Here is a 57671-nt window from a genome sequence, read left to right as displayed (position 1 = left end):
AGGCGGGGTCCTCAATCTCTGCAACGACGAGGTACTGCAGCGCGTAAGCGAGGAGCATGCGGGCGTCGTCGCGTTCGAGCTCGTCTGTCGGCCCCTTGAAGTGCACGAGGGTGTGCTCGGCCAGCCCGCCCACGACGCTGGTGAGAAGGCTCGGCCTGGGTGGGGCGCCGCGCCGCCGGCGCCGAAGGATTACGAGGTCGACGCGGAGCGGCTCGCGCGCGAGCTGAAACTCCGAGATGCACTGATACCAGCCCGCGGGCAGCACGTGCTCGAGGAGCGCGACGAGCACCGGGTGCCACGCCGTGTAGACGCGGACGCGACGGCGCCCCTGCGGGGAGCGCGTCCCGCTCTTCGTCGCCGGTTGCGCGGCCTTCGCCATGCGGAGCAGCGTTACCACGACCGCCGCCGACAGGCGAGCTCGTGGCGTGAAGCGGTGACGCCGGCGGCGCAGCGCGCTGCCCCGCTATTCATGGCCACCAGCACAATTACGTGATGCCCGGAGTCGTCGTTTCAGTGAATGCATCCCAGGCCCGAATATAAGCGCGCGCATCGGGCCCCAGATGAGAGACGACGCGCGCAACGGCGGCAGGGGCATCGACGCTGCGGGCGCAAATGGCCTCCAGGAGTCCGGTCGCGACCGCATCTGCCTCTGGGCCACTTCTTGACAGCGAACGCTCCACGAGCCGCGAAACCTCATCAAGCGTGGCGTCATCGAGGTCGGACTCGAGCTGGACAAGCGCGCGGCCGATGTGGCCGAAGACGACCGTCGCAGGGGCCGAATCGGGCTCCCAGTCGGCGACGACCTCAGACACCGCTTCCCGCAGCTTCGGGTGGCAGGCGGAAAAATCCTGGTACGGGTTGTGCGAGTCTGCCATCAACGTTCCCTTACTTGGAGAGGGCTCCCCCTCGAATCACCTCTGGCGCGTGCGAGCAAAATATTGGCCGCTGAACGGCAGCACATCGTCGGCGAGGCCGAACGCGGGCAGGTCGACCGCATCGACGTCGACCTGCGCTCGCGGCGCGGAGCGCGACGCCCCCGGCGCAGGCGGGCCGGCGAGGAGCGGTTTGGATGCCTTCAAGACGCTCCCGGCCGGAGGGGGCGTCGTGCTCACCCCACGCGCGGCCTGCCCATGGGCACGGCGGCTTGGACTTCTCGATGCCATGCTCGTCGAGATGATAGGGCGGAATTTGCCGCGAGGACGCTCGGCGAGGCGGTCGCCCCACAGAGTGGGATGGTTCGGCGGGCGGGGGCCGCGCCGGGAGGGCCAGGCGGGGGTGTGTACATCCCGATGTTCCCGCTCCGCGCGCTTCGAGGGTAGGATAGCGGAATGACGCGTGTGATCGTCGCCGGCGCTGTGGCGTGGACCGACGTGGACGCGATCCGGCGCGAGCTGGCGAAGCTTCCGGCGGGGGCGACCGTGATCCACGGCGACTCGCCGGGCGCGGACGCCCTCGCCGGGCGCGTCGCAGCCGAGCTGGGGCTCGCCGTGGAGCCGATGGCGAAGAACAAGGCGGACTACGCGAAGTACAAGCGTGGCGCCTGGAAGGGGCTCAACGAGCGGATGCTGGCGAGCGGGGTAGCGCGGGTGCTCGTGTTTCATCCGGCGTTCGAAAAGAGCCGCGGGTCGGGACACCTCGCCGGGCTGGCGAAGGCGGCTGGTGTCGAGGTGAGCGTGTTCGCGGAGTGAGGGGCACGGGAGGCGCGCATGGCACGAGCGCAACGGATGCGAGGTTCTGGGACATGACGGCAGCTTGGCGACAGCACCCGAGGCTTGAGGGCCGCTTCCACGTCGACCACCCGGACGACCTGCAGGTCGTGGTTCACGATGGTGGGCCGCGGCTCACCGATCGCCGTGGCCGGACGACCCAACGGAACATCCGTCTCCGGGTAAAAAGTGGTGGCAATTCTGGAAGTGAACCATTGGATGATCCCGGATGGAACCGCCGGCGCTTCGCGCCGCGGCGCATCGGAGCGATGGGCAGACTGGAGCAGACTCATGGGCATCTACCTGTTCCGCGTAACCTGCACAGCTTGCGCGTTCGAGGGAATGCTGCGCGAGGGCCCTTCTGGAGCCTACTACCAGCTTCCTGACGGTGACAGCGCCGTCGCGAAGACGGCGCCCGCGTGGTGCACGGAATGCGCGACGGTCGTGGACGCCGAAGTTCTGCCGTCGCTCGACGATGCCAGGCGCGAGCTGGCTGAATTTGAACGTCAAGGTCCCGCCATACAAGCGTTTCTCGACGATTCCGCCGGCTTCCGTCATCCCATGCTGCTGCTGGAACACCACATCGCAGGTCTGCAGTCGACGCTGAAATGGCGAGCGCTCCGGCAGTCGCCGCCGCGCTGCCTCACGTGTACATCGCATCATTTTGCTTATCTCCCATGGAAGATTGGGAATGAGAATCAAGCCATGCAGCATCCATCGTGTCCCGGAATGCTGCAGTTTGCGATGCACGCTCATGCCACCCCGCGCGCCCGCGGGTACTCGGTGGAGGGGCACCCGCTCGCGTCGTGACGTGGGCAGAGGAGCTTGCGACGAGGCCCGGACGCGAGCGGCGGGACGGCGCGGAGCGCGCCGCTGGCCGTGCACAGTCAGCGGGTCCGGTGCGTCGGAGAGGCGCCCGCGTCAGCGCGCGGCCATGCCCGGAAAACCCGCCGAATGCACGGTGCGGGTCCCCTCGATCCCCTTCAGATCGACGTGCGAGGCGCGCGGCGGCGTCCAGCCCTCATCGGTGAGCAGGCCGACGAGCTCGGCGTCGGCGGCGAGCGGCGCAGAGACGGTGAGCTCGCCGCCTGCAGAGACGCCGAGCAGGCGCGCCGCCGTGTTCACGGTGCGGCCGAAGTAGTCGAGGCGCTGGTTCAGGTTGACGAGCAACGCCGGGCCGCGGTGCATGCCCGCCCGGAGCACGAGGCGCTCACCCTCGATCCGGCCGGCGTTGCGGCCGAGCATGCCGCGCATGGCTGCGCTCAGCGCCGTCACCGCGGACCGCTCGTCAAGGAACGTGGCCATGACCGCGTCGCCGATCGTCTTGACCACGGCGCCGCCCTGCGCTTCGACGGCGCCGATCACGATGTCGAAGTGATCGCGCACCAGGTTGTACGCGGGGGCGTCGCCGATCCGCTCGTACAGCCGCGTGGAGCCGCACAGATCGGTGAAGACGACGAGGACCGATCGGACCGTCAGCCGCTCCCGCGCCGACAGCACCATGCCGCCGAAGTAGCGCCGGTACTCCGGCACGTGGAGCAGCTCGAGCCCGCTGAGCCGCCGCGGCAGGCTGGCCGGATCGAGCTCGTCCTTCAGGACATCGTGATGAACGATGAAGCCGCACTGCGGCCAGCCGACGTTGGTGAGCGCGATCTTGAGCGGGCCGGGCCGCACCACGAGCTCCGTCACGTCGAAGTGGGGTCCCGCGAGCTGCGAGATCGCGACGGCCTGCACCTCGTCCGTGGGCTCACCCTCGACGCGAAGGATGCCCTTGGCGCGGGTCAAGGGGCAGAAGTAGCGGTAGCGGCCGGCGGTGAGCACCTCGGTCGCCGCCACGGTCTCGCCGAGCGCGGCGGTCATGCCATAGCGGGGGTGGAGCGCCGAGGGCGGCTGGCAAACCGGAGGGAAGCCGAGGTCCTCGATGGACCGGCCGAGCGAGAACGTCACCTCGACGCGCGCCGAGATGTCGACGTCGAAGGAGTACTCGCACATCGGGCAGTACGAGACGGCGGCGGCCGTGGCGAGGTCGTCGATCGCCTCGGCCAGCATGTTGCAATGGCCGCAGTGGACGTCCCAGTGCATGTCGAAGAGGCCGGTCTGGGTGCCGTGCAGCAGGATGCGGATGACCGCGTGCGCGTCGAGCGCGGTGTCCGCCGCGACCACGTGGGGGTTGATACGGTAGCGACGGATGAGCGGCGCGTCGTGGAGCCATCGCTCGACCGCATCGATCTCGCCCGCGTTCGCGGGGTGCTGCTGCCTGAGCCGCTCGAACAGGGTCTTCAAACGGTGGGTATCCATGGCTGCTCCCCGAGCATGCGCATGTCTCGCAGGCGGCGGGAAGCGCCACGTGCGTGCCCGGCCGCGCCGCCCCCCACGTTTCCGCGGGTGCTCCAGCAGCGCGGCTATCGCACAGGACATATCGCGCCTACAGCGTCAGCTCCGCCCTCGCGGTCGAGTCGCCGATCTCGCGCGTCACCCGGAAGCCGAGCTTCTGCGCCACGCGCTGCATCTCCACGTTCTCGGCCAGGATGTCGGCGCTGATGCGGGAGAGCCCCTCGTCGCGGCCGATCTGGACGAGGAGGCCCAGCAGCCGGGAACCGAGCCCCTGCCGCTGGTGCTCGTCGCTGATCAGCAGGGCGAACTCCGCGTCGCGTGTGCCTGGCAGCTTGCTCAGCCGGCCGACGCCGATGATCTGCCGCTGCGCGCCGCCCGCGGGCGGCTTCTCGACGACCAGCGCCATCTCCCGGTCGTAGTCCGCGAAGCAGACGCGCGTCAGCCGCTCGTGCGCCGTGCGCAGATCGAGCTGCATCGGGTAGAAATACCGGAGCCGCACGGTCCGCTCGGACAGCTTCTTGTGGAACTCGACCATCTGCGGCTCGTCCTCGGGGCGGATGGGCCGGATCGTGAACGACGCCTGCCCGTCCCTGCTCTCGAGCTCCGTCACATACTGCGTGGGATACTCGCGGATCGCCGATCTGGGGAGCGCGGACTCCGGCGTGTCCGGCGCGTGCAGGACGACGCGGGCGTCGAGGGCGATGGCCCCCTCCGCGCTCACGGAGAGCGGGTTGATGTCGATCTCGCTTATCCATCGCTGCTCGATCACGAGCTGCGAGAACCTCACGAGCAGGTGCTCGAGCATCGTGAGGTCCACCGGCTTGCGGCCGCGCACGCCCTCGAGCGCGCGGTAGATCCTCGTCTGCTCCATCATGCGCCGCGCCAGCGTCGCGTTGAGCGGCGGCAGGCCGAGCGAGCGGTCCTTGAAGATCTCGACGAGCTGCCCGCCGGCCCCGAACAGGAGCACCGGGCCGAACTGCGGATCGATCGAGCTGCCGAGGATGATCTCGTAGGCGTCCTTCAGCGAGATCATCGGCTGGACCGTCACGCCCTGGAAGTGCTGCGCGCCGGCCCGCCGCGAGACGCTCTCCTGGATCTCCTCGAACGCCCGGCGCACGGCGTCGTCGTCGCGCAGGTCGAGCTTCACGCCGCCCACGTCGGTCTTGTGGGTGATCGTCGCGCTGTACAGCTTGAGGACGGCCGGATACCCCATCTCCCCGGCCGTGGCCACGGCCTCGTCCGCGCTCCTCGCGACGGCCGTCGGCACCGTCGGGAGGCCGTACGCCGCCATGAGCTGCTTCGACTCCACCTCATCGAGGAGCGTCCGCCCCGACGCGCGGACGCCGGCGATGATCTCCCTGGCCCTCTCGCGATCGACGTTCAACGCCCGCTCGTCCGTGCTCGGCGTCTCGTACAGGGCGCGGAGGGCGTACGCGTAACGGAACATCGAGCAGAACGCGCGAGCGGCGGTGTCGGGGTACTCGAACGTAGGGACCACGGCGCGGTTCAAGATGGCTTTGCCCGCCTCCACCTCCACGCCGCCCATCCAGCTGGCGAGGACCGGCTTGCCCTCGACGTGCGCGTGCTTGCGCAGCGCCTCGGCGGTCTGGGTCGGCTCGGTCATGTCCTGCGGCGTGAGGATGACGAGCACGCCGTCGTTGTTCGGGTCCTTCGCGCAGATCTCCAGGGCCTTCGCGTAGCGATCGGCGCCGGCGTCGCCGAGCACGTCGACCGGGTTGTTCCGGCTCCACGCGGCGGGGAGGAAGCCGCTCAGCTCGCCGAGGATCTCCGGCGAGAGCGGCGCCAGCTCGCCGCCGTTCGCGACGAGCGCGTCCGTCGCCAGCACGCCCGGGCCGCCGGCGTTGGTGACGATGCACAGCCGGTTGCCGCGGGGCCGGGGCTGCTTGGCGAGCGTCTCGGCCATGGAGAACAGGTCCGCGATGTCGTTCACGCGCAGCACGCCCACGCGCCGGAACGCCGCGTCGAGCACCTCGTCCGAGCCGGTGAGCGAGCCGGTATGCGAGGCGGCCGCCTTCGCCGCCGCCTCGCTGCGGCCTGGCTTGATCACGATGATCGGCTTGGTGAGCGCCACCTCGCGGGCGGCCGACAGGAACGCTCGCGCGTCGCGCGGATCGCCGATCGACTCCATGTAGATGAGGATGCTGCTCGTCTTGGGGTCGTTGCCGAGGTGGTCGATCAGGTCGCCCCAGCCGACGTCGAGCATCGAGCCGACGCTGACGAACGCGCTGAAGCCGACTTGCTCCTGGAGGCTCCAGTCGAGCACGGCCGTGCAGAGCGCGCCGGACTGGCTGATGAACGCGACCTTGCCCGGCCGCGCCTGCCCCTTCGCGAACGTCGCGTTGAGCCCGCCTATCGGGTTCATGACGCCCAGGCAGTTCGGGCCGATGATGCGCATCTTCCCGCGGGCGCGCTCCCTGATCTGCCGCTCGAGCTCTGCGCCCGGGGGGCCCATCTCCTTGAATCCCGCCGAGATGATGATCGCGCCGGGGACGCCGGCGTCCACGCACTCGCCGATGAGGCCCGGCACGCTCGCGGCGGGCGTGACGAGGACCGCGAGATCCACCTTCGCCGGCACGGCCGCGATGCTCGGATAGGCCTTGATGCCGAGGACGCTCTGCCGCTTGGGGTTCACCGGATAGACGGTGCCGCCGAACGGGTTGCTGATCAGGTTCCAGAGGACCGTGCGGCCGACGGCGCCGCTGTTCTCGGTCGCGCCGATGACCGCGACGTTCCGCGGCCTGAAGATGGGGTCGAGGCTCTGAGGCTCCTGACGAAGGACGTCGTGGGCACGGTCGGTCATGGGTACGGAGTCAGCCATGAAGCTCCTCGAGGGTTGACGGGCGGACGCACCAGGGGCCATTGCGCGGGAACGACGATGGCCGTCGTGCCACACGGCCGGCCTTGGTGCATGGGGAGTCTCTGCGAACAGGGCAGGGCACGTTCCGTGCCCTGAGCGCAGATTGCCAGGCCGCGCAGCGCCTTGATACCCTGCGCCGGCGCCATGATCCGCTCTCGACTTTTTCTCTTCGGGCTCCTCGGTCTGTGTTCGATCGCCTGCGAGGGCGCGGAGACGGCGGACGACACAAGCGCCGAGGCGTCCAGCGGCGCCTCGACCGCCGGCGCTTCGACGGCCGGCGCTTCGACCAGCGGCGGATCGACCGGCGGCGGGTCGACCAGCGGCGCGGCGTCGGGCGGCGGCGGGTCGACAAGCAGCGCGGCGTCGGCCGGCGCGGGAGCGGGCGGCGCCGGCGCGGCCGGCGGCGGCGAGGGCACGGGCGCGAGCCAGGGCGACGGCGGCGCGGCCCCGGTCGACCTCCCTGACGGTGTGAGCGCGCTGTTCCCCGCGCCGGGCGCCAGGGGGCTGTGTCCGGATCCGCCGCTCCGCATCACGTTCCCCGGCGCTCCGAAGCTGGGCAGCGCGGGCGCCGTTCGCGTGTTCAACGCCGCCCGGCCCGGCGCGGCGGTCGCGACGGTCGACATGTCCTCGATGACCGTGAGCGCCACGATCGGCGGCCGGACGTTCAACGTACCTCGCCCGGTGGTCGTGGACGGCAACGATGCTGTCGTGTCCTTGCCGTCGCGCGCGCTCGACTACGGAGAGTCCTACTACGTCACGGTCGACCCCGGCGCCATCGTGCCCCCGGGCGGCGGCTCGTTCGCGATCGCGGACGCGACGGCGTGGCGCTTCGACACGGCGGACGCAGGCCCGTCGAGCGTCGCGTCGCTCGATGTTGCGCTCGACGGCTCTGGCGACTTCTGCTCCGTGCAAGGCGCGCTCGACGCGGTCCCGGCGAACAACAGGGACAGCGTGCTCATCACCGTTCAGCGTGGGACCCACCACGGGGTCGTCTACTTCGAGAACAAACACAAGATCACGCTGCGCGGGGCCGATCGCAAAGGCACTGTCCTCTCCGGTACGAACAACAACAACCTGAACCCGAGCACCAGGGGGCGCGCGCTCGTCGGCGCCGACAAGGTGAGCGACCTCATCATCGAGAACCTCACCATCCACAACCTCACGCCGCAGGGTGGCTCCCAGGCGGAGGCGCTGCGGCTCCAGGACTGCGACAGGTGCGTCGTGCGCGACGCCGACATCCTGAGCCTCCAGGACACGCTGCTCTGGTCCGGGCGCCTCTACGCGGACAACTGCACCATCGCGGGGAACGTCGACTTCGTGTGGGGCACGGGCGCGGCTTATTTCAACCGGTGCGAGATCAAGACCGTCGGTCGATCCGGCTACATCGTGCAGGCGCGCAACGGCGACTCCGGCTACGGCTATGTCTTCGTCGACTCGCGCATCACGAGCGACGCGGGCATCACGGGGAACACGCTGGCGAGGATCGACGTGAGCCAGTATCCGGCGAGCCACGTCGCGTACATCAACTGCACGCTCGGCAGCCACATCTCGCGGGCAGGGTGGACGATCACGGGCGGGTCTCCTCCGCGCACCCTCCGCTTCTGGGAGTACCAGAGCCGGGACGCGGAGGGGCGCCTCATCGACACAAGCGGGCGTGTCGCCGGATCGACGCAGATCTCCGCGCAGCAAGCGGCGATGATGCGCGATCCGGCGATCGTGCTCGGCGGCTGGGTCCCTCCGAACTGAGCCGGCCGCGCGGCGCCTCGAACCCTGAGCTCTGCACGGCATGTCCCGTGACGCTGGAAGGACCGGAACGATGAAGATGACCTTTCGCTGGTACGGCGAGAACGACCCTGTGAAGCTCGAGTACATCCGTCAGATCCCGGGCATCCACGGCATCGTCTCGGCTATTTACGATGTGCCTGTGGGCGAGGTGTGGCCGGTCGAGCGGCTGCGGGCGCTCAGGGCGCGCGTCGAGGGCGTCGGCCTCCGGTTCGAGGTGGTGGAGAGCGTGCCGGTGCACGAGGACATCAAGCTCGGCAAGCCGACCCGCGAGCGGCTGATCGACAATTTCTGCCAGAACATCCGCAACTGCGCGGCCGCCGGCGTGAAGGTGATCTGCTACAATTTCATGCCGGTCTTCGACTGGACCCGCACCGAGATGGCCAGAGAGCTGCCCGACGGCTCGCTGACCCTGGCCTTCGACGCCGCGGCGGTGGCCGGGATCGATCCGGAACAGGGCATCTCGCTGCCCGGCTGGGACTCGAGCTACAAGCCGGAGCAGCTCCGCGCCGTCCTCGACGAGTACAAGAACGTCGGCGAAGAGGCCCTGTGGGCGCACCTCACGCATTTCCTCCGGCGCATCATCCCGGTTGCCGAGGAGGTCGGCGTCCGGATGGCGATGCACCCGGACGACCCGCCCCGGCCGATCTTCGGCCTGCCGCGCATCGTCAAGAACCGCGACGACCTGATGCGCCTCGTGAAGACCGTCGATTCTCCGGCCAACGGCATCACGCTGTGCTCCGGCTCGCTGGGCGCCGATCTGTGCAACAACATCGTATCGCTTGTGCGCGAGTTCGGCGGCATGGGCCGCATTCCGTTCGGGCATCTGCGCAACGTGGCGGTCCAGGAGGACGGCACCTTCTTCGAGTCCGCCCACCTGTCCTGTGAGGGCTCGCTCGACATGGCCGCCATCGTGAAGGCCTACCATGACGTGGGCTTCGACGGCTACGTGCGCCCGGATCACGGCCGCATGATCTGGGGTGAGACCGGCAAGCCGGGATATGGCCTGTACGACCGCGCGCTGGGCCTCGTGTATCTCAACGGTCTGTGGGAGGCCACGTGCAAGCTCTCGCCCGGACCTGCCGCCAAGGCGCCTGCCCCTGGATGAACGGGTGAGCGGGCAGGGGAGGCGGGGACGCCGGCCTCGACCGGGGGTCCGTCGCGGACGCCGACCGCCGGTCGCTACCTTTCACTTCCCGCGCGGCGGAGGCTAGAGTGTCGGCACCGTGCCTGCCACGACCCTCGACGACGCCTACCAGGCCCTCGAACTCAAGGCTCTCGAGCCCAACGACCCGGTCTACGTGCAGACCACCATCCCGGTCGGCAAGAGGCGTCAGCTGCCGCCCCTAGCGCGGCTGCGGGGCCAGCTCATCAAGTCGAGCGAGCGGGACCGCTTCTTCCTGTCGGGGCACATCGGCAGCGGCAAGAGCACGGAGCTCAAGCGGCTCCTAGCCGACCACGACATCCTGCAGCGCTTTTACATCGTCGCGTTCGACATCGAGCCGGAGCACCAGCCGAGCCTCGCCTCGCACGAGCTCTTGTTCCTGATCGCGGCGCAGCTCTACGCGCGTGCCAGCGCCGACACGACGCTGGTGACGTTCGATCGGTCGGACCGATGGCTCGGCATCCTGCAGCGGCTCGACGCCGCGCTCTACGGCCCGACCGGGCTCGTGCAAAAGGGCGGGAAATTTGGCCTGAGCTTCGACCTCTTCTTCGTCAAGCTCAGCCAGGAGCTCGCCGTGGAGCAAGGTCGCCGCCGCGAGTTCCGCGGGTTTGCGGAGACCCAGGGGAGCGTGCTCGTGGAGCTCATCGACGCCCTCGTGGACGACATCGGGACGGCGCTGGTGCACGCCGGCCTCCCGCACCGCGTGCTCATCGTCGTCGACGATCTCGAGAAGCTCCGGTCGAATGAGCAGTTCACCGAGATCTTCCACACCAACTTGGGGGCGCTCCTTGCGCCGCACGTCCCCATCCTGGTCACGGTGCCTCCTTCCGTCACCTTTGGCGGTCCGGGAGGCGCTCTCGGAAGGAACGTCAACCACCTGCGTCCGATCCAGGTGCTACGCAAGACGAACGTGCTGGATCCGACAAGTGCCGAGGACCCGACGGGCGTCGCCGTCATGCGGAGCATCTTCGATGCGCGCGTGGGCCCTGGGCTGTTCGATGCCGAGGTCGTCCGCGAGGCCGCCCTGTACTCCGGCGGCGTTGTGCGCGACTTTTTCAACCTCCTGCGGTTCGCGATCATCCAGGCGCAGCTCTACAATCAGGATCGCGTCGATGAGATCGCGTGGGAGGACACGCTCACGGAGGAGAAGACCAGGTTTATCGCGACGCTCTATCCCAAGGACAAGGAGGCGCTTCGCGCCATACGCGAGGCACACCTTCTGGCCGATGCGGGACAGCTCGAGTACGCCCGGCGATCGGTCGTGATCGAGCACAACCACGACGGTATCTGGTGGGAGGTGGCGCCGATGCTCTGGGAGTGGCTGGACAAGGCGTGAGCCAGATCGTGCGCAAGCTGCGGCGAGCGGACGAGCAACAGCTCCGCGGCCTCGAGGCCGCGCTGGGGCGGGGGCATTTCGTGATCGTCGTCGTAGACGACGCGGCCTGGCCGATCGTGCGCGGCGTGATCGGCGTCGAGGCGAGCGGCGAGTTCACGCTCGAGAACGGCGGCGATGTCGTGCAGATGTTCGACTCGCCTGCTGCCGCGGGCGAGGGGGTCGTCTTTCTGCACATCGGCGAGCCCGCGGTGGACGCGATGCTGGCGCTGAATCTCAACCGCGACAAGCTCCTCAGCCGGAGATGCCGCTTTCTGCTGCGGCTACGCGGTCTCGAGACGTTTCAGCGCTTCGTGCGGGAGGCGCCGGACTGCTACTCGATCCGCGATGCCGTCGCCCTCATCGAACCTCAGGAGGCCATCGAGCTCGAGCCCTCGCGGGAGCCTGAGCCCGACGTCGAGCAGCTGATGACCAATGAGCGCTCGCCCGATGCGTTGCTGACCCTTGGAACAGGGCTGCTCATGCAAGGCCGCTTGGAGGGCGGGTACCGCGCGCTCGACGGCGGGATCGCGCTCCTGGAGCGGAAGAATCGGCTCTCGGCGCGCGACCGGTCGACGCTGGCAGCGCTCCACTACCGCCGCGCTGATAGCACCATCAAGCAGGAGCGTCACACCCACATTCAGGATGCGTTGCGCGTGCTCGGGCCGGTGCGGGAGGAATACAGTGAGCAGTACGCCATGATCCTCTCGCAGCGCTCGGACTACTACGGCTCCGAGATCGCCGTGGCACGCGAGGCCCTCGATGCCGCAGAGCAGGCGACTCCGCCCAACCCGGATCTCGTCGCGCGGCAACTCATCGTGCTTGCGGACGCCTACCTTTGCCGCAAGGACGCGCGGGGAGCGCGCGAGGCGTTAGGGCAGGCGCAAATGGCCTGGTTGGCGACCGAGAATCGCCTCTTCATGCAGAGGCTGGAAGCGGTTCTCCTGATCACCGAAGGGCGCTGGAAGGAGGCGACGCACAAGCTAGAGGACGGCCTCCGTCAGACCGCGCAAGCAGGGCCCCGCTTCGGGATCCATTCGTTCGCGCTGCTGCTCTCCGACCTCCTCATCCGCCAGGGGGAGCTCGAGGCCGCCGTCGACGCCATCGCCTCCGTCGAGTCAGAGCAGGCCGACGAGCTCCGCCTGCATGTCCGCCGTTCGCAGGGGGAGCCTGACGCCCTTCGCGGCCTCGAGGATCTCGCCGACGTGATCGCGGGGGGCGGCGATCTCTCCCGCGCGCTCGCGCGCGCCAACGCCATCGCAGGCTGGACCCGGCTCGCCGTGCGCGCCGGGCTCCTCGAAGGATGGAGCCTCGACCGCATGGACACCGCCATTGCGGTGCTCGTTTCGCGAGTCGCCGCTGTCGCGCCCGCGACCCCTCCGTGGGCGCGGATCGAGGCGGAGTTGCTCGTAGCGGACAACCTCCTCGCGCGCGCAGGGTCGGAGCTCTCGGCCGCGGAGGCGGCCGAGAGCGCGTTAGCGCTCGCGCGTGCGGGCGCGCCTGAGCTCATCGCGGCGTGCGTGGGTCGCGTCGCCGTCGCGGCGCTCCGGTCCGGCTCGCTGGAGCGGCTCGACGCGCTGCTAGGCGACGCCGCCCGTGCGGCGGAGGCTCACCACCTTCCCGGCGAGGCAGCGCGGATAGCAGGCCTCCGGCTCTGGTACGCGATCCAGCGCGGTGCCGGCGTTGGCGAGGCAGAGCGAGCTCTCGATGATGCCTTCGCTCGCTCGGGGAGCATCCTCGTGAAAGCCCAGGTGCTCCTGCGCGTCGGGCGCGGCGCCGGGCGGCGCGACCTCGTCGGTCGCGCCCGGCGCATCTACCGCGCGCTGCCCTGGCCCGAGCGCGAAGGCGCGTGCCTCGAGGCGCTCGGCATGCCGCAGGCGGCGCGCGACCGGTACGAGGCGTTCGGGCTGCGGCTCGCGGCGCTGGCCGTCGCTCGGGACCCCGAGCCCGAGCCCGTCGGCGCGTGACCGGCGGCTGGTCGGACGAGCGATCGCCCGCCGCCAGCGCCGGGCACGTCCCCAGGTCCCCGCGCCCCCTCAGCCAGCCTCCGGCGCTCCGTACCCGCCGCCCCCCGGCGTCTCGATCACGAACACATCGCCGCTCCCCATCTCGACCGATCCGATGTGCCCCAGCACCTCGACCGAGCCGTCCGCGCGCACCACCAGGTTGCGCCCGGGCGCGCCCGCCTTCCCGCCCGCCAGGCCGAACGCGGCCGTCGAGCGCCCGTTCGACAGGATCGACGCCGTCATCGGCTCCAGGAAGCGCACGGCGCGCGTGCCGCCGTTCCCGCCCGGAAAGCGTCCGGCCCCGCCGGAGCCCTCGCGGATCTCGTAGCGATCCAGCCGCACCGGGAAGCGGTGCTCCAGCACCTCCGGATCCGTCAGGCGCGAGTTCGTCATGTGCGTCTGCACGACGCTCGTCCCCGCGAAGCCGCGCTCGGCGCCCGCGCCACCGCCGCCGCTCCCGCCGAGCTCGATGCCCGCCCCCGAGCCGCCCGAGATCGTCTCGTAGTACTGGAGCCGCTCGTTGCCGAACGTGAAGTTGTTCATCGTCGGCTGGCTGCTCGCGAGCACGCCGAGGGCCCCGTACAGCGCGTTCGTGACGCAGGTCGACACCTCGACGTTGCCCGCCACCACCGCGGCCGGGGGGCGCGGGCTCAGCATCGAGCCCTCGGGGATGACGACCTCGATCGGCTTCAGGCAGCCCGCGTTGAGCGGGATGTCGTCGTCCACGAGCGTGCGGAAGACGTAGAGCACCGCGGCCATCGTCACAGCGCGGGGCGCGTTGAAGTTGTTCTCCATCTGCCCGGACGTGCCGGTGAAGTCCACGACCGCCGCGCGGCGCTCCCGGTCGATCCGGAGGGCCACCTCGATCGTCGCGCCGTTGTCGAGCGGCAGCGAGAAGCGCCCGTCGTGGAGGAGCGCCGGGTCGAGCCGCGCGATCGCGAGGCGCACGCTCTCCTCGGCGTTGTCCTGCACGTGCTTCATGTAGGCCTGCACCGTCGGGAGGCCGAACTGCGCCACCATCGCGGCGAGCTCCTGCGCGCCCTTCTCATTGGCCGCGATCTGCGCGCGCAGGTCGGCCAGGTTCTGCTGCGGGTTGCGCGCCGGGTACGGCCCTGCGCCGAGCAGCGCCAGGATCTCCGCCTCGCGGAGGCGCCCGGCCTCGACCAGCTTCACGTTGTCGAGCAGGACGCCCTCCTCCTCGATCGCCCTGGAGAACGGCGGCATCGAGCCCGGCGTGATGCCGCCGATGTCCGCGTGATGGCCGCGCGACGCCACGTAGAACAGCACGCGAGCGCCCGCCTCGTCCCATACCGGCGTGACCACCGTCACGTCCGGCAGGTGGGTGCCGCCGCGGTACGGATCGTTGAGCGCGAACACGTCCCCCGGCTTCATCCCCGGGTTCCGCGCGATCACGGTCTTGATCGACTCGCCCATCGAGCCGAGGTGCACCGGCATGTGCGGCGCGTTCGCGATCAGGCTGCCCTCCGCGTCGAACAGCGCGCACGAGAAATCGAGCCGCTCCTTGATGTTGACCGAGTGGGCGGTGTTCTGGAGCCGCAGGCCCATCTGCTCGGCGATGTTCATGAACAGGTTGTTGAACACCTCCAGCATCACCGGGTCGACCTCGGTGCCCACCGCGCGCCGCTCCGGGCGCGGCGCCACCCGGGTGAGCACCATGTGGCCGAGCGCGGTGATCTCGGCGCGCCAGCCGGGCTCGACGACGGTCGTCGCGTTGGCCTCGGCGACGATGGCCGGCCCGTCGATCACCGCGCCGCGCCCGAGCCGCTCGCGCCGGTGCAGCGCCGCGTCGTGGAGCGCCCCCTCGGCGTACATCCGCACCCGGGCGTCGGCCTCGGGGCGGTGCGGGCGCGCCTCCGCGGGGCGCTCCTCGGCGGCCTCGCCCGGCCCGATCGCCTCCACGGAGACGCTCTCCAGGACGAGCGCCTTGTCCGGCATCAGGAAGGCGAACCGCCTGCGGTAGGCCGCGTCGAAGGCGGCGCGGATCGCCTCCGCGCTGCCGTCGGGCACGACGAGGGCGGTGTCGGTGCCCTCGTAGCGCACGTGGACGCGCCGGACGAGCCGCACGCGCTCCGGCGAGAACCCTTGCCCCACGAGCTCGGCCTCCGCGTCGCGGCCGATGCGCGCGAGCGCCTCGCGCGCCGCGGAGAGCCCTGCGTCGTCGAGGCGCCGCTCCACGGCCGCCTCGCGGATCGCGCTCTGGTCCGACAGGCCCATGCCGTAGGCGGACAGGACCCCCGCGAGCGGGTGGACGAAGACGCGGCGCATGCCGAGCGCGTCGGCCACCGCGCAGGCGTGCTGGCCGCCGGCGCCGCCGAAGCATTGCAGGGTGTACTGGGTGACGTCGTGGCCGCGCGCCACCGAGATCTTCTTCACCGCGTTGGCCATGTTCGCGACGGCGATCTGCAGGAAGCCCTCGGCCAGCTGCTCGGGCGTGATCGGGCGCGACGTGTCGCGCTGCACCTCGGCCGCCATGGCCCGGAAGCGCCGCTCGACGACCTCGCGGTCGAGCGGCGCGTCGGCGCCCGGGCCGAACACGTGCGGGAAGAACTCCGGCTGGATCTTGCCGAGCATCACGTTCGCGTCGGTGACGGCCAGCCGCCCGCCGCGGCGGTAGCACGCGGGCCCCGGGTTCGCGCCGGCCGACTCCGGCCCCACGCGCAGCCGCGCGCCGTCGAAGCCGAGGAGCGAGCCGCCGCCCGCGGCCACGGTGTGGATGCTCATCATCGGCGCGCGCATCCGGACGCCGGCCACCTGCGTCTCGAAGGCGCGCTCGAGCTCGCCGGCGTAGTGCGACACGTCGGTCGAGGTGCCGCCCATGTCGAAGCCGATCACCTTCTCGTGCCCGCCCGCGAGCGCGGTGCGCACCATGCCGACGATGCCGCCCGCCGGGCCGCTCAGGATCGCGTCCTTGCCCTGGAAGCGGCCGGCCAGCGTCAGCCCGCCGCTCGACTGCATGAAGTAGAGCGGCACGCCGGGCATCTGGCTGGCCACCTGCTCGACGTAGCGGCGCAGGATGGGCGACAGGTACGCGTCGACCACCGTCGTGTCGCCGCGCGAGACGAGCTTCATCAGCGGGCTCACCTCGTGCGACGCGGAGACCTGGGTGAAGCCGACCTCGCGCGCGATCTCGGCCGCCCGCCGCTCGTGCGCGGCGAACCGGTAGCCGTGCATGAAGACGATCGCGCAGGCGCGGATCCCGGCCTCGAACGCCTCCGAGAGCGGGCCGCGCAGCGCCTCGCCGTCGAGCGGCTCGGCCACCTCGCCGCGCGCGCCGACGCGCTCGCGGGCCTCGACAACGCGCTCGTAGAGCAGATCGTGCAGCGCGATATGGCGATCGAACAGGCGAGGGCGGTTCTGGTAGCCGATGCGCAGCGCGTCGCGGAAGCCGCGCGTGGTGACCAGCACGGTGCGGTCCCCCTTGCGCTCGAGCAGCGCGTTCGTGGCGACCGTGGTGCCCATCTTCACGCACTCGACCTCGGCGGCAGAGATGACCTGACCGGGCGCGAGGCCGAGCAGGCGGCGGATCCCCTCGACCGCCGCGTCGGCGTACTGCTCGGGGTTCTCCGACAGGAGCTTTTCGGTGGTGAGGGAGCCGTCGGGCCGCCGGGCCACGACGTCCGTGAAGGTGCCTCCGCGATCGATCCAGAACTGCCACTTGTGCGAGGTCGAGGTCATGGAACCCACTCCTTAGCCGGCCGCCTCCTCCGCCGCGCTCCGCGCCGTCCTGCACGCCGAAGGGCGGCAAGACTAAGTTTTCATTGAACAATCTTCAACCGTCGGGAACCGCCGGGAGGGGGCGCCCGCCCACGCCGCTGGAAGCCCGCAGCGTCCCGGGAATAGCTGTCCTGTACGTAAAATTGGCATCTCGGCTCGATGGAGGTCCTTGCCGTCGGCCCGCTCCCCGTGGCCTCGCTCCTCTGGCAGCCGCCGGGCGCGTGGATGTTCACGTTCGTCTGCGAGGCCACGTTCGCGCTGCGGCAGCGCGCCGGTCCGCTCGCTGGTGGCCCGGCTCTCCGTCGCCGAGATCGACAAGTCGATCGAGGTCGTGTGCGACAGGATGCTCACGAAGGACGGTGCGTCGCGCGAGCATGAATTACGGGGAGCCGTTCTGATTCATTCGCAAAAGAGCTTGTCGAAGAAATGGTGTCTGTGACGCGCGCATGAGGCATGGTGCGAGGTCCTGCAGCGGCTCCTGGCCGCGGCGGGAGAGCCCTGGAAGGAGGAGATCGTGTCGGCAGCCGATCAACTGATGGAGCGCGGCAGACAGCAGGGGTTGCGGGAGGGACGCCGCCATGTGCTGCTGAAGCTGCTCGGCGCGCGCTTCGGCGCGCTGCCCGACGATGTCGTCGCGTGCGTCAACGTCGCCGATGTCGTGGCGCTGGATCGATGGTCCGAGCGCGTGCTCACCGCGCCGACGCTTGCGGAGGTACTGAGCGAACCCTGAGGAGCGTCACCGGCCGCGCAAGGGGGCGCCGCGCCATGGCTCCGTAGGCTCGCGCGACCTGCCTCCTCGCCACGCCCTCATGGCCGCGTGCGCCCGTCCGGAACCGGCGTTCAGCGCTGTACAACCGTTCGTGCGGCGTGATAAGCGCTCGAGCAACTCTCGAACGAGAGGATCTGCTCGAATGTCCAGCAAGCAACCTCCTCCGCACGTCACCGCCGCCCACGCGGCGGGCCTGGCCGCGCTGCTCGGCGCGACGGACGCTGCCGCGGAGAACGAGCGCGCGGGGAGCGCGGAGCGGCACTTCGAACGCGCACGGCGGGGGCGCTCGTCGCAACCCGGGCCGCGCGCGAAGCCCGCCGCTGGCCCGCTCCCGTCGCCGCCGGGGGGCCCGTCGAACGCGGGCGGCGCGCGGGAGTACGTGTGCGCCGCGCCGACGCGCTCGCCGGTGCTGAACGCGTTCCTGAGCGAGCTCGGCGCAGAAGGCGGAGCGCTCGTGCCGGCGCACGTCCACGTCTTCGACGAGCACACCCTCGCGCCGAGGCTCGTCGAGCTCGCGCGCCAGCGGGTGGTCTCCATGCTGCTCGCCGTGGGCAGGACCGAGGTGGCCCTGACCCTGGCGCAGATGCCGCCGATCACCAACGAGCGCGCGGCGCGGCTCTTCATGCGGCAGGCGGTCCACGTGGGCGGCGATCTCGGGGCGATCACGGGCGACTACGCGCGGCACTACCGGCGCTCGGGGGCCCCGGAGCGCGACGACCAGCGCGCGGGCTGCATCATGGCCGCGTTCGCGGGACGCCTGAGCGCCATGGCGGAGAAGCTCCTCGGCCCGCACGTGCGCGCCGAGCTGCGCGCCGCCCTGGAGGCGCTGACGTCGCAGGGCAGCCCTCCCGCGCGGCGGGCGCGCGCGAGCGATCTCCGCGCGCCGCAGGCCGCCGGGCGAGGCGCCCCCGCGGCGGCGGCGCGCGACGCCGCGAGCTCGGCGGCGCGGCCGAGGCGCAAGTAGGCGACGCGCGGCGCCGCGAGCGCGGCGGTCCGGTCGAGGCGAAAGGACGCGGCGCGCGGTCCGGGTCGGATCCTGTTGCGGTGGGCTCGTTCGTTTGCTTCGTTGGGCGCGAGGCGCCCCGGCTGCTCGACCCTGAGCCCCTCGGGTGCGCGTTCCCAGCGAGAGGCCGAGGCTCATGAATTCGCTCGCAGAAGGCAGCGTCGTCGCCGGAAGATACCGCCTCGAGCGCATGCTCGCGCGGGGCGGGATGGGGTCGATCTGGGTGGCCCGGCACCTCCAGCTCGACGCCATGGTCGCGGTCAAGCTCATGGCGCCCGAGTACGCTGCCTCGTCCACCGCGCGGGCGCGCTTCGAGCGCGAGGCGAGGGCCGCGGCGCAGCTCAAGCTACCGAACGTCGTGCACGTGCACGATTATGGGCTCGAGGGCGACACGCCTTTCCTCGTGATGGAGCTCCTCGACGGCGAGGATCTCGAGACGCGGCTCGCGCGGGAGGGGCGCCTCTCCACGGCGGCCACGCTCGGCATCGTCACGCAGGTGTGCAAGGCCCTGCGCCGCGCGCACGAGATGGGGATCGTCCACCGCGACCTCAAGCCCGCGAACCTCTTTCTCTCGCGGCAGGACGAGGACGAGCTCGTGAAGGTCCTCGACTTCGGGATCGCCAAGGCCCAGGGCACGCTGCTGGCCGGCAACGAGACGAAGACAGGCACGCTCGTCGGCTCGCCCTACTACATGAGCCCCGAGCAGGTGCGCCGCAGCAAGACCCTCGACTGGCGCAGCGATCTCTGGTCCGTCGGCGTGATCGCGTATCGCTGCCTCACCGGCCATCTCCCGTTCCCGGGTGAGGAGATAGGCGAGGTGTTTGTGGCGATCTGCACGGAGGACGTCCCCCTCGCGTCCAGCGTCGTGCCGGAGCTCGGGCCCGCCGTGGATGGGTTCTTCTCGCGGGCGCTCGCGCGCGACCCGGCGCATCGGTTCCAGGGCGCGAGCGAGCTCGCCGAGGCGTTCGGCGCGGCGGCCTCCGCGGCGGGGTCGGAGCCCCGACCTCTCCAGCCTTCGGTTCCCGCGGAGGGGGCGTCTCCGCTGCTCGTCGTCCATGGCGGCACGATGGCCGCGAGCCCAGATGCGGTAGGGGCGCGTCCAGATGCGGTAGGGGCGCGTCCAGATGCGTTAGGGACGCGTCCAGATGCGGTAGGGGCGCGTCCAGATGCGTTAGGGACGCGTCCAGATGCGTTAGGGACGCGTCCAGATGAGTTAGGGGCGCGTCCAGATGCGTTAGGGGCGCGTCCAGATGCGGCGAGCCCTGGAATCATGGGACCGAGCCCCGGCACGATGGGCGCCGCCTCCAGCGCGTCCTTGCCCACGCTGCGAAACGAAGCAGGGCCCCCCTTTCACGGCGCTCCGAGCCGTGGTGTATCAGAGGGCGCTGCGCCGGCGTTCCAGGGGTCCATCAGCACGTTGACGTCGGCCGGAAATACCCTCGCCCCGACGAACGCCGACGGCCGCCGCGCCAGGATCTCGCTGGCCCTGGGCGCTGGCGCGCTCGCCCTGGGGCTCGTCACCTATGCGGTCCTTCGCACCCTCGCGCCGGGCGGCGAACCGACGTCGCAGCCCGACGCGGCGGCCTCGCCTGCCGCCGCGTCCGCGCTGTCCGCCGCCGCGCCGTCCACCGCGTCGACGGAGCCTCCGCCGCCGCCCTCCGACAGCGCGACGGCCGCGCCGGGCGCGCCTTCGGCCTCCGAGGCGCAGACCAGCGCGCCCGCGCCCGTGCGCGCGCCGCCGGCGCCGTCGTCCGCCAGAAAACGGGCGCCGCTGCCCCCGAGGCCCCGGACCCCTCGGGACGACCCCACCGACCACATGTGACCAGCCGCCGCGCAGCGAGGAGCCCGTGCGCTCGCGCGCGCCGCCGCGAGCGAGCTCACCCGCCCGGGTGGGTGTTCTTGTAGAGCCGCAGGCTGTTCCGGATCGCCATCGTCACCGTCATGGGGCCGACGCGGGGCACGAACACGCTCGCCTTGCTCTGGATATCGTCGCTGAAGTTCTTGAAGGTGGAGAAGTTGATGCAGAGGGCGCCCTCGCGGAGCTCGGCGCCCTGCACGACCGGGAAGCTCCGCGAGGGCACGCCGGTCACCACGATGTCGGCCTGCCGCAGCGCGGTCGCCCGGTCCACCGTCGTCTCGCGCACCTCGTGCATGTCGCCCGAGGAGCTGGGCACGAAGAGCAACGGACCATCGATATCGAACGAGGTCACGTGGGCTCCGTCGTGCGCCATCATGCTCGCGAGCGGCCTCCCGACGACCTCGCTCCGGTTGAAGATGCACACGCGCCGGCCCTCGAGCGGCCGCTCCCCCTCGCCGAAGAAGCCGGCCGCCTCGACCAGCTTGAGGATGGCCAGCGGCGTGCACGGCAGGATCGCCTTCCTGGTCTTCGCCTCGTCCAGGAAGCGCTGGTTCTGGTACAGGCAACGTGCCCAGAACGTGTGGAGCCCCTCGATGTCCTTCGCGGGATCGACGCTGTCCCGCAGGTACACGTCCTGCTCCGTGCCGAAGATCGGGTAATACACCATCATCCCGTGCACGCGCGCGTCCTCGTTCGCCGCGCGGATGGCCTCCTCGGCGTCGAGCCGCGTCGCGTGGCGGATCTCGAAGCGGATCCCCACGTCCTCGCACGCCTTGCGCGTGTACTCCGCGTACGTGTACGACGGCCCGTGATCCGCCGCGAGCACACCGACCAGGACCAGCGGCTCGGGCAGCGCCGCGAGCTCCGCCCGGATCTCGCTGCGGAACGTCTCCGCCACCGCGGTCGGATCGAGGACGCTGGCCGTGCGGGTGCCCGGGCTCGGCGGAATGTGGTGAGGGTCCATCCTGGGGCGGAGACGAGCACGCGCGAGCATCGGTGTCAAGTTTCCGGCGGAGCGACTATCTCGACTCCACCTCTCGTCCTGCTCTTGTTGCTCTTGGAGACTCCAGCCCTCCGGAGAGCCGCCGTGCCTGGCTCACGAGCTCATCGCGAGGAGGACCGCCGCTCCGGGCCCGCCTCCACCACGGGCGCCGCCACGCGGTTGCTCTCGGCCTCGGCGGGGCTGCCGGCGCCGGGCACGCGGAGGAGCATACCGCCCTTGCCGCGCAGCTCATCGACGAAGTTCGCTCCGAACACCTCCTCGGGCGTGTCGCCGTCGCGTCCGCCCATGCCCGAGAGCCCCTCGAGGCTGGCGAGGTTTCCGTCCCGGCGTCTGGGCGCCGGACGAGAGCGCAAGATATCGTCCCGGGTCACCTTCAGCGCCACCACGTCCTCGCGCATCACGTCGATCCAGGATGCGGGGAAGTCGGCCTCGGCGCCCGCGGGGCCGCGCACGCGGAGCCGCGAGATGTCGTTGCCAGGATCGTTCGCGCCGATGCCCACGAGCTGCGCCTCGGCCTCGTCGGTGGTCATCACCCGCGTGTCGGGGCCGAGCTCGACCGTATCGTCCGTGACCCCGAGCGCCTCCTCCAGCTCCTGCCTCCGCTCGGGCGGCTGCGGCACGAGCGAGGTGTCGACGCGCCCCGGCGGCTGCGCCGTCGTCCGCCCGTCGTAGTACCGAGGCAGCGCCAGGAGCTCGTCCCGGCCGGGCCGTAAACGGAGGTGCCCGTCCGCCGTGCCCTGCACGAGATCCATCGAGATCAGCAGCTCCTCGCTCGCCAGCGGAGAACGGAGCACCACGTGGGTCAGCACGCCCCGCTCTCGGTCGACCAGGACGCGGTCGAGCACGCCCGCATCGAGGCCGCCGTCGGCCATCACGGGCATCTCGAAGTCGATCTGCATGATCCCCTCCTCGGCGGCGAAGCGCCTTGCGCTCGCGCGAGAACCTGAGACGGTCGGATCCCGATGTCCAGGGGAGCACGGCACGGACCCTCGTGACCGGTCGACCCCATCCCATGGGCCGGGCACGCCGCGCGGCCTCGCCGTTGCGGGGGGGTCGGCGGTCCTCGGCCTGTCGAGTCATCGCGTCATCGAATCATCGCGTCATCGCGTCATCGAGCCATCGAGTCACAGAGGCGTCGCGATTCCACCATGTGAACGGAGTCCCGCACGCGGTGGAGGCGCCGATGGGCCGGAACCTTGGCACAAGGTGGCGCACATTCCGCGCGCGGTCCGCGTGGTCCACGTCTATTCCCGCGGATTTGCTGCTCGATGGCGGTGGTTCATCTTGGTACGGCGGATGCAACCTACGCGCCGGCCGCTGGGGATGTGCCAGCGCCGCTCGGGAGGATTTGGACTTATGCGTGTACGCTTCGATGCTCTCCGCCGACGCTGGAGCTCTCCCCACCTGCTCGCCGCGCTGGCGCTGGCGAGCGCGTTCGCGGCGGGGTGCTCCTCCGATGATGCCCCGCCAACGACGCTCGGGCGCCCGGATCAACCGCGGAACGGCACGCTCGAGATCGACGAAGCGAGGCTGCTGGGCGTGATCGACGGGAGCGAGCTGCGCCTCCAGATCCCGGTGCGCAACCTGACCGCCGGCGCGACGAGCGGCCACCTGCGCGTCACGCTCGTCGATCTCGGCGCGGACAGGGAACAAGGCACGACCGAGGTCGACCTGGACATCGCGGGCGGGACGGCGACGACGGCGGAGGCGCGCCTCCCGGCGCCGGCCGTGAGCGCGCAGCCGGGCCTCGCGCGGTACCTCGTCCGCGTCGACGACGGGTCGGAGGAGGGGCTGCTCGTCACGCGGAGCCTCCTGCGCGTCATCCCGCCCTACGACGTGCAGCTCGAGGGGCCGGCGCGCGTCGTGCGCGGGCGCACCGCGAGCTACCGCGTGCGCGCGACCGACGCTTTCTCCCATCAGCCGGTGCCCAACGTGGGCGTCGAGCTCGCGGTGGGCGAGGGGGCGCGGCCGCTCCGCGGGACGACCGACGCGCTCGGCGCCGCGGTGTTCGAGGTGGAGCCCGGCGCGCTCGGCGCGCACCCCGTCTCCGCGCAGGCGCTCGGCTTCGGCGTCAACGCGGCCCTCACAGCGAACATCACCGTCGAGGGCCCCGGCCCGAAGCTGCTCCTCACCACCGACAAGCCGCTCTACAAGCCCGGCCAGACGATCCACCTGCGCGCGCTCGCGCTCGAGCGGGGGAACAACGCGCCGCTCGTCCGCGAGGCGATCACGTTCGAGGTGGAGGACGGCAAGGGCAACAAGATCTTCAAGAAGCCCATCGTGACCGACGCCTACGGCGTCGCCGCGACGACGTTCCGGATCGGATCCATCGTGAACACCGGCGAGTTCAAGGTGCGCCTCGTGAGCGGGGAGACAACGACGGAGAAGGTCGTGACCGTGGGGCAGTACGCGCTGCCCAAGTTCGAGGTCGCCGTGAGGACCGACAGGCCCTGGTACACCGCGGGTGACACGCTGACCGGCACCATCGACGCGCGCTATTTCTTCGGCAAGAACGTCGCCGGCGGCGGCGTGACCATCGAGGCGGCGTCGCTGGACGTCGGTCAGACGACGTTCCAGCGCATCGTGGGCGAGCTCGACGCCGAGGGCCATTACGGGTTCAGCCTGACGCTCCCCCGGAGCCTCGCGGGCCTGCCGCTGGAGCAGGGCGACGCGGCCGTGACGCTCACCGTCACCGTCGCGGACACGGCGGGGCAGGAGGTCACGAAGGCGATCCCGGTCAAGGTCGCCGCCGACGCGGCCTCGATCGTGCTCGTGCCCGAGGCGCGCGAGCTCGTCCCGGGGATCCCGAACACCCTTCTTCTCTTCGTCACCGACCCGCTCGGGGCGCCGCTCGCCGATACGGAGGCGGTCATCACGGCGCCGGACGGCACGCAGCTCACGGCGCGCACCGACGCCTTCGGCCAGGCCGCGGTGAGCTTCACCCCGCCGGTCGCCACGGCGGACGGCGCGTTCGAGGTGCGGGCGACGGTGGGAGAGCGGGCGGTCACGCGGAAGTTCTCGTTCGGCACGCAGATCGGCGGCGAGCACCTGCTCGTGCGCACCGATCGGGCCGTCTACGAGACCGGCGAGACGGTCGAGGTCACCATCGAGTCGAGCGAGGAGGCCGGCAGCGTCTACGTCGACTGGCTGAACGACGGTCAGGCCGTGGACATGCGCTCTCTCGAGCTCGAGGGCGGGCGCGCCCATTTCAGCATGCCCGTCGACGCCGGCCTGCTCGGCAGCAACCGGGTCGAGGCCTACCTTGTCGACGACGATGGCAATCTGGTCCGCTCCGGCCGCACCGTGTTCGCGCGGGGCGACTCCGCGCTGAGCGTCGAGGTCCAGGCCGACAAGCCCCTGTATGCGCCGGGGGAGACGGCGACGCTGCGGCTGTCGGTCAAGGACGACGCGGGGAACCCGAAGGTGGCCGCGCTCGGCGTCCAGGTGGTCGATCAGGCCGTCTTCGCGCTTGTCGACGCCCAGCCCGGGCTGCTCCGCACCTACTTCGAGCTGGAGGACGAGTTCGCGAAGCCGAGCTACGAGATCCACGGCCCGGCCGCGAACCTCCAGGACCTCCTGTTCAACGCGACGGCGAGCGAGGACCCCGAGCAGGCCGAGGCCGCGCAGGTGAAGACCCAGGCCTCGCTCGCCGCGCTCGCGGGCACGTCGCTCACCGGCCTCCAGGCGCGCACGTGGCCCGCCGTGCTGGCGAAGGTGCCGGAGGAGCTCGCTCAGTTCAACGAGCGCCAGAAGGGCGTGATGAGGCCCTGGCTCGCGGAGGCCGCCGCGGCCGCCGCGCGGGAGCTGAAGGCGCTCGGCTGCGACGGCACCCAGTTCAGCTGCAACGGGCAGGGCGTGTACGTCGAGCTGCTCGGGAACCGCGTCGCCGAGCGCCTGCGCGCCTTCGACGTGTGGGGCAACGCGTACCGGGTGGCCTCCAGCTGGAGCGGGCTCACGCTGCAATCGTCGGGGCCCGACGAGGTGGAGCAGAGCCAGGACGACGCGACGTTCGCGTTCACGTTCAGCGATCTCGGGATCCAGGTGCCCCCGCAGGACTGGGCAGAAGGGGGCATCCCCGGCGACGCGGACGGCGGCTGGGCCAACGGCGCCGCGACCGGAGGAACCGGAGCGGGCGGCGGCTCGGCCGGGAATCCCACCCCAGATTCCGGCGGCGACAACGGGGGCGGGCCGCGCGTACGGCGCGAGTTCCCGGAGACCCTCTACGTCAACCCGAGCGTGATCACGAGCCCCGACGGCACGGCCACCCTGAGCATCCCGCTCGCGGACAGCATCACCGAGTGGCGGCTCTCGGCGCTGGCGAACTCGACCGACGGCAAGCTCGGCGGCATCCAGAGCGGCTTCAAGGTGTTCCAGGACTTCTTCGTCGACGTGAGCTTCCCGGCGACGCTCACGCGCGGCGATGAGGTCGAGTTCCCGATCGCCGTCTACAACTACCTGGAGACGCCGCAGACGGTCGATCTCAGCCTCGAGCCGGGGAGCTGGTACACGCCGCTCGGCGCGACGTCGACGACGGTGTCCCTCGCGGCGGGCGAGGTGCGTGGCGTCCGGTTCCCGGTGAAGGTGAACACGGTGGGCGTCAACTCGCTCACGGTCACCGCGCGGGGCAGCGCGGGCGCCGACGCGGTGGCCCGCACCGTGCGCGTGGTCCCGGACGGGAAGCCCTTCGCAGAGAGCGCGTCAGGCATGCTCGCGGCGGGCAGCGCCGATCACGCGCTGTCGTTCCCCGCGGACGCGGTCCCCGGCTCGAACCAGCTTTATCTCGAGATCTACCCCGCGTTCCTGTCGCAGGTGGTGAGCGGCATGGACAGTATGCTCCAGGTCCCGAACGGCTGCTTCGAGCAGACCACCTCGACGACCTGGCCCAACGTGCTCGTCACGCAGTACATGAAGCAGACAGGCCAGATCACCCCGGAGATCCAGATGAAGGCCGAGTCGCTGATCTCGGCGGGGTACCAGCGACTGCTCACGTTCGAGCACTCGGGCGGCGGCTTCTCGTGGTTCGGCGAGCAGGACGGGCATCCGTACCTGTCGGTCACCGCGTTCGGCGTCATGGAGTTCGCCGACATGATCAAGGTCCACACCGTGGACGAGGCGATGCTCGCCCGGACCGTCAACTGGCTCGCCGGGCAGCAGAAGGCGGACGGCACGTGGGAAGGCGACCAGACCGAGTTCTTCAGCTTCCACACGGGCACGCTCCGCAACAGCGCCTTCGTGCTCTGGGCGCTCGCGAGCGCGGGGTACGCGGGGCCCGAGATCGGGACGGGGCTCGCCTACCTGGGCCGCTCGCTGAAGCCGGCGACCGACGACCTGTACACCCTGGCGATCGCGGCCAACGCGCTCGCCGTGGCCGACCCCTCCGGCGCGCTGACGGACCAGGTGCTCGACGCGCTGGACCAGCGCAAGACCGCGGACGGAGACGCAATTTACTGGGATGACGGCGGCACGCAGACCTCGTTCTACGAGTCCGGGAACGACGCCAGGGTCACCACCACCGCGCTCGCGGCCCACGCGCTGCTCTCCGCGGGCGCCCACCGGTCGAGCGCCGACGGCGGCGTGAAGTTCCTGACCCAGTCGAAGGACCCGAACGGCAACTTCGGCTCCACCCAGGCGACGATCTGGAGCCTGCGCACCCTGCTCCTCGCCGCGAGCAAGGGGACGGAGGGCGCCACCGGGACGGTGACCGTCGCGGTCGACGGCGAGGCGGCGGGCACGGTCTCGCTGCGCGCGGACCAGGCCGACGTCATGACGACGGTCGACCTCACGCACCTCGCGACCGCGGGCGCGCACGACGTCTCGATCGCGTTCTCGGGGGAGGGGAAGCTCAGCTACAACCTGGTGGGCCGCCACAACGTGCCGTGGAGCGCGGTCCCGAGCGACGCGGGAGGCCCGCTCGCGGTCAGCGTGACGTACGACAAGACGCAGCTGTACGTGGACGACATCGTGACGGCGTCGCTGAGCGTCCAGAACAAGACGGACTCGGTGCAGAACATGGTCCTCGTGACCGTGGGGCTGCCGCCCGGCTTCCAGCTCCTGACCGAGGATCTCCAGGAGTACATCCTGGCGGGCCAGCTCTCGAAGTTCGAGATCACGGGCAAGCAGCTGATCCTTTACGTGAAGGAGATCCCCGCGGGGCGCGCGGCCACCTTCGCTTACCGGCTGCAGGCGACCATGCCTGTCCGGGCGGAGGACGGCGGCGCCGAGGCGCACCCGTATTACCAGCCGGAACAGCAGAGCTTCTCCGGAGCGCAGGCCCTCGTGGTGATGGCGCAGTGAGGGGCTGAGCGGGCGAGGGCGCTGGCCGCGGGTGCGCGGCCGGCGCCCCTGCGCCGGCGGGGCGCGTGGCTCAGGGGCAGGCGATGCGCCAGGCGTCGAGGTCGAGCTTCTTGATCAGCGTGGAGAGCCCGAGCGGCTTCGTGGCGGCGCAGACGGCGTTTGCCCCCGAGGCGTCGACGTACTCCGCGTGGAACACCGCCTTGCCGGCGCGGATGAACGGGGTGAGCATCTCGCACTCGTCGTATTCGTGGCACTCCTCGTTCAGGGCCCAGTCGAAGCTCCCCACCAGGTCTTTCACCTGATCGAGATCGTTCTTCAGCCCGATGGACAGCCCGCGCGCGTGCGCCTCGGCGGCGAGGAAGCGGTTGTAATCGAGCTGCGTCGCCGCCGTCAGCGGGAAGCCGGGGCCGTTGGTGTAGCCGTCGACGTTGTCGGGCTCCACGCCGTCGCAGCGCTTCTGCACCGCCAGATCCAGCCGGGCCTTCATGACGTCGCGCACGCCGGCGTTGCGGGTGTCGAGCCACCGCTCGCCCGGCCAGCCGTCGAGCGGGTTGCCGAGCGCCGCGGCGGGGAACTTCGACGCGTCGTCGCGCCAGTCCTCGCTGCTCCCCGCGCTGAAGTAGCAGATCACCTTCTTCCCGGCCGCGCGCAGCGTGTCGATCTTCGCCTGCGGGGCGTCGAAGAGATCGATATCGTACATGGCGACATCGAGGCTTGTGTCGATGGTGCCCGTGAGCTGCCATTGCCATGTTGTCCCCGGCGCGGGAACCCAGATGCCGCCGGTGGAGCCACCGGTGCCTGTGGAGCCGCCGGAGCCGCCGCTGCCGCCGCTGCCGCCGGAGCCGCCGCTGCCGCCGGAGCCGCCGGAGCCGCCGCTGCCGCCGGAGCCGCCGCTGCCGCCGGAGCCGCCGGAGCCGCCGCTGCCGCCTGAGCCGCCGCTGCCGCCTGAGCCGCCGGCGCCAGTGGAGCCGCCGCTGGTCGTGCCCGTGAGGACGAGCTTGTCGAGCATCGAGCTGTCGGCGGAGCTGCTCGTCGCGTACCGGATCTTGAGGGTACCGCCCGCCACGAACCGCCCGAGCGACCCCGGCAGGCTCAGGCTCGCGTTCGTCCAGGACCAGTCGCGCGCGAACGCGTTGTCGCCGACAGCGACCCAGGCGCGGGCGGCCGCGTCCCACGCCTCGAAGGTCCAGCGCATCTCCGATTTCGCCGGGCCGCGGTAATTCACGCTCAGCGCGAGGGACGCGAGCTGCGCCGCCGAGGTGCCCGAGGGGAGCGTGTACTCGCACGTCGCGCTCGTGTTGGGCGCGAACTCGACGTACTTGCTCCACACGTCCTGCTGGCCCGTGAGCTCCGCCGTCGCGAGCGCGGCGGCCGTCTGCCCGGCGCCGATGCTGCCCCGGCTCACCGTCAGCCTGGAGCAGGTCATCGTGAGGGCGCCGGTGACAGCATCGCCGCTCGCCGCCGAGGCGATCTCCGCGTCGGAGCTCGCATCTGCGCCGCACCCGGCGGCGGCGAGCGTCGCGGCCAGGCTCACGAGGGCGTGGCGCAGGGCGCCGCGAATCGCGAGAGAGGACGCCGGTCGGATGGGATAAGTCATGCTCGTCTCCTGTCGTGTTGGTCGTTGGTGAAGCCAGGCGCACGTCGGCGCGATGCGCCTCCAGACGCTGCGGTCCGCGCGATGGCTCCCGGCGATCGCGGCTCCCTCAGCCTCTCCGCGCGCCGTAGAGGCGCTGGTCCGTGCGCGCCGCAGAGGCACTGCAAGGCGGGGACCAGCGCGCGCTCCGCGTCTTTCGCGCGGTGGCGCGCGCTGCCGTTGCCGCGGGTTGCGCAAGCGTCGTACACTTGCGCAACCTTCGAACGGCATGGCGGAGCGAGACCCTCGTCGACAGGAAGCTTCTCCGCCGAGCGCGGAGCCGCCGCGCGCCGCGGCCGAGATCGCGACCGAGCTCGACGCCGCGGAGAGCGCGCCCAGCGAGCGGACGCCCCAGGGGCAGGCCTCCCTGATCGTTCGCGCCGGTGACGGCGCGGCGCGGGTGATCGACCTGACCGAAGGCGATGTGGTCGCGATCGGCCGCGCGCCGGAGTCCGCGGTCTGCGTCGACGACGCCCGCGTGTCGCGCAACCACGCGATCGTCGCGCGGCACGGCGGCGCCATCGAGGTCATCGACTGCGGGAGCCGCAACGGCACCTCGGTGAACGGCGCCGTCTTGCGCGACGCCGTACGGCCCCTCGCCGGCGGCGACGTGATCCGCATCGGCCCGGCCGAGATCGTCGTCGCGATCGCGGCGCCGGCGCCCGTCGAGGCGGCGCCGCCGGGGGCCGCGCCGGAGGCGCTGGAGGGCCCGCCCTCCGGCGCCGGCGCCGGGTTCGTCGTCGCGGACGAGGCGATGGTGAAGGTCTTCCAGGTGGTGCAGCGCCTCGCGCGCGCGCAGACGACGGTGCTCGTGCTCGGCGAGACGGGCGCGGGGAAAGAGGTCGTCTCCGAGCAGCTCCACCGCATAAGCCCGCGCGCCGGGGGCCCGTTCGTGCGGCTCAGCTGCGCGGCGCTGCCCGAGGCGCTGCTCGAGAGCGAGCTCTTCGGGCACGAGAAGGCCGCCTTCACCGGGGCGGATCGCCGCAAGATCGGCTACTTCGAGGCGGCGCAGGGCGGCACGCTGCTGCTCGACGAGATCGGCGAGATGCCGCTCGCCATGCAGGCGAAGCTGCTGCGCGTGCTCGAGAGCCGGCGCGTGGCCCGGATCGGCGGCACGCAGGAGATCGAGCTCGACGTGCGCGTCGTGTGCGCGACGCACCGGGACCTCCAGGCCGAGGTGGCGGCCGGGAGGTTCCGGCAGGATCTCTACTATCGCATCAGCACGTTCGTCCTCCGCGTCCCGCCGCTGCGCGAGCGGCGCGCCGAGATCGCGCTGCTCGCGCATCGCTTCGCGCAGCAGGTCGCCGGGCGCATGGGGGAGCGGGCGCCGCGCTTCGCGCCCGCGGCGATGCAGGCGCTCGAGGCGCACGCGTGGCCCGGCAACCTGCGCGAGCTGCGCAACGCGGTGGAGCACGCCGTCGTGCTGGCCGAGGGCGGCGTCATCGAGGTCGAGCACCTTCCGGCCTCCGTGGCGGAGGGCGCCGAGGGCGCCGCGCCCCCCGCCAGCGCGGGCGCGCCCCCGTCGAGCACGGGGGCGCCGCCGCCTTCCGCCGACGGCGGGACGATGCCGGCGCGCCTCGCCGAGCTGGAGAAGCGGAGCATCGAGGACGCCCTCGCCGCCGAGGGGAACAACCAGACGCGCGCGGCGAAGCGGCTCGGCATCTCGCGGCGCGCGCTGCTCTACAAGCTGGACAAGTACGACATCAGGCGGTGAGCGCTCGCGGAGCGCGCATGGGCGCCGCGCGTCGCGCGTCGCCTCCGGGGTGCTGTATGCTCGGCCGAGATCAGGCTCGGATCGGTGCGGGAGCAGCGGAGCGCATGGAGTCCTCGGAGAGAAAGCCGGCAAGTCCAGAAGATTCGGTTCGCCAGATGCTCGTCGAGTTCGCGCGCGCCTTCGAGCGAGGCGACGTGGACGCGTTATGCGACATGTTCGTACGTGACGATGCCCTGATCTTCTACGGCACACACGACAAGCTGCACTTCACGCGCTGGGCCGAGATCGAGGCCTCGTTCCGGCGGCAGAGCGAGATCCTGAAGGACCTCGTGTGCAGGATCACCGGCGATGTCCAGGTGCGTCTGCTGGCCGGGGGAGCGGCCGCCTGCGCCGGGACGGCCGGCTTCGGTATCCACGCCACCATGGGCGGCGTGCGCTTCGACCTGCCCGCGCTCCGACTGACCTGCACGGTGGAGCGCCACGGGGATCACTGGCGGTTCGTGCAGCTCCACCTCTCCGTGTCGGACAGGCCGTTCCTCGACAGCGTGGGCCACATGCTCGAGAGCGCCTGAACGCCGCGCCGCCACACCACGCCGGTGCGGCGGCGCGGCCCGCGCCTCACGTGGGGACGTCGCTCGACTCCGCCAGATCCCGGAGCGCCCTCTCGCTCCGGCGCAGCGCCTCCTCGGTCCGCTGGACCTTCAGCGCCTCCTGCTCCAGCTCGCCGCGGAGCACGGTGTTCTGCAGCGACAGCGCGGCCAGGAACTCGAGGAGCGGCAGCCGGCGCAGGATGAACGCGCCGTGGACCAGCCGGTTCTCCAGGTAGAGGAGGCCGCCCACCTCGCCGGGGTTCTTCATGAGCGGCATGCACAGCACCGACTTCGGCCGCTCGCGCACGAGGTACTCGTCCCCGGCGAAGGCGCCGCTCGCCCCGACGTCGCTGAGCACCACCCGCTCCCGCGTCCGCTCGACATAGTTGACGATCGACGCCGGGACGCGGGTCGCGAGCGGCGCCGTGCTCCGCTCGTACACGCGGATGCTGATGCCGTCGCGGTCCACCACGGCCTCGGCGGCGAGCCGCAGGCCGTCCCCGGTGAGCAGGAGACAGCACCGCTCCGCCCCCTCGTGCTCGACGACGAGCCGCATGAGCGACTCCATCATCTCCTTCGGCGTCATGTCGCTCGAGAGCGACCGCGAGACCTTCACCGCGGTCTGCGCGTCGATGGCCTCCGCCGCCATCGTCATGACGCCGCTGCTCGTTGCGCGGCGCTGCTCCTGGTTCAGGACGAGCGCATGCCGCTGCTCGAGCTGCCTCACCTTCTCGCTCGCGCCCCAGCGCGAGTACGACGCCACCGCCTCCCGCAGGTAGAGCCCCGGCAGGCCGCTGTAGCCGCGATCCAGGTAGAACCGGGCGGCGAGCTCGCTCGCGAGCGCCTCCTGGTGGATGAACCGGGACTCGCGGAAGGCCACGATCGCCTTATCGTAGAGCGCCGCGGCCTCGTCGTGCCTGCCGTCGACGCGCGCGCGCTCCGCCGCTACGAGCGCGTGTTTGCCGGCGAAGTTGTCGGGGCAACTCTCGGCCCAGACGCGCAGCTGCTCCTCGTGGCCGGCGAGCGACCGCCGGAGCCCGGCCTGCTCCTCGGCCGGGGCCCCGGAGAAGCGGGCCGCCCGGGCGAGGGCGCCGAAGTAGTGGTACTCGGCCGAGAACAACATCCCGTTGCCCCCCGAGATGTTGCGCTCCGCCTTCTCCGCGGCCAGGGCCGCCTCGTCGGGGTTGGAGGCCAGGAGGTGCTGCGCGGTCTTCATCACGTAATGGACGAGCCGCACGCTCGGGAAGCTCTCCTTCTCGAGGCGGTCCTCGAACGCCTGCTCGTCGAAGTCGTCCGCGCTCATCGTGCCGAGGTGGCGCGTGGCGCCCCTCATCGCCTGGACCAGGCGCAGCATGCTCGTCACGGCGTCCGCGGCGAACGTGATCTTCGCCTTCGTCGCGTAGTCGAGCGCGCTCACCGCGCCCTTGTACGCCTCCTCGAGCGGGTCGCCCCGCACGATCACGTTCAGGGTGAGCTGGATGTTGCTGAAGCTCCCCCACGTCAGGTTCCCGACCTCGTTCGCGGCCTGGATGCTCACGCGCTGGCAGGCGATCCCGGTGTCGATGTGGCGCGTCCAGACCGAGATCAGACAGCCATAGAGGTTGGCCACCTCGGGCTTGTAGGCGAGCGCGTTCATCTTCTCGGTCAGCTCGTAGCCCACCCTGCCGATCCGGTCGCCGTCCTGGTACGCGCCGAGCTTCTGGCAGAGCGCCTTGCCGAGGCACGTGTACCCGATGCCGGTCGGCTCCGCGTTGCCGTGGAGCAGGCTGAGCCGGACCATCTGGCAGACCAGGAGGTCGTTGAGGTTCGGATCGGTGTAGAAGGTCGAGGCGTACATCACGGCCATCACGCCCATCGCCGCGAGCATCGGCGGCGCCGTCATCCTCGGCTGGCCGAGGATCTCGTCAGCCGTGCGATCGCGGAGCGCGTCGCGCAGCGCCGTGATCTCCGCGACAACCTCCTCGTCGGCCGGCTGCCTCCCGAGCTTGATGCCGAGCAGCGCGAGGCACTCCAGCCCGACGCCGATGCACGCGTCATGCTCGGACCGGGCCATGTGGTTCTGCATCAGGACGCGGTAGGCCGCCGCCTTGTCGAGCTGCGTGCGCGCGCGCTCGAGGAGCACCGAGCAGAGGTCGATGGACCGATCGAACTCCCCGTTCACGCACGCGCTCTCGGCGAGATCGAGGTGCAGCGCGAAGGCGAGCAGATCGTCGGCTCCCGCCCAGTCGTCCTCCCCGATCAGCGCGCAGCCCGCGGCGAAGTAGGCCACCGCGGAGCCGTAGGCCCCGGAGGCCCTCGCCTTCCTGCCGGCGCGGAGGTTCAGCTCGGCCGTCCTGCGCCGCTCGCCCGGATCGGTGATGAAGGAGGCGCCGATGTTCAGCTGGTTCGTGATCTCGAACAGCCGGTCCTCCAGCGCCTCCTCCGGCGTCTGGACGAGCAGCAGGCGCCCGATGCGCAGGTGCGTCGAGGCGTGGTTGCCCTCGCGGATGAGCAGGTACGCGGCCTGCTGCACGCGGTCGTGGAGGAACTTGTACGTGCTGCCTCGGCGCGCCACGAGCCCCTCGCGGATGGCCGGGGAGATGGCGGCGCGCGTCGTCTCGGTCGACTCGCCGTACATGGCCGAGAGGACCTCGGCGTCGAAGCGGGCGCCGAGGCACGCGGCGAGGGAGAGGACCCGCTGCGTCTCGCCGTCCAGCCGCCTGAGGCGGCCCAGCACCAGGTCGACGACGTTGTCGGTCAGGTTCTGCGCGGCGATGGCCTCGATGTTCCAGCACCAGACGGCGCTCACGGGATCGACCCAGACCAGCTTCTGGCGATAGAGCTCCGTCAGGAACTGGCCCACGAAGAACGGGTTGCCGCCCGTCCTCTGGACGAGGAGCCTGGTGAGCTGAGCCCCCAGCTCGTCCTCGCAGCGGAAGGTGTCCGTGACGAGCTCGAGGACGTTCTCGTGCGGGAGCGGGTCGAGGCTGAGCGTCGAGACGCGCGCGCCCGTGGCGTGGATCTGCCGGAGCACCTCCATGAGCGGGTGCGACGGGGTCACCTCGTTGTCGCGGTACGCCCCGATCACGAGCAGGTGCCGCTTCTCGGGCGCCGCGACGACGTCGCGGATGAGCCTCAGGCTGGCGGGATCTGCCCACTGCAGGTCGTCCACGAACAGCACGAGCGGGTGCCGCTTGCGCGCGACCACGCCGAGGAACGCATGGAACACGCGGACGAAGCGGCTGCGCGCCTCGTTCGGCGCGAGCGGCGGCACCGGCGGCTGCTCGCCGAGGATCAGCGAGAGCTGCGGGATGATGTCGATGATGACCCGCCCCTCCTCGCCGAGCGCGTCGCTCAACCGGCGCTTCCACCCCGCGAGCGACTGCGGGCTCTCCGTCAGGATCTGCCGGACGAGCTCCCCGAACGCCTGGGCGATCGTGCGGTAGGGGATGTCGCGCTGGAGCTGATCGAACTTCCCGGAGATGAACGCCCCGCGCTCGCGGACGATGGGCGCCTGCACCTCCTTCACGAGCGAGGTCTTCCCGACGCCCGAGTACCCGGCGACGAGCACGAGCTCGGCCGTGCCCGTGGCGACCACACGCTCGAACGCCTCGAGCAGGATCGCGCGCTCGCGCCTCCTGCCGTAGATCTTCGTCGGGAGCTGCAGCCGGTCCGGGATGTCGGCCGTCCCGAGCGGGAACGAGTCGATCATCCCGAGCTCCTCCAGCTCGGTCTGGCACATGAGGAGATCCGACCAGAGCCCGCGGGCGGTCTGATAACGCTCCTCCGGAGACTTCGCGAGGAGCTTCATCACGATCTCGGAGACGATCCGGGGCACGTCATGCACCAGCTCCGCGAGCGGCACAGGGGCCCTCGCGATGTGGGCGTGCGCCCACGCGGGCGCGTCCTCGGCGTCGAGCGGCAGCTTGCCGGAGAGCAGCTCGTACAGCGTGACGCCGAGCGAGTAGAGATCGGCGCGCTCGTCGATCGGCCAGTCGACGCGGCCCGTCCGCTCCGGCGCGATGTAGGGCAGCGACTCCGGGTTGATCTTCGTCTCGTCGGAGAGGCCGAGATCGCCGCGCACCACGGCCAGCCCACCGTCGAGCGACACCTCCCCGCTCTCCGGGTGCACGGAGAGGTTCGCGGGGCGGATGTCCAGGTGAAGGGTGCCTGACTTATGAAGTTTCGACAGCGCAGATGCGATCTGCACCGCGTGCGTGAGGAACCGGCGAAGATCCATGAGAGCCCTGGTGATCGTCGATAGGACGATCCAGAGTGTACGGTACTCGAAGCAGGATCCCTGTCAACGTTTCCTCCGGCCTCGCCGGCGAGGCGCCGGCCGCCGGAGCGCTTCGATCCGCTCGGCGCGGACGTCGATCACGTCGATCACGACGCGTCAGGGATCCTCGTCGTGTGGTGCACGAGGGCTTTCCATTCACCGCCCTTGAGCTCCCAGACCGCGGTGAAGGCGATGGTGTTATCGAGCTTGACACCGCCCTTGAGCTCGGCGCGCGAGCGGTAGACGCCGCTCACGATAGCGACGTCCCCGCCGACGATACGCACGTCGCACTGCCGGAGCTCCTGCGTGTACGTCAACATGCTGTCGACGAGCTTCAGGTACTCGTCCTTGCCGCGCTGCACTCCGTTGTAATCGACGTACCGCCAGCCTTCGGCCAGGTGGCGATCGAGGAAGCCGTAGTCCTTGACGGCCCCCACCGCCTTCGTCCACGCCTTGAGGAGCGCGACGTGCTCCTCTCTCGCCTGCTCCGCGGTGATCTTCGACATTCTCCACCTCCGCCGCGCGCCCTGGCCGCACTCGAGCCCGCGCGACCGCGCGGGGGCGTCGCCGTCGCCGTCGCCGCTCCACACCCATGGTAAAGAGCCCGCCGGCCGGGCGTCAACATCAGCCCTGATGTCCCGCCGTCTCGAGGGCCGCGCGCAGATGATCGGCCATGACTTGCACGTTCGGCGGCAAATTCATGGTGATGTGATTGCCAGGGACCTCGTGGACAGTGAGCTGGCCCTGGATCAAATCGAGCCATCCCCGCGCCGGGTTGTTCACGGTCATGGCGTCGCGCTCGCTCGCCTCGAAGAAGAGCACGTCACCCGGGTAGGGGCGGGGGACATAGCGCAGCATCGCCTGCAGGTTGGCGGTGACGATCTTGCGGAACGTGGCGAGCTCCTGGAGCGCCAGCTTCGGGAACATCCGGGAGACACCCTTCTTGCGCTGGAGCACGTGGAGCAGCTGCTCGTCCGGGGAGAGGTGCCGGATCTCCTCCGCGGGGACGGGGAGACTCGCATCGCCGCTGATCAGGTAGGCGAGGCGCTCGGGGGTGTCGAGATCCTCGGGGAACACCGCCGAGGGCGCGGGCGTGTCGATCATCATGAGAAGCGCGACGCGCTCGCCCCCGGAGATGAGCTGGTGCGCCATCTCGAAGGCGACGACCCCGCCGAAGGACGACCCGCCGAGCACGTAGGGGCCCTCCGGCTGGATGTGCCGCCGTACCGCCTCGAGGTAGCGCGCGGCCATCTCCTCGACGCGGGTCAAGGGCGGCGCCTTGCCTTCGATGCCCTGCGCCTGCAGCCCGTACACGGGCTGCGCCGGGTCCAGGCAGGTGGCGAGATCGTGGTAGAAGTAAACGTGCCCTCCGACCGGGTGCATCAGGAAGAGCGGCCGCCCGGTGCCGGGCTTGATCCGCACGAGCGACGCGGGCAAGAGGCGCGCGGGAGAGCGCCTCGACAGCGAGGTGGATGAGGGCGAGTCGGACTGCGCGATGAGCTCGGCCAGGGCCGCCACGGTCGGCGCGTTGAGCAGGCTGTGGCCGGGGAGATCCATGTTCACGACGCTGCGCAGCCGGGAGATGAGCTGGACGGCGAGCAGCGAGTCGCCGCCGAGCGCGAAGAAGTCGTCGTGGACGCCGATCCGCTCGATGCCGAACAGCTTCTCCCACGTCTCGGCGACGGCGCGCTCCAGCGGATCGCGCGGCGCCACGTAGGCCGTGCCGAGGTCGGGCCGCGGGTGGACCGATCTCGGGATGCCCTCGGACTCGACGTCCCGCGAGGGCGGCGCGATCGAGCTGGCCGAGGGGCGCTGCTTGGCCTGCGCTTCCCGCTTCAGGACCAGGACGTGGGGCGTGGGGCTCGTGAGGACGCGCATCCAGGCGTCGAGCGCCTCGTCGCGCGAGATCCCCTCCTCCGCGGCGGCCGCGCCGCCCTCGCTCGAGTCGGCCGCGGGCTCGGGATCCTTGCCGCGCGAGGCGTCCTGCCGCTGCCACGGGTCCCACTCGATCGCGATCGTGAGCGGGCCGTCACCGGCGGCCCGCCGCTGCGCGAAGGCGCCGAGGAAGGCGGTCGCGGCGCACTGGCCCGCGAGGCCCGCCCCGCGGGCGCCCGCGGTCCGCGCGGCGCACAGCGCGACGAAATCGGGCCGGAGGCCCCGGAGCGACTCGTCGAGGACGAGCGCGCCGTCGAGCTTCGGGGCGAGGAGCGCCTCGCCCTCCTCGCGCGTCATGCGCTGGAGGGGCACGGCGCGGCGGGCGCCCGCCGCGTGGATCACGCCGTCGATCCGCCCGAAGCGCTGGAGCCCCTCGGCCACCGCGCGCTGCATGTCGTCGAGCCGCGTGACGTCGGCCGTCACGAGCAGCACCTCGGCGCCCAGCCGCTCCATCTCGAGCACCGCGCCGATCTTGCGGCGTAGCGCGTCGAAGGCGCCCGCGCCGGCGAGGCCGTCCCAGGCCTCCCGGGGCGGGAGCGCCGTCCGGCTCGCGAGCACGAGCTTCGCGCGCGCGACCTTCGCGAGGTGCTCCGCGAGGGCGGAGCCGACGGCCCCGAGCCCGCCGGCGATCAGGTAGACGCCGCCCTCCCGGAGGCGCGGCGGCAGGCCCTCGGCGCGGTCCATGCGCGCGGGCTCGAAGATCCGGACCCAGCGCTCCCCGTTCCGGTAGGCGATGACGGGCTCGGTCTGCTCCAGCGTGACCTCGGCGAGGAGCTGGTCGATGAGCCTCGCCTCCTGCAGCGTCCGCGGCTCCGGCAGGTCGATGTCGACGCTGATGCACGAGACGTTCGGGTACGCCCTGGGGATGGCCTCGCACGGGCCGAGCAGCGTGGCCTTCTCGGGGCAGAGCACGGCCGCGTCGGTCACCTTCTGCATGTGGCTCGTCACGACGCCGAGCCGCACCTCGTCGCGAATCCCCGCGTCGCCGATCCCCTGGGCCAGCGCGACGAGGCTGGCGAACCCGAGCCGCTGGGCCTCCGCGAGGCGGCCGGCGTCGAGCGGCGCGCGCGCGGGCTTGGTCACGCCCCACAGGAACATGATGCGCGAGGGGGACACGCCCGCCGCGCGCAGCGCGCCGAAGAGGGACGCGTGGTCCGCGCGGCTCGCGGGGGCGACGGTGAACTCGCCCTCGCCCGTCTCGGCGAAGCCCTCGCCCGGCCGCACGGTGATGACCTTGTAGCCGTCCCGGCGGAGCCGCATCTCCATCCGGGCGCCCAGCCCGTAGCTGTCGGCGAAGACGACGCAGCACTGCGCCCTGGCCGGCCGGGCCGACGCCTTCATCGACCCCGACAGCACCGAGCGCTTCCAGGCCAGGAGGTGGATCAGGCCGGCCGGCTCCGGCGCGCTGCGCGCCGGCCGGCGCGCTGCGCTCGAGGGCGGGTCGATCCAGTACCGCTTCCGCTCGAACGGGTAGGTCGGCAGGGGCACGCGCCGGCGGGGCTCGTGGGTGTAGAAGCCCGACCAGTCGACGCGGACGCCGGAGAGCCAGAGCTGGCCCAGCGTCTCCAGCAGGAACCCGATGTCGGACTGGCGGTGGTGGACGTGCCGGATCGACGAGAGCATCACCCGGCGGGCGCCCCGCGCGGGGTGCTGCTTGGCCAGGGTCGCGAGCACCCGGCCCGGGCCGACCTCGAGCAGGGCGCGCGTCGGATCGGCGAGCACCTCGCCGAGCCCCGCCATGAAGCGCACCGGCTCGCGCACGTGCCTCGCCCAGTACCCGGGGTCCTGCGCGTCGGCCGCGGACAGCCAGGTGCCGGTGACGTTCGACGCGATCGGGATCTTCGGGGCGCTCGGGCGCGCGCGGGCCACGATCGCGGTGAACGACGCGAGCATCGGCTCCATCATCCCGGAGTGGAACGCGTGCGACGTCTGGAGGCGCGTGCACTCCAGCTCGCGCTCGGCGAAGAGCCGGTCGGAGAGCGCCTCGACGGCGTCCTCGGGCCCGGCCACGACGCAGGCGGCCGGCCCGTTGACGGCCGCGAGCGAGAGCGCGCCGCCCCCCTCGTCGAGCAGCGGCTGCACCTCGGCCTCGGGCAGCGGGACCGCGAGCATCGCGCCCGGCGGCATCTCCTGCATCAGCTTGCCCCGCCGGGCGACGATCTTCAGCGCGTCCTCCAGCGAGAAGACGCCCGCGAGGCAGGCCGCGACGTACTCGCCGAGGCTGTGGCCGATCATCGCCGCGGGCCGGATGCCCCACTCCATCCAGAGCGTGGCGAGCGCGTACTCGATCACGAAGAGCGCGGGCTGGGCGAAGCGCGTCTGCTTGAGCAGCTCCGCGGCCGCCGCCTCCCGCCCCGGGGGCGGGTAGATCACCTCGCGGAGATCGAACCCGAGCTCGGGCTGGAGCATGGCCGCGCAGAGATCGACGCCGGCGCAGAACGTGGGCTCCCGCTCGTACAGCTCCCGCGCCATGCCGGCGTACTGCGTGCCCTGCCCCGGGAACATGAGGACGACCGGGCGATCGATGGCCTCCTCGACGTGCGCGAGGACCCGCCGCTCCCCGAGCGTCGACAGCAGGCTCACCGCCTCGTCTGTGTCGTTGCAGACGAGCATGCGCCGGTGCGGGAACGTCTTGCGGCCGACCTGGAGCGTGAACGCGACGTCCGGCAGGCTGACGTCCGGGTGCGCCTTGAGGTACCCGACGAGGTTCTCGGTGATCGTGTCGAGCGCGGTCCTCGTGCGGGCGGAGAGCAGGAGGAGCTGCCAGGACCGCCCGCCGGGCGCCGCCGCCGCGTGGGGCGCCTCCTCGAGGATGGCGTGGGCGTTGGTGCCGCCGATGCCGAACGAGCTCACGCCGGCGCGGCGGGGCCCGTCGCCGGGCTCCCAGTCCGCGAGCGCCGCGTTGACGTAGAACGGGCTGTTCGCGAAGTCGATCTCCGGGTTCGGCGTCTTGAAGTGCAGGCTGGCCGGGATCTGCCGGTGGCGGAGCGCCTGCACGACCTTGATCACGCCGGTGATGCCGGCGGCGACGTCGAGGTGCCCGACGTTCGGCTTGACCGAGCCGAGCGCGCACCAGCCCTTGCGCTGGCCGCGGGACCGGGCGCGGAACGCCCGGGTGAGCGCCGCGACCTCGATGGGATCCCCGAGGCGCGTGCCGGTGCCGTGGGCCTCCACGTAGCTGATCGTCTCGGGATCGGTGTTCGCCATCGCCAGGGCCTGCGCGATGACCTGCGCCTGCCCCTCCACGCCCGGCGCGGTGAACCCGATCTTGCCCGAGCCGTCGTTGTTGACGGCCGAGCCCCGGATCACCGCCTCGATGTGATCGCCGCTGTCGAGGGCGTCCTCGAGCCGGCGCAGCACGATGACGCCCGCGCCGTTGCCGACCACCGTCCCCTGCGCCTCGGCGTCGAACGCGCGGCAGCGCCCGTCGGGCGAGAGGATCATGCCGTGCCGGTACAGGTAACCCGACCGCGTGGGGACGTTGATGGCCACGCCGCCGGCCAGCGCCATGTCGCACTGGTAGGTGAGCAGCGCCTGGCAGGCCATGTGGACGGCCACGAGCGAGGTGGAGCAGGCGGTCTGGACCGCGACGCTCGGCCCAAGGAGGTTCAGCTTGTACGAGGTCCGCGTGGGCAGGAAGTCCTTGTCGTTGGCGACGTAGACTTGATAGTCCATCGCCTTCCTGAGCTCGTGGTTCGGGTAAAGGTTGCTCAGGAAATACGTGTCGTGGCCGCTCGCGCCCGCGTAGACGCCGATGGTCCCCTTGAACGCCTCGGGGTTGTACCCGGCGTGCTCGAGCGCCTCCCACGCGCACTCCAGGAAGAAGCGGTGCTGCGGATCCAGGATCTCGGCCTCTCGCGGGGTCATCCCGAAGAAGGCCGCGTCGAACCACTCCACCTCGTCGAGCACGGCCCGCGCGCGGACGTAGCTCGGGTCCGAGGCCACCTCCGGGGGCACGCCCGCCGCGGCGAGATCCTGATCCGAGAGCGCCGCGATCGACTCGACCCCATCGCGCAGGTTCTGCCAGAAGGCGTCGACGCTCCTCGCGCCCGGGAAGCGGCCGGCCATCCCGATGATCGCGATTTGGTCCTCCGGGACGGGTTGATCAAGCGGATCCATTCTGTCTGCTCTTGGCTGCCTGCTTCTTTCGTTTCAGGATCTCTCGCTGCTTCAGCGCCCGGGCGTCGGCCTCCGAGAGGTCGCTCCCGCCGCCGCTGCCGCTCGCGAGGAACGCGGCGAGATCGGTGACCGTCGGGCGCGCGAACAGATCGACGATGGAGAGATCGCTGCCGAACGACTCCCGGACGCGCTCGTGGAGGCGCATCAGGAGCAGCGAGTGGCCGCCCAGATCGAAGAAGTTGTCCTGCACGCTCACGCGCTCGATGCCGAGGACGTCCTGCCATATCGCGGTGAGCCGCTCCTCGAGCGAGCTCCGCGGCGCCACCATGGGCGCGCTCTCGGGGCGGAGCTCGACGGGGGCCGGCAGGGCGCGGCGGTCCACCTTGCCGTTGCCCGTGAGGGGCAGCGCGTCGAGCAGCACGATGGCCGAGGGGTGCATGTAGTCGGGCAGCCGCCGCTGCGCGTGATCGCGGATCGCACGCTCGAGCCCGCCGGTCGGATCCGCCATGAACGGGCGCGCGCGGGCCCCGGCTTGCGCGGGCGGCGCCGCGGCCCTGCCGCCGTGCGGGACGACGTACGCCACGAGGCGCCGGTCGCCCGAGCGCGCCGGCAGCGCCACCACGACCACCTCGCGCACGGCCGGGTGCTCGCCGAGGACCACCTCGATCTCGCCGAGCTCGATCCGGTAACCGCGGACCTTGACCTGCTGATCCATGCGGCCGAGGAACTCGAGCTGCCCGTCCGGCATCAGGCGGACGCGATCGCCGGTCCGGTACAGCCGCCCTCCCGGCTCGCCGCCGATGGGATCGTGGATGAACCGCTCCGCGGTGAGCTCCGGCAGATCGAGGTAGCCGCGCGCGAGGCCCTCTCCGCCGATGCAGAGCTCCCCGGGGACGCCGGCCGGGACCTCGTTGAGATCCCGGTCGAGCACGTGCACCCTCGTGCCGGGGATCGGGCTTCCGATGGGCACCGTGTGGCCGACCGGGCGCTCCACCGCGGCGCAGCAGGCGAACGTCGCGGCCTCCGTGGGCCCGTAGCCGTTGATCATCCGGCACCCCGGGAGCTCGGCGAGGACCCGGTTGACGTGCTGCGGGGACAGGACGTCCCCGCCGGCCACGATCTGGCGCAGGCCGCGCAGCGCCGTGATCCGCTCGTCCACGAGGAGGTGGAAGACGCCGGCGGTGAGCCACACCGTGGTCACCCCGTGCTGCCGGATCACGCGATCCAGGTCGTCGAGCGACGCGGGCGCGGGGGGCATGACGACCAGCCGGCCGCCGTTGAGGAGCGCGCCCCAGATCTCGAACTGCGACGTGTCGAAGGAGATCGACGCGAGCTGCAGGAAGACCTCGTCCGGCGCGAAGCGCGCGTACGTCGTGCCCTTGACGAGCCGGGCCACGCCCCGGTGCGGCACGGCCACGCCCTTGGGCCGGCCGGTGGAGCCCGACGTGTACATGACATAGGCGAGCTGGTCCGGCGTCGCCAGCTCCGTCGGGTTGTCGTCGCGCGCCCGGCCGATCTCCTCGGGATCCGCGTCCAGGCAGAGGACGCGCGCCCGGCACCCCGGCAGCACCGCGCCGACGCGCACCTGGGTGAGCATCACGCGGACCCGGGCCTGCTCCAGCATGAACGCGAGGCGCTCGGTGGGGTAGGTCGGATCCAGGGGCACGAAGGCGAGGCCCGCCTTCAGCACGCCGAGGAGCGCGACGATCATCTCGATCGACCGGTACATGCACACGGCCACGCGGTCTTCGGGCGCGAGGGCGCCCTCGTCGGTGCGCGCGAGGGCCCCCTCGTCGGGGCCGGGCGCGGCTTCGGGCCCCGGCGCCCCCGGCGCCCCCGGCGCGCGGAGGCCGAGCAGGGTGTGCGCGAGCTGGTTGGCCCGCCGGTTCAGCTCCCGGTAGGTGAGCGACGTGACGTTGCCCGCGCCGTCGTCGAAGACGACCGCGACGGCCTCGGGAGAGCGCTCGACCTGGGCCTCGAAGAGGCGGTGAATGCACGCGTCCGACCCGGGGCCGGCCGGGGCGGTGCCCCACGCGCGGAGCGCGCTCCGCTCCTCGGGCGTGAGCAGCGGCAGCGCCGAGAGGCGCAGATCGACGTCGCGCGACGCGCCCTCGAGCAGGGCCTCGTAGTGGCCCGCCATCCGCTCGATGGTGCGGGCGTCGAACAGCGCGGTGCTGTACTCGATGCGCCCGATGATGCCGTCCTCGCGCTCGTCGAGCTCCAGCATCAGGTCGAACTTGGACGCGCCCGTGTCCACGTCGAGCTGGCTCAGGGTCCAGCCCGGATCGAGCGCCGGCACGGGCGGCTCCAGCACGAAGGCGACCTGGAACAGCGGGTTCTGGCCGGGGACCCGCTTCGGCTGGAGCGCCTGCACGACGCTGGCGAACGGCACGTCCTGGTGCGAGAGCGCGGCCTGGCTCACCGCCCGCACGCGCCCGAGCAGCTGCCGGAACGTCGGGTCGCCGCGCAGGTCGGTGCGCAGCACGAGCGTGTTCAGGAAGAAGCCGAGGAGGTCCTCGGTCTCCGGCGGGTGGCGGCACGACGCGGACGTGCCCACGACGACCTCGTCCTGCCGCACGTACCGGTAGAGCATCGCCTTGAAGGCCGAGAGCAGGACGACGAAGAGCGTGACGCCCTGCTCCCTGGCCAGCGCCTTCAGCCGGAGCGTGAGCTCCCGCGACAGGGCGACGCAGTGGCGGGCCCCCGCGAGGCTCGGGGCGGCCGGGCGCGGCCTGTCGGTCGGCAGCTCCAGGGTGGGCAGGTCGGCGAGCTGTCGCCTCCAGTAATCGAGCTGCGGCTGGAGGGCGCCGCTCAGCTGCTGCTCCCGCTGCCAGACCGCGTAATCGGCGTAGTGGATCGCGCGCTCGGGCAGCGGCGACGGCCTGCCCGCGGCGAACGCCTGGTAGAGCGCGTGGAGCTCCCTCGGGAGCGCGTCGAAGATGGAGACTCCATCCATCAGGATGTGGTGCACCACCACGAACAGCACGTGGTCGGCCTCGTCGAGCCGGACCAGCGTGGCCCGGAGCAGCGGGCCGCGGGCGAGATCGAACGGGCGCCGGGCCTCGTCTGTGGCGAGCGCGACGGCGCGCCCCCACCGCGCTTCAGCCGATAGCGCCGGCAGCGCGGTCAGCTCGACGACCGGCAGATCGAGCGGCGCCGGGGGCAGGATCTGCTGCACGGGCTCGCCGCCGACGACCGCGACGACGCTCCTCAGGATCTCGTGGCGCCTGAGGAGCTCGTCGAGGGCGCGCCCCAGGACCGGGACGTCGAGGGCCCCGCGGAGGCGCAGGGAGAACGGCTCGTTGTAGAACAGCGCGCCCGGGTGGAGCGAGGCGTGGAGCCAGATCTGCCGCTGCCCGTGCGAGAGGGGGATGGGCCGGTCGCGCGGCGCAGGCCGGATGGCCGCGGCGGCCGGGCGCTGCTTCGGCCGGGGGAGCGACTCCACGAGCTCGGCCAGCGCGGCGGCCGTGGGGGCGTCGCACAGGCTCTGCAGGGAGAGCTCGACGCCGAGCGCGCGGCGCAGCCGCGACAGCACCCGCGCGGCGAGCAGCGAGTGCGCCCCGAGGTCGAAGACGTCGTCGTGGACGCCGAGGTGCTCGATCCCGAGCGCCTCGGCCCACGCCGCGGCGATCGCCGCCTCGATCTGGTTGCGCGGCGCGAGGGGCTCGCCGTCGCCGCGATCGGGTCGGGCGGCGTCCGGCGGCGGCAGGGCCGCGCGGTCCACCTTCCCGCTGGGGCCGAGCGGCAGCGCGTCGAGCAGCACGAACGTCGACGGGATCATGACCTCGGGGAGGCTCTCGCGGAGGAAGCTGCGCAGCGCGGGCACGACGGCCCGGGGGGCGGCCGGGGGCGCGTCCGGCGCGTCCGGGCGCGCGACGACGTAGGCGACGAGGCGGCCCTCGCTGGCGACGGCCACCGCCGCGCGGACGGCGGGGTGGCGCCCAAGCGCGGCCTCGACCTCGCCGAGCTCGACGCGGTGGCCGCGGATCTTCACCTGCTGGTCGACGCGCCCGAGGAAGGCGAGATCGCCGCCGGGCAGGCGGCGCACCACGTCCCCCGTGCGGTAGAGCCGGGCCTCCGGGGTGGAGCTGAACGGATCGGGGACGAACCGCGCCGCCGTGAGCTCGGGCCGTCCCAGGTAGCTCCGGGCCAGCCCGGGTCCACCGAGGTAGAGCTCGCCGGCCTCGCCGTCCGGGACCGGGCGCATGGCATGGTCGAGCACGTAGCAGCGCGCGTTCCTGATCGGCCGGCCGATGGAGAGGGGCTCGCCGGGGTCCCGAACCGGGTCGAGCCCGTCGGCCATCGTGGCGCACACGGTGAACTCGGTGGGACCGTAGGCGTTGATGAACCTGCGCCCCTGCGCCCAGCGCGCGGCGAGGTCGGCGGGGCAGGTCTCGCCGGCGACGATGAGGGTCCGGAGCGCGGGCAGCGAGCGCTCCGCGCCCTCGGGGAAGGCGGCGAGCGCGGAGGGGGGGAAGGTCGCGATCGACACCTCCTCCGCGCGCATCCGATCGAGCAGCGCGGGCCCGGGGATCATCTCGGCCTGCGCCCCCATCACCAGGGTGCCTCCCCGGGCGAGCGTCATCGCGATCTCCCAGACCGACGCATCGAAGCTGAGGGACGCGAACTGGAGCACGCGGCAGCCCGGCGCCACGTCGAATCGCTCGGCCAGCGCGCGGGTGAGGTTGGTGAGGCCGCGGTGCGTCAGCAGCGTGCCCTTGGGCCTGCCGGTCGAGCCCGACGTGTAGATGACGTAGGCGAGGTCGTCGGGGCCCGTGGTGTCCGGCGGGTCCTCGCCGCTGAAGCCCGCGGTCAACTCGCGATCGCCGTCCAGGAGGACCACGCGCGCCCCGTGGCGCGGCAGCGACGGGAGCAGCCGCGCCTGGGTGAGCAGGACGGGCGCCCCGGCGTCCTCGAGCATGAAGGCGACCCGCTCCCGCGGGTACGCGGGGTCGACAGGGACATAGGCGCCGCCGGCCTTGAGCGCCGCGAGCAGCCCGATGAGCGCCTCCAGGGAGCGCTCGGCGCAGAGCGCGACGAGGACGTCGCGGCCGACGCCCAGGCTCCTCAGGTGGTGCGCGAGCTGGTTCGCGCGGCGATTCAGCTCCTGATAGGTGAGCCGGTCAGGGCCGAAGGATGCGGCCACGACGCCGGGCGTGCGCCCGGCCTGGAGCTCGAACGAGCGGTGAATGCTGGCGTCCTCGGAGCTGAAGGCGTGATAGGTCATGTCGTGTGTGGTGGTAGGAGTCTCTTCAGGGGCAGAGCATCAGCCGCCGTGTGCGAGCCCGAGCAGCGACGCGAGGGCGTCACGCATCTCGTTCAGAACCGTCCCAGGAGCACCGGAGTGAGCTCCAGGGCGGCAGCCGGTGACACGGGCGCGCCCCCGACGTTTCAGGGGCGCGGTCGGCACGGATACCATGCTGCATCACACTGGTACTCACGCTTCGATGGGTGAGTCCATCGACGCCGTGGCAGGGTGACGGTCCACAATTCAAGGCTATTCGCAGCGCAGCCGATTACACACAACCGCGGAATGGAGGTCAAGCGGGACGTACGGCTTTTTTCGGCGTGGAGGGGCATGTGGTCGCGGCGCTGCGTCATGAGGCGATCGCTCCTGGCCGGCAGTCTTGGCCCGCGTGGCCCGCGTGGCCCGCGTGGCCCGCGACGACCGCGCCGGGCTCGCACACCGCGACGGAGCCCGCCGCGAACGAGGCGTCGGGAGCACTCGTAATCAGGTGGTGATCGACGATGTCCCGACTGCCGATCGTACGGGTTTCATGAATCGAACAGACCTGACCGACCTCCCCCGTTCGCAGGTGACCGAGTTCGTTCCACACGAGCTCGGTGCCGTCTTCGTGATAAGCCCCGTCGAGGAAGACCATGCGCAGATGCGGATTGAGCCGCATGTCGCCGGACGTGCGTTGCACGACGGTCACCGCGCCGCTCTTGACGGCGCCGCACGCGCCTCGGCGCGCGGCGCGCTTTTCGTAGAACCGCTCCACGCTCTCGACGAAGATGCGGGTCAGCACGCCGAACAACGCCCCGTCCTGGGCGAGCCTGCGCCGCCACGGAAACGGAAACGTCAACACCCACGGACGGTGCGCCACCTCGGGCAGGACGTCCTCGATCAGGTTCGTCGCCGGTTGATGGCCATCCGGTGCCCGGAGCCCCGCCGGAGGCTCCGTGCGAGCGGCGGGCTCGACGTTCGGCCCAAGCTTGCTCACCCCTCCGGTGCCACCGGCAGCCCGAGCAGCCGACCGATCGTCTCGTGAACGACCCGGGCCCCCCACGTCATCCCCGAGGGCGACGGCGCGGCTCAGGGTGCCGGCCAGCGAGGCGACCACGGCCGCCCCCGCGTCAGACCCCCGTCGCCAGCACGGTGACGGGGGTGGTCGGGAAGACGCGCTTGCGAGCGCCATCGAAGCGCACGCGGACGACGTTGCCCGGCGAGAGCTTCCGGAGAGACTCTACTCAGGATAAGATCACCGGTTTCGGGGAGCGCAGACAGGAGCGCTCACCCCCGCGATGGCCATCGAACAGCCTGCGCGATCGAGCATCAACCATCGTGAGCGTCAACACAGCTTCCCGCTCGCTCCTCTCGGCCTCGAAGGGAGCGGGCGAGCCGCCGCCGGCGTCGCCGCGGCGCTACCCGCTGCAGCAGCGGAACCCGATCGTGTGATCGGTGTCGGCGCGCTCGCGCTCGTCGCGCGCGTCGCACCGGAGCTCTTCGAGCGTTCCCTCGCTGTCGAACGCCCCGCCCCGGGTCCTGCAGAGGTCGCCGGAGCCGACGTCGCCGGAGCACGCGTCTTCCCACTCGCGGACGTTTCCGCTCATGTGCTGCAGGCCGAGATAGCCGCCCTCGCACGCCAGGCTTGTGTCGTCGCCGACCGGCGCCGTCTCGGTGCCGTCGCCGTTGCACTGGAGAGCGTCGAACTCGCCGGTGGCGTGAGCGAGCGCGCCGTGCTTGCTGCACGCGTCGAACCACTCGCCCTGCGCCATCTCACCGCGGAACGGCAGCGGGCCGCCGTGGCGCTCGCCGCAGAGGCGCTTGCCGTGGCTCTTGCAGAAGGCGCGCGCGTCGCACCAGTCGACGCAGGTGGCGGGGTGCTCGTCCTCCTTGCGGCGCGTCGTGCACACGGGGGGCGCGTCGGGCCCGGTGTCGTCGAAATCGAAGCTGCCGTTGAACGAGCAGAACGGCTCCTGCGCCGCGACGTCCGGCCGCGTGGCGAGGAAGGCGCGGTAGGCGGCGTTCGAGACCTCGGTCCGATCGATGCAGAACGAGCTCTCGATCGTCACCATGTCGGCGGGGCACTGGCAGACGCCCTCGGTGCACGCGGCCGTCGTGCAGTCGGCGCTGGCGTCGCAGGGCTGGCCGTACAGGCACGACGCGTTGCCGGCCCCGGGCTCGCAGGTGAGGCCGTGCAGCGGGCGCACGAGCGAGCACGCCGAGAGGAGGGCCGCCGCGAGGGCGGCGGCGCCGCCGCGGGCGCGGGCGCGGGCGCGGGTCGACGCGCGCATCAGAAGGCCCCCGCGACGCCCGCGGCGTTGCCGGCGATGAACGGCCAGAGCGCCGCCGCGCCGGCCTTCGGGGGCTGCGCCGCGGCCGGCCGGGTCATGTAGAGCCACGCCGCGGCGCCCAGCGCGACGACGCCCACGCCGAGGCCGACGTCGGCGATCGCGTGCTGGACCCGGATGGCGCGCACGTCGCCCTCCGCGCAGCGCGGGGCGCACGTGGCGCGCAGGTCGGCCTCGGCGCTCAGCGAGAGGGCGCCGGCGACGGCGAACACCGCGAGCCCGGCGACGCCGACGGCGCCGGAGGCCCACACGAGCCCCGGGACCGAGGGCTCCGCAGGCGGCGCGGCGCGCGGGGCGAGCGGGGCAGGCGAGGCTGGCGCGCCGGCCGGAGGTGCGCCGAGGGTCACGGTGAGCGGGCGGTTCTTCTCGCCCTCGCGGATCAGCACGCGCTCCTCGACGGCGGGGCCTGTCGCGGGCTCGAAGCGGAAGGTGTGCGGGCCCGGGTCGACCGGCAGCGCCTTGCCGTCGAGCGCCGCGGCGAGGGGGCGCCCGTCCACGAGCACACGCACGTCGAGGCGCTCTCGCCCGTGCGCGTCCCTCGCGGCGACGACCACGGAGGGCAGGCTCCGCTCGACCTCGGTGAGCCACGGCCCGCAGTCGGCCACGGCGGCCGCCGGGCACGTCGGCTGCGAGCAGACGACCAGCGCGGCGCGCGCCTCGATCAGCCGGCCGTCGCGGCGGAGGCCCTGCGCGCGCTCGTAGGCGTCGGCGCACGCCTGCTTGTGGGGCGCTGCGTCGGCGCGCGCGCCGGTGAGCGAGAGCGCCGCCGCGGCGGCGAGGGAGAGCGCGAGCCGGGCGCGGGCGGGACACGCGGGGTTCATCGGTTCACAGGCACTCGGGCTTGAGCCGGCGAATGCCGGCCTTGTCCACGGTATACGGCGGGGAGCAGCGCTGGGTGTCGGCGCGGGTCGTCCGCGGCGCGGGTGCCGGCGCGCGCGCGCCGGCTGCGGGGCGCGCCGGGCGCTGTGCGGGCGCTGGCGCGGCGGCGCTCGCCGGGGCAGCCGCGGCGGCGCTCTCCGGGGCGGCCGCGACGGCGCTCGTCGGGGCAGCCGCGGCGGCGCTCTCCGGGGCCGCCACGATGGCGCTCGCCGGGTCGGCCGCGACGGTGCTCGCCGGGTTCGCCACGATGGCGCTCGCCGGGGCCGTCGCGGCGGTGCTCGATGGGCTCGCTGCGACGGCGCTCGCCGTGCTCGCCGTCGAGGCGCCGGCCGGCTGCGCCGCGGGCGCGTGGACCGCGCGCGCGGCGTCCTCCGGGCCGGGAGGGGCGCGGCGCCACGACTGCGCCGCGAGCGCGGCCGCGCCGCCGAGGAGCAGCCCGCCGAGCAGCGCGAGCAGCGGGCGCGCGCGTTTCCTCGCCGCGGGGGGCGGACCCTCGCGCCGCGCGCCGTCGGTCGCAGGCAGCCCCAGCGAGATCCCGCTGGACGTCACCGATCCGGGCGGGGGCTCGGCCGCCGGCGTCCCCTGATCGAGGGCCCTCGACGGGATCGAGGGCGCTGTCTCTGCCAGCCCCCGCGCCGGGCCGCCCGGCGGCGTGGGCTCGCCTCCGTCTTCTGCCCCGTCGCTGGGCGCGCCCGACCCATCCCGCGCGGCCGCGCCCGAGCTGGCCGTCGCCGGGCCGCCCGGGATCGCCGCCGACGCGCTCTCGATGGCGGCGACGCGCGCCGCCCGCCGCGCGAGCGCGTCGCCGGCGAGCGCCTCCACCCACTCGCCCACGGCGCGCGGCGACGCCAGCGGGACGGCGTCCTCGATGGCGACCGCGAGCTCGCGGGCGGTCGGGTAGCGGCCCTCCGGGTTCCGCTCGAGGGCGCGGAGGACGATGGCGTCGAGCGCGGGCGGCACGTGCGCCGCGAGCGAGCTCGGGGGCAGGATCGGCTCCTCGAGCACGGCCCGGATGAGGTCGCCCTCGTCGCCGCCGTCGAAGAGCCGGCGGCCTGCGAGCGCCTCCCAGAGGACCGCGCCCGCCGCGAACACGTCGGTCCGCCGGGTCACGTCGGCGCAGAGGAGCTGCTCGGGCGCCATGTACGCGAGCTTGCCCTTGATCTGCCCGCCGCGGGTGGTGCTGAGCCGCCCGCGCGCCTTGGCGATGCCGAAGTCGAGCAGCCGCGCCGCCCCGTCGACGCCGACGAGCACGTTCTCGGGCGAGACGTCCCGGTGCACGATGCCGAGCGGCTCGCCCGACTCGCTGCGCGCCTCGTGGGCGGCGTGCAGGCCGTGGAGCGCGCCGCACGCGACGCTCGCGACGATGGGCACCGGCGCCGGCGCGCCGCCCGCGCGCGCCGCCCGGAGCAGCCGCGCGAGCGACTCGCCCCGCACGTACTCCATGACAAGGAGCGCCTCGTCCTCGGCGAGGAGGAGGTCGACCATGGCGACGACGTTGGGGTGCTGGATGCGCGCGACGATGCGGGCCTCGTCGCGCAGGCTCTCGGCGATCTCGGGCGCCTCGGCGAGCGCGGGGTGCAGCCGCTTGATGGCCACGGTGCGCGAGAAGCCCGCGTCGCCGACGAGCCGGCCGAGGTGCACGGACGCCATCCCGCCGGATGCGATCGCGCCGTACAGCAGATACCGCCCGATGGGCCTGGGCTGCGACGGCTCGGGCGACATGCCGGTGGGATGATACACGAGCCTGTCCGGCGCCGCCTGGGAGGCGCCGGCGCGGGCAGTGGGCCTCAGCTCTGGAGGGGTGTGCTCGGCTCGACGAAGCAGAGGCGGTAGCCGTCGGGGTCGGTGACGACGACCTCCCGTGTGTGCCACGGCTGGTCGCGCGGCCCGTCGACGGCGGCGCCGGCCGCCGCGGCGCGCGCGGCGATGGTCTCGATGCCGCGGTCGCCGGCGGCGCTGAAGCAGACGATGACGCCGAGGCCGCGCTGCCCCGCGAGCGAGACCCCCGGCGGCGTCGCGACGAGGAAGAGATCGGCATGACGCGCCCAGCGCAGGTGGATGAACACCGGATCCTGGTGGACGCGGGTGAAGCCGAGGAGCTCGTAGAACGAGGCGGAGCGCTCCGCGTCGGCGACGAGGAGCTTGACGTAAGCAGGCATCACGTAGGGGTCGTCGCCGGGCATGGTCGCTGGGCGCGAAGGTGCGCTGCGCAGGGCCCGAAGGCAAGGCGCGAGCGCCGGCCGGGGCAGCGGCCGCCCGCGAGCCCGGCGGTCCGCTGGGCAGCGCGAGGGATCGAGAGAGCGGAACGGGTTCTGGGATGGAAAGTCAATTCTCTCCGCTGCTCGCGCGCATGTTCGCTGACAAGACGCTCTCTCTCGAAGCGGCGCGCTCTTGCCGCGGAACCGTGTGCGCACGGGTGAATGCCCGGAACGGAGCGACTCATGTCCTTTCAATTGCGCTCGCCGAGTTTCTATTTGACGCTCAGACCACGCTCGGAAGAATGGCGAGTGCATCCGCACCGTGTGTCGCCGCCGCTCGGCGAGGAGCCTTCACCATGTCGATGCGCTTCCACGGCAATCTCGGCCTTTTCTGCGCTTGTGCCCTCGTCGTCGCTCCCGCGCCTGCGCTGGCGCTCGAGTTCAGCGGCGGTGTCAGCGTCGGTGGGATCCAGGTCGGGACCGAGCCCAGGCTCGCCGTGAGCCCCTTCATCGGGTGGCTGTGGCGCAGGACGAGCGACTTCCGGATCGAAGTCCACAACGTGCTCAGCGTCGTTCCAGGGGCAGGCGTCGGGTTCTACGATCGGACGGCGGTCACCTTCGGGTACACCACGAAGACCGGCAACGTCAGCCTCGGGCCGTCGCTGTCGGTCTACATGATGCAGGTGTGCGGCGCCGTGATCTGCGACCGCGTGATGGGGGTCGCTCCGGGCGGCCGCGCCCAGTCCGACTGGTACTTCGCCGGTCGCCTGGGGGCGTCGACGAGCGTCAACGTGGACTGGGCCGGCGGGAGCAGCCGCGTCCTTCCTGGCAGCATGGTCCTGATGGTCACGGCTGGGCCTATCTGGAGGTTCGGGGGAGAGTCGAAATGAAAATGAAATGGTGGGTCGTTCTTCTGGTTTTCGGTCCCACGGGGTGCAACTTCGACATGGGAGAGTGCTACGTCCGGGGTCATGGAACGGAGGGGGCCGGCGGGGGCATCATCACCCCCACCGGCGGGGTCGGCGGCTTCGGGTATGTCCCGCTGGAGCCGCAGAACCACACCGGCTACGACGAGGACCCGTGCAGCGGCGGCTCCCAGCTCGCCGAGTGCACGGTCACATGGAAGGCTGGCTCGATTCAGTGCAAGAACTGGGGAGAGACCGGTACCTGCACCTCGCTCTACCAGGGCGATCATGCGAGCCTGGACGAGGCCAAGGAGCGATGTGAGTATGCCAACGGGGTGCACCTCGGCTCGGGAGCGCAGTCGTGCGGCCCGTGCCGGTGGGTGAATGGCGCGAATGGGGATTGCAAGGAGCGCTGCAAGCTGAACTGTGACGCGATTCACGACGGTTGTCATGACGACTGCACAAAACGTGACCCTACGTCAACGTGTCGCGCGAAGTGTAATGCCGAATATTCCAAGTGTCTTCGCAAATGCGAGGATAGCTGCAGGTGAGGTCCCATGCTTGAGCTGACCACGATATTTACCCCGGTGGACGGTAGTCCGAAGCGGACCATCACGCTTCGAATCAGTGATGTACGGCTCGATTCCGATGGCGCTTCGTGGTCTGTTGCCGTGGAGATTCTCGGGTTCAAGGATGATGACAGGGTTCGTCTGAAACAGGTAGACTGGACACAGGCGATCGTGGATGGTGCCCAATTCATCGCTCGGAGGGTCAACGACAAGGTCGAGAACGCGGGCGGCGGAACCCTCGACCCACCCATTTGGAACACGACATGGGGAACTTGAGCGAGTGGACGCGATCGTATGGGGAGCGGAGATCGCATTCGATCGACCGCTGGCTGGTGCGGACCCACTCCATGCTGTGGAGCTAGCTGCTCAGTTTGCGTCCAAGCACCTCCGCGGTCGAGTGGAAGATGAGGGCGGCATGCTTAAACCGCCGATTGTGCCGTAAGGAGAGAAAGTGGATGAACGCGATAATAGAGGTTACGTCCCTGTTCACGCCCTCGGACGGAGGCGCGCCGCGGACCATCACGATCCGCGTCGGCGACCTCCGCGAGGATCCCGACGGACTGTGGTCTGTGGCCGTGGACGTGCTCGGGTTCAAGACCGATGATCACGTACGTCTCAAGGGCGCTGACTGGCTGAACACCATCGAGAGTGCGGCTGGCTTCATTCGGCAGCTCGCCGGAGGCAAGGTCAGGGATTACGGCGGCACCATGACCCCGCTCCTCCTTCCGCCTTGACGTCTGCGGCGCGGCCTCGGCGTCCTCCTGCGCAGACCGGCGATCCTGCTGCGCAGGCCCGGCGACCCTCCTGCGCGGCCTCGGCGTCCTCCTGCGCAGCCCCGGCGGTGCTGCTGCGCGGCCCCGGCGACCCTCCTGCGCGGCCTCGGCGTCCTCCTGCGCAGCCCCGGCGGTGCTGCTGCGCGGCCCGGGCGGCCCTCCTGCGCGGCCTCGGCGTCCTCCTGCGCAGCCCCCGCGACCCTCCTGCGCGGCCTCGGCGTCCTCCTGCGCAGCCCCCGCGACCCTCCTGCGTACCCATTTGGGTGTCCTATCGTGCGATCGCGTGGCTCCTGCGCAGCCCCCGCGACCCTCCTGCGCACCTGCTTTTGTGTCCTATCGTACGATCGCGTGGCTCCTGCGCAGCCCCCGCGACCCTCCTGGCCGCCCGATGGGTGCCTTGCGTCAGCATGGCTCGACGCCTGCGCATGGCCGTCGCTGCCGCTGCGCAGCCTCGGCGTCCGCTTGTGCGGCGCAGAGGCCGAGTCGCTCGGCGACAACACATCACTCTTTCCAGGCAAGCTCGCCCGACGCGTCCTCTGGTCGAGCCGCATCCAGCTCGCCGCCGAGCGCGACGCGGCGGATCTCGTGCGCACGCCGTTCGCCGAGGACGAGCCCCCGCTCACGCGCGAGGAGATCCGCGGGCTTCGGCCGACAAGACGCTCTCTCTCGAGGCGGTGCGCTAAGCCCGAGGGCTTTCCCATGAAGGCAAAGATCAGGGCGAGAGCTTCAGAAGGAAGACATCCCGCATCTGGGCGGAGATCGGGCCGTCTCCGAAATCGACCGTGCCCTCGAATCCGCCGAGAACGAAGACGTTGCCCCCGGGGTCTGTGTCGATATCCCATCCGAACTGCGCTCCGGCGCCGCTGAAGCGTCGGCTCCAGAGCGCGTCCCCGTGGGGGTCGAGCTTGGCGACGAAAGCCTCTTCCACCGCGCCGTCGCCGCTGCCGATAGGCCCGTTGCCGAAGTCGATCGTGTCGTCGAAGGAGCCCGTCAGCACGGTGTTGCCCTGAACGTCCACCGCGATCTGGTGATGGACCACGCTCATGCCGTCGCCGAATCGCCTGCTCCAGATGTGCTGTCCGTCGGGTTCGAGCTTCGTGACGGCGATACCAGAGCTCGCGGTGAGAGCGCCTCCGCCGAAGTCCACCGTGCCGCTGAGCGCGGCGAGGACGTGCAGAGCCCCATCTTCATCGGTATCGATGTCGAGGCCGGTCTGATTGAGCGCACCGCCGAAGCGCTTGCTCCAGCGCGGGGTGCCGTCGGGGTCGAGCTTCGCCACGAAGATGTCTCGGTCCCCCGCGCTGGCGAGGGGGCCACCGCCGAAATCAATGGTTCCGTCGAAATCGCCCATGACGAGCACATTGCCCTGCCTGTCGAGCGCGACGCCCCTGCAGGCCTGGTAGTCGTGATCTCCGAAGAGCTTCCCCCAGAGCACCTCGCCGGCGGGATCGAGCTTCAGCACGAAGGCATCGACGCCGCCGGCGCTCACGATCGGCTCGTCGCCGATGGGAATGGAGCCCCTCGCGCCGCCGGTGACGACCGCGTTCCCGGCCCGATCGACCGCGATGTGGGGCGCGAGCTGAACGGCATCGTTACCGAAGCGCCTCGCCCAGAGGAGGCGGCCATCGGGGTCGACCTTTGCGACCAGGATATCCTGGCCCTCCGTCGCGCCCGCCATGGGACCCGCGCCGAGGTCGATGGTGCCACGGGCCAGGCCTGCGGCGAGCAGATTGCCCTGCGCGTCGGCGGCGAGGGTCGAGTACTTTGCGATGCCGCTCGCCGTGTTCGGCAAGGCGACGTTCCAGAGGCAGGTGCCCGACGCGTCGAGCTTGGCGACGAAGGCGCCGAGTTCCAGGGCGTCGAGGGGCCCTGACCCTGCGCTCAAGGGGCCGCAGCCGAGATCGGTCGACTCGTAGATCTCGGCCGACAAGAAGACGTTCCCTCTTGAATCTGCCGCCACGGCGCGGGGACTCTCCGTTCCGGAGCCCGCGATCGTCTTGCTCCAGGGCAGATCGTCCGGCGTGCCTGTTCCTCCGGTGCCCGTGGTCGTTCCCGCGCCTCCGGTGCCCGTGGTCGTCTCCGCGCCCCCGGTGCCCGTGGTCGTCTCCGCGCCTCCGGTGCCCGTGGTCGTTCCCGCGCCTCCGGTGCCCGTGGCCGTCTCCGCGCCTCCGGTGCTGGTCGCGCCGCCGTCGCCGCCTGTGCCTCCGCTGCGCTGATCCGGAATGACGACCGAGGAGCATGCCGTGAGGCATGCTGCGGCGAGCAGCGCGGCACCGCGTCCGCGCGATCCGCCGTTCTGACAAAACACCCATCGAGTGCTGTTCATCCAATACCTCCGTTGTGAATCGGTGTCGATCGCCCGAACGCTCGACGGCAACATCAGCATGACCGTGGCGCACGCGCCACCGCCGCGACGTAGGCCCTGCGCCTCGGGCCAACCGCGGTCAACAGCGTCCTGGCGCGCATCGCCTTCGCCCGGAGCTGGTCGATCGCATAGAAAGAATTTCCCGTCAGCTACAGCATGGCTGTGTGCGACGCGCACAGCAGCGGACCCTCTGTGGTCCGCGCTGAGGGGGGCACCCGCGCGAGGCGTGAGCCCCGTGTCCGTTGTCACCGGG

Annotated in this window: 33 protein-coding genes (1 of these 33 only partly in view); 15 read left to right on the top strand and 18 right to left on the bottom strand. The window is 71.6% G+C overall.

Going from position 1 to position 57671, the window contains the following annotated elements:
- A protein-coding gene (locus tag WMF22_RS22480) for a hypothetical protein (protein WP_438036975.1) crosses the window boundary here: on the bottom strand, nucleotides 1–379 show its 5' end (the start). Its footprint begins 743 nt before the window's first position; 379 of the gene's 1122 nt are visible here — the first part of the coding sequence; its start codon is at nucleotides 377–379; its stop codon lies off the left edge, out of view.
- A 106-nt stretch (nucleotides 380–485) separates the two neighbouring features.
- On the bottom strand, nucleotides 486–875 hold the full coding sequence (locus WMF22_RS22475) for a hypothetical protein (protein WP_438036974.1): 390 nt from the start codon (nucleotides 873–875) through the stop codon (nucleotides 486–488).
- A gap of 453 nt (nucleotides 876–1328) precedes the next feature.
- Between WMF22_RS22475 and WMF22_RS22470 the strand changes: the two genes are divergently transcribed.
- Nucleotides 1329–1688, top strand: coding sequence for an SLOG family protein (locus WMF22_RS22470; protein ID WP_437301080.1), 360 nt, complete (start codon nucleotides 1329–1331; stop codon nucleotides 1686–1688).
- 309 nt (nucleotides 1689–1997) lie between these two features.
- Nucleotides 1998–2516, top strand: a complete 519-nt coding sequence (locus WMF22_RS22465; RefSeq protein WP_438036973.1) for a hypothetical protein — start codon at nucleotides 1998–2000, stop codon at nucleotides 2514–2516.
- 111 nt (nucleotides 2517–2627) lie between these two features.
- Here the strand turns inward: WMF22_RS22465 and WMF22_RS22460 are convergent, their stop codons facing one another.
- Together WMF22_RS22460 and WMF22_RS22455 are read right to left on the bottom strand one after the other, a co-directional pair.
- On the bottom strand, nucleotides 2628–4004 hold the full coding sequence (locus WMF22_RS22460; RefSeq protein ID WP_437301078.1) for a DUF5939 domain-containing protein: 1377 nt from the start codon (nucleotides 4002–4004) through the stop codon (nucleotides 2628–2630).
- A 127-nt stretch (nucleotides 4005–4131) separates the two neighbouring features.
- Nucleotides 4132–6879 (bottom strand): bifunctional acetate--CoA ligase family protein/GNAT family N-acetyltransferase, encoded by a 2748-nt coding sequence (locus WMF22_RS22455; protein WP_438036972.1) that lies wholly within the window; start codon nucleotides 6877–6879, stop codon nucleotides 4132–4134.
- Nucleotides 6880–7062: 183 nt separating this feature from the next.
- Here WMF22_RS22455 and WMF22_RS22450 point away from each other — a divergent pair, with 183 nt between their 5' ends.
- From WMF22_RS22450 to WMF22_RS22435, 4 genes are all read left to right on the top strand, one after another.
- Nucleotides 7063–8664: a pectinesterase family protein gene (locus WMF22_RS22450; protein WP_438036971.1), complete on the top strand. Its 1602-nt coding sequence runs from the start codon at nucleotides 7063–7065 to the stop codon at nucleotides 8662–8664.
- A 70-nt stretch (nucleotides 8665–8734) separates the two neighbouring features.
- A complete protein-coding gene (uxuA, locus tag WMF22_RS22445; protein WP_437301075.1) occupies nucleotides 8735–9808 on the top strand; it encodes a mannonate dehydratase in 1074 nt (357 codons plus the stop codon).
- A 118-nt stretch (nucleotides 9809–9926) separates the two neighbouring features.
- Nucleotides 9927–11201, top strand: a complete 1275-nt coding sequence (locus WMF22_RS22440) for a hypothetical protein (RefSeq protein WP_438036970.1) — start codon at nucleotides 9927–9929, stop codon at nucleotides 11199–11201.
- Entirely contained in the window at nucleotides 11198–13204 is a 2007-nt protein-coding gene (locus WMF22_RS22435; RefSeq protein ID WP_437301073.1) for a hypothetical protein, read from the top strand. Before WMF22_RS22440 ends, WMF22_RS22435 begins: the two co-directional genes overlap by 4 nt.
- A 69-nt stretch (nucleotides 13205–13273) precedes the next feature.
- On the opposite strand, the gene WMF22_RS22430 is transcribed toward WMF22_RS22435, so the two are convergent.
- Entirely contained in the window at nucleotides 13274–16939 is a 3666-nt protein-coding gene (locus WMF22_RS22430; protein WP_438036969.1) for a hydantoinase B/oxoprolinase family protein, read from the bottom strand.
- Nucleotides 16940–17492: 553 nt separating this feature from the next.
- Here WMF22_RS22430 and WMF22_RS22425 point away from each other — a divergent pair.
- The 3 genes from WMF22_RS22425 (at nucleotide 17493) to WMF22_RS22415 (ending at nucleotide 20572) form a co-directional block, all read left to right on the top strand.
- Nucleotides 17493–17708 (top strand): DUF4351 domain-containing protein, encoded by a 216-nt coding sequence (locus WMF22_RS22425; RefSeq protein WP_438036968.1) that lies wholly within the window; start codon nucleotides 17493–17495, stop codon nucleotides 17706–17708.
- Nucleotides 17709–17889: 181 nt separating this feature from the next.
- Nucleotides 17890–18711 carry a hypothetical protein gene (locus tag WMF22_RS22420; protein WP_438036967.1) on the top strand — a complete coding sequence of 274 codons (822 nt, stop codon included), beginning with the start codon at nucleotides 17890–17892 and terminating at the stop codon, nucleotides 18709–18711.
- 175 nt (nucleotides 18712–18886) lie between these two features.
- A complete protein-coding gene (locus WMF22_RS22415) occupies nucleotides 18887–20572 on the top strand; it encodes a serine/threonine-protein kinase (protein WP_438036966.1) in 1686 nt (561 codons plus the stop codon).
- Between the two features lie 55 nt (nucleotides 20573–20627).
- Here the strand turns inward: WMF22_RS22415 and WMF22_RS22410 are convergent, their stop codons facing one another.
- Both WMF22_RS22410 and WMF22_RS22405 read right to left on the bottom strand, forming a co-directional pair.
- The gene (locus tag WMF22_RS22410; protein ID WP_437301068.1) at nucleotides 20628–21572 is read right to left on the bottom strand and encodes a bifunctional methylenetetrahydrofolate dehydrogenase/methenyltetrahydrofolate cyclohydrolase; all 945 of its coding nucleotides are present in this window, start codon (nucleotides 21570–21572) and stop codon (nucleotides 20628–20630) included.
- Nucleotides 21573–21712: 140 nt separating this feature from the next.
- Nucleotides 21713–22510 (bottom strand): hypothetical protein, encoded by a 798-nt coding sequence (locus WMF22_RS22405; RefSeq protein WP_438036965.1) that lies wholly within the window; start codon nucleotides 22508–22510, stop codon nucleotides 21713–21715.
- Nucleotides 22511–22967: 457 nt separating this feature from the next.
- Here WMF22_RS22405 and WMF22_RS22400 point away from each other — a divergent pair, with 457 nt between their 5' ends.
- A complete protein-coding gene (locus WMF22_RS22400; RefSeq protein ID WP_438036964.1) occupies nucleotides 22968–27905 on the top strand; it encodes an MG2 domain-containing protein in 4938 nt (1645 codons plus the stop codon).
- A gap of 70 nt (nucleotides 27906–27975) precedes the next feature.
- On the opposite strand, the gene WMF22_RS22395 is transcribed toward WMF22_RS22400, so the two are convergent.
- Nucleotides 27976–29502 carry an endo alpha-1,4 polygalactosaminidase gene (locus WMF22_RS22395; protein WP_438036963.1) on the bottom strand — a complete coding sequence of 509 codons (1527 nt, stop codon included), beginning with the start codon at nucleotides 29500–29502 and terminating at the stop codon, nucleotides 27976–27978.
- A gap of 265 nt (nucleotides 29503–29767) precedes the next feature.
- Here WMF22_RS22395 and WMF22_RS22390 point away from each other — a divergent pair, with 265 nt between their 5' ends.
- Together WMF22_RS22390 and WMF22_RS22385 are read left to right on the top strand one after the other, a co-directional pair.
- Nucleotides 29768–31252, top strand: a complete 1485-nt coding sequence (locus WMF22_RS22390; protein ID WP_438036962.1) for a sigma 54-interacting transcriptional regulator — start codon at nucleotides 29768–29770, stop codon at nucleotides 31250–31252.
- A 155-nt stretch (nucleotides 31253–31407) separates the two neighbouring features.
- Nucleotides 31408–31824, top strand: a complete 417-nt coding sequence (locus WMF22_RS22385) for a nuclear transport factor 2 family protein (protein ID WP_434045970.1) — start codon at nucleotides 31408–31410, stop codon at nucleotides 31822–31824.
- A 46-nt stretch (nucleotides 31825–31870) separates the two neighbouring features.
- Here the strand turns inward: WMF22_RS22385 and WMF22_RS22380 are convergent, their stop codons facing one another.
- The 9 genes from WMF22_RS22380 to WMF22_RS22340 all read right to left on the bottom strand — a co-directional run bounded on the left by WMF22_RS22380 (nucleotide 31871) and on the right by WMF22_RS22340 (nucleotide 52791).
- Nucleotides 31871–36061, bottom strand: coding sequence for an ATP-binding protein (locus WMF22_RS22380; RefSeq protein WP_437301063.1), 4191 nt, complete (start codon nucleotides 36059–36061; stop codon nucleotides 31871–31873).
- Nucleotides 36062–36207: 146 nt separating this feature from the next.
- Nucleotides 36208–36606 carry a YybH family protein gene (locus WMF22_RS22375; protein ID WP_148313982.1) on the bottom strand — a complete coding sequence of 133 codons (399 nt, stop codon included), beginning with the start codon at nucleotides 36604–36606 and terminating at the stop codon, nucleotides 36208–36210.
- A 118-nt stretch (nucleotides 36607–36724) separates the two neighbouring features.
- Nucleotides 36725–42154, bottom strand: coding sequence for a type I polyketide synthase (locus WMF22_RS22370; protein WP_438036961.1), 5430 nt, complete (start codon nucleotides 42152–42154; stop codon nucleotides 36725–36727).
- Nucleotides 42141–47381, bottom strand: coding sequence for an amino acid adenylation domain-containing protein (locus WMF22_RS22365; RefSeq protein WP_438036960.1), 5241 nt, complete (start codon nucleotides 47379–47381; stop codon nucleotides 42141–42143). Before WMF22_RS22365 ends, WMF22_RS22370 begins: the two co-directional genes overlap by 14 nt.
- Nucleotides 47382–47751: 370 nt before the next feature.
- Complete coding sequence (locus WMF22_RS22360; protein WP_438036959.1) at nucleotides 47752–48378, bottom strand: hypothetical protein; 627 nt, start codon at nucleotides 48376–48378, stop codon at nucleotides 47752–47754.
- A gap of 421 nt (nucleotides 48379–48799) precedes the next feature.
- Complete coding sequence (locus tag WMF22_RS22355) at nucleotides 48800–49672, bottom strand: formylglycine-generating enzyme family protein (RefSeq protein WP_438036958.1); 873 nt, start codon at nucleotides 49670–49672, stop codon at nucleotides 48800–48802.
- On the bottom strand, nucleotides 49672–50550 hold the full coding sequence (locus WMF22_RS22350; protein ID WP_437301058.1) for a hypothetical protein: 879 nt from the start codon (nucleotides 50548–50550) through the stop codon (nucleotides 49672–49674). The genes WMF22_RS22355 and WMF22_RS22350 overlap by 1 nt, the downstream gene beginning before the upstream one ends.
- Nucleotides 50551–50554: 4 nt before the next feature.
- Nucleotides 50555–52330 (bottom strand): serine/threonine-protein kinase, encoded by a 1776-nt coding sequence (locus WMF22_RS22345; RefSeq protein WP_438036957.1) that lies wholly within the window; start codon nucleotides 52328–52330, stop codon nucleotides 50555–50557.
- A 65-nt stretch (nucleotides 52331–52395) separates the two neighbouring features.
- Complete coding sequence (locus WMF22_RS22340; RefSeq protein WP_437301056.1) at nucleotides 52396–52791, bottom strand: VOC family protein; 396 nt, start codon at nucleotides 52789–52791, stop codon at nucleotides 52396–52398.
- Nucleotides 52792–53162: 371 nt separating this feature from the next.
- On the opposite strand from WMF22_RS22340, the gene WMF22_RS22335 reads away from it, so the two are divergent.
- The 3 genes from WMF22_RS22335 (at nucleotide 53163) to WMF22_RS22325 (ending at nucleotide 55014) form a co-directional block, all read left to right on the top strand.
- Nucleotides 53163–53696 (top strand): hypothetical protein, encoded by a 534-nt coding sequence (locus WMF22_RS22335; RefSeq protein ID WP_437301055.1) that lies wholly within the window; start codon nucleotides 53163–53165, stop codon nucleotides 53694–53696.
- A gap of 572 nt (nucleotides 53697–54268) precedes the next feature.
- Nucleotides 54269–54556: a hypothetical protein gene (locus WMF22_RS22330; RefSeq protein WP_437301054.1), complete on the top strand. Its 288-nt coding sequence runs from the start codon at nucleotides 54269–54271 to the stop codon at nucleotides 54554–54556.
- 179 nt (nucleotides 54557–54735) lie between these two features.
- Complete coding sequence (locus WMF22_RS22325) at nucleotides 54736–55014, top strand: hypothetical protein (protein ID WP_438036956.1); 279 nt, start codon at nucleotides 54736–54738, stop codon at nucleotides 55012–55014.
- Between the two features lie 751 nt (nucleotides 55015–55765).
- On the opposite strand, the gene WMF22_RS22320 is transcribed toward WMF22_RS22325, so the two are convergent.
- Nucleotides 55766–57379, bottom strand: a complete 1614-nt coding sequence (locus WMF22_RS22320; RefSeq protein WP_438036955.1) for a hypothetical protein — start codon at nucleotides 57377–57379, stop codon at nucleotides 55766–55768.
- Nucleotides 57380–57671 lie beyond the last annotated feature (292 nt).

The organism is Sorangium sp. So ce204 (assembly GCF_051526795.1).
Lineage (GTDB): Bacteria > Myxococcota_A > Polyangia > Polyangiales > Polyangiaceae > Sorangium > Sorangium cellulosum_B.
The sequence above is the reverse complement of the archived record's forward strand: the minus strand, read 5'-3'. Positions and strand labels throughout refer to the sequence as shown.

Bases quoted from the DNA above. Each gene is read 5' to 3' on its own strand.
- WMF22_RS22475 (WP_438036974.1), bottom strand. From the start codon at position 875: ATGGCAGACTCGCACAACCCGTACCAGGATTTTTCCGCCTGCCACCCG.
- WMF22_RS22470 (WP_437301080.1), top strand. From the start codon at position 1,329: ATGACGCGTGTGATCGTCGCCGGCGCTGTGGCGTGGACCGACGTGGAC.
- WMF22_RS22465 (WP_438036973.1), top strand. From the start codon at position 1,998: ATGGGCATCTACCTGTTCCGCGTAACCTGCACAGCTTGCGCGTTCGAG.
- WMF22_RS22460 (WP_437301078.1), bottom strand. From the start codon at position 4,004: ATGGATACCCACCGTTTGAAGACCCTGTTCGAGCGGCTCAGGCAGCAG.
- WMF22_RS22455 (WP_438036972.1), bottom strand. From the start codon at position 6,879: ATGGCTGACTCCGTACCCATGACCGACCGTGCCCACGACGTCCTTCGT.
- WMF22_RS22450 (WP_438036971.1), top strand. From the start codon at position 7,063: ATGATCCGCTCTCGACTTTTTCTCTTCGGGCTCCTCGGTCTGTGTTCG.
- uxuA (WP_437301075.1), top strand. From the start codon at position 8,735: ATGAAGATGACCTTTCGCTGGTACGGCGAGAACGACCCTGTGAAGCTC.
- WMF22_RS22430 (WP_438036969.1), bottom strand. From the start codon at position 16,939: ATGACCTCGACCTCGCACAAGTGGCAGTTCTGGATCGATCGCGGAGGC.
- WMF22_RS22420 (WP_438036967.1), top strand. From the start codon at position 17,890: ATGTCCAGCAAGCAACCTCCTCCGCACGTCACCGCCGCCCACGCGGCG.
- WMF22_RS22415 (WP_438036966.1), top strand. From the start codon at position 18,887: ATGAATTCGCTCGCAGAAGGCAGCGTCGTCGCCGGAAGATACCGCCTC.
- WMF22_RS22410 (WP_437301068.1), bottom strand. From the start codon at position 21,572: ATGGACCCTCACCACATTCCGCCGAGCCCGGGCACCCGCACGGCCAGC.
- WMF22_RS22405 (WP_438036965.1), bottom strand. From the start codon at position 22,510: ATGCAGATCGACTTCGAGATGCCCGTGATGGCCGACGGCGGCCTCGAT.
- WMF22_RS22400 (WP_438036964.1), top strand. From the start codon at position 22,968: ATGCGTGTACGCTTCGATGCTCTCCGCCGACGCTGGAGCTCTCCCCAC.
- WMF22_RS22395 (WP_438036963.1), bottom strand. From the start codon at position 29,502: ATGACTTATCCCATCCGACCGGCGTCCTCTCTCGCGATTCGCGGCGCC.
- WMF22_RS22390 (WP_438036962.1), top strand. From the start codon at position 29,768: ATGGCGGAGCGAGACCCTCGTCGACAGGAAGCTTCTCCGCCGAGCGCG.
- WMF22_RS22385 (WP_434045970.1), top strand. From the start codon at position 31,408: ATGCTCGTCGAGTTCGCGCGCGCCTTCGAGCGAGGCGACGTGGACGCG.
- WMF22_RS22380 (WP_437301063.1), bottom strand. From the start codon at position 36,061: ATGGATCTTCGCCGGTTCCTCACGCACGCGGTGCAGATCGCATCTGCG.
- WMF22_RS22375 (WP_148313982.1), bottom strand. From the start codon at position 36,606: ATGTCGAAGATCACCGCGGAGCAGGCGAGAGAGGAGCACGTCGCGCTC.
- WMF22_RS22370 (WP_438036961.1), bottom strand. From the start codon at position 42,154: ATGGATCCGCTTGATCAACCCGTCCCGGAGGACCAAATCGCGATCATC.
- WMF22_RS22365 (WP_438036960.1), bottom strand. From the start codon at position 47,381: ATGACCTATCACGCCTTCAGCTCCGAGGACGCCAGCATTCACCGCTCG.
- WMF22_RS22355 (WP_438036958.1), bottom strand. From the start codon at position 49,672: ATGCGCGCGTCGACCCGCGCCCGCGCCCGCGCCCGCGGCGGCGCCGCC.
- WMF22_RS22350 (WP_437301058.1), bottom strand. From the start codon at position 50,550: ATGAACCCCGCGTGTCCCGCCCGCGCCCGGCTCGCGCTCTCCCTCGCC.
- WMF22_RS22345 (WP_438036957.1), bottom strand. From the start codon at position 52,330: ATGTCGCCCGAGCCGTCGCAGCCCAGGCCCATCGGGCGGTATCTGCTG.
- WMF22_RS22340 (WP_437301056.1), bottom strand. From the start codon at position 52,791: ATGCCCGGCGACGACCCCTACGTGATGCCTGCTTACGTCAAGCTCCTC.
- WMF22_RS22335 (WP_437301055.1), top strand. From the start codon at position 53,163: ATGTCGATGCGCTTCCACGGCAATCTCGGCCTTTTCTGCGCTTGTGCC.
- WMF22_RS22330 (WP_437301054.1), top strand. From the start codon at position 54,269: ATGCTTGAGCTGACCACGATATTTACCCCGGTGGACGGTAGTCCGAAG.
- WMF22_RS22325 (WP_438036956.1), top strand. From the start codon at position 54,736: ATGAACGCGATAATAGAGGTTACGTCCCTGTTCACGCCCTCGGACGGA.
- WMF22_RS22320 (WP_438036955.1), bottom strand. From the start codon at position 57,379: ATGAACAGCACTCGATGGGTGTTTTGTCAGAACGGCGGATCGCGCGGA.